The organism is Stenotrophomonas sp. SXG-1, assembly GCF_014083965.1.
In the GTDB taxonomy this organism is placed as follows: Bacteria; Pseudomonadota; Gammaproteobacteria; order Xanthomonadales; family Xanthomonadaceae; genus Stenotrophomonas; species Stenotrophomonas geniculata.
The window spans coordinates 2,842,026-2,899,696 of record NZ_CP046588.1; the positions used below are offsets into that span (position 1 = coordinate 2,842,026).

At 66.3% G+C, this 57,671-nt stretch carries 47 protein-coding genes (2 of these 47 cut by a window edge); 22 read left to right on the forward strand and 25 right to left on the reverse strand.

The features are described 5' to 3' along the window. Both GOC52_RS13100 and GOC52_RS13105 read right to left on the reverse strand, forming a co-directional pair. Nucleotides 1-1,929, reverse strand: partial view of a S9 family peptidase gene (locus tag GOC52_RS13100; RefSeq protein ID WP_125437288.1) — the 5' portion only. It extends 534 nt beyond the left edge of the window; 1,929 of the gene's 2,463 nt are visible here — the first part of the coding sequence; its start codon is at nucleotides 1,927-1,929; its stop codon lies beyond the left edge, outside the window. A 167-nt stretch (nucleotides 1,930-2,096) separates the two neighbouring features. Beyond that, nucleotides 2,097-2,426 (reverse strand): hypothetical protein, encoded by a 330-nt coding sequence (locus GOC52_RS13105; RefSeq protein ID WP_010480503.1) that lies wholly within the window; start codon nucleotides 2,424-2,426, stop codon nucleotides 2,097-2,099. A 238-nt stretch (nucleotides 2,427-2,664) separates the two neighbouring features. On the opposite strand from GOC52_RS13105, the gene GOC52_RS13110 reads away from it, so the two are divergent. Then, nucleotides 2,665-3,441, forward strand: coding sequence for a HipA family kinase (locus tag GOC52_RS13110; RefSeq protein WP_043398508.1), 777 nt, complete (start codon nucleotides 2,665-2,667; stop codon nucleotides 3,439-3,441). Beyond that, a complete protein-coding gene (locus tag GOC52_RS13115) occupies nucleotides 3,419-3,811 on the forward strand; it encodes a DUF3037 domain-containing protein (protein WP_019337307.1) in 393 nt (130 codons plus the stop codon). The genes GOC52_RS13110 and GOC52_RS13115 overlap by 23 nt, the downstream gene beginning before the upstream one ends. A gap of 299 nt (nucleotides 3,812-4,110) precedes the next feature. Here the strand turns inward: GOC52_RS13115 and GOC52_RS13120 are convergent, their stop codons facing one another. From GOC52_RS13120 to GOC52_RS13130, 3 genes are all read right to left on the reverse strand, one after another. Then, on the reverse strand, nucleotides 4,111-5,541 hold the full coding sequence (locus tag GOC52_RS13120) for a serine hydrolase domain-containing protein (protein ID WP_191849616.1): 1,431 nt from the start codon (nucleotides 5,539-5,541) through the stop codon (nucleotides 4,111-4,113). A gap of 64 nt (nucleotides 5,542-5,605) precedes the next feature. Beyond that, nucleotides 5,606-6,106 (reverse strand): DUF4952 domain-containing protein, encoded by a 501-nt coding sequence (locus GOC52_RS13125; protein ID WP_049455460.1) that lies wholly within the window; start codon nucleotides 6,104-6,106, stop codon nucleotides 5,606-5,608. Nucleotides 6,107-6,157: 51 nt separating this feature from the next. After that, nucleotides 6,158-7,063 (reverse strand): LysR family transcriptional regulator, encoded by a 906-nt coding sequence (locus tag GOC52_RS13130; RefSeq protein WP_057503330.1) that lies wholly within the window; start codon nucleotides 7,061-7,063, stop codon nucleotides 6,158-6,160. A 118-nt stretch (nucleotides 7,064-7,181) separates the two neighbouring features. Between GOC52_RS13130 and GOC52_RS13135 the strand changes: the two genes are divergently transcribed. Continuing rightward, on the forward strand, nucleotides 7,182-8,171 hold the full coding sequence (locus GOC52_RS13135; protein WP_143994118.1) for a zinc-dependent alcohol dehydrogenase family protein: 990 nt from the start codon (nucleotides 7,182-7,184) through the stop codon (nucleotides 8,169-8,171). A gap of 43 nt (nucleotides 8,172-8,214) precedes the next feature. On the opposite strand, the gene GOC52_RS13140 is transcribed toward GOC52_RS13135, so the two are convergent. The 7 genes from GOC52_RS13140 to ligA form a co-directional block, all read right to left on the reverse strand. Next, on the reverse strand, nucleotides 8,215-10,743 hold the full coding sequence (locus GOC52_RS13140) for a membrane-bound PQQ-dependent dehydrogenase, glucose/quinate/shikimate family (RefSeq protein ID WP_191849618.1): 2,529 nt from the start codon (nucleotides 10,741-10,743) through the stop codon (nucleotides 8,215-8,217). 131 nt (nucleotides 10,744-10,874) lie between these two features. Continuing rightward, nucleotides 10,875-13,589: a DNA gyrase subunit A gene (gyrA, locus tag GOC52_RS13145; RefSeq protein WP_191849620.1), complete on the reverse strand. Its 2,715-nt coding sequence runs from the start codon at nucleotides 13,587-13,589 to the stop codon at nucleotides 10,875-10,877. Nucleotides 13,590-13,850: 261 nt separating this feature from the next. Continuing rightward, nucleotides 13,851-14,915 (reverse strand): S-methyl-5-thioribose-1-phosphate isomerase, encoded by a 1,065-nt coding sequence (gene mtnA / locus GOC52_RS13150; RefSeq protein WP_043398496.1) that lies wholly within the window; start codon nucleotides 14,913-14,915, stop codon nucleotides 13,851-13,853. Nucleotides 14,916-14,962: 47 nt separating this feature from the next. After that, nucleotides 14,963-15,691, reverse strand: coding sequence for a DUF3011 domain-containing protein (locus GOC52_RS13155; RefSeq protein ID WP_010480486.1), 729 nt, complete (start codon nucleotides 15,689-15,691; stop codon nucleotides 14,963-14,965). Nucleotides 15,692-15,833: 142 nt separating this feature from the next. Continuing rightward, on the reverse strand, nucleotides 15,834-16,769 hold the full coding sequence (gene epmA / locus GOC52_RS13160) for an EF-P lysine aminoacylase EpmA (protein WP_049482649.1): 936 nt from the start codon (nucleotides 16,767-16,769) through the stop codon (nucleotides 15,834-15,836). Nucleotides 16,770-16,786: 17 nt separating this feature from the next. After that, nucleotides 16,787-17,272: a GNAT family N-acetyltransferase gene (locus GOC52_RS13165; RefSeq protein ID WP_010480482.1), complete on the reverse strand. Its 486-nt coding sequence runs from the start codon at nucleotides 17,270-17,272 to the stop codon at nucleotides 16,787-16,789. A 50-nt stretch (nucleotides 17,273-17,322) separates the two neighbouring features. Continuing rightward, on the reverse strand, nucleotides 17,323-19,794 hold the full coding sequence (gene ligA, locus GOC52_RS13170; protein WP_191851461.1) for an NAD-dependent DNA ligase LigA: 2,472 nt from the start codon (nucleotides 19,792-19,794) through the stop codon (nucleotides 17,323-17,325). A 285-nt stretch (nucleotides 19,795-20,079) separates the two neighbouring features. Between ligA and GOC52_RS13175 the strand changes: the two genes are divergently transcribed. After that, nucleotides 20,080-21,210, forward strand: a complete 1,131-nt coding sequence (locus GOC52_RS13175) for a pyridoxal phosphate-dependent aminotransferase (protein WP_191849622.1) — start codon at nucleotides 20,080-20,082, stop codon at nucleotides 21,208-21,210. A 118-nt stretch (nucleotides 21,211-21,328) separates the two neighbouring features. Here the strand turns inward: GOC52_RS13175 and zipA are convergent, their stop codons facing one another. From zipA to GOC52_RS13205, 6 genes are all read right to left on the reverse strand, one after another. Beyond that, nucleotides 21,329-22,066 (reverse strand): cell division protein ZipA, encoded by a 738-nt coding sequence (zipA, locus tag GOC52_RS13180; protein WP_010480476.1) that lies wholly within the window; start codon nucleotides 22,064-22,066, stop codon nucleotides 21,329-21,331. 46 nt (nucleotides 22,067-22,112) lie between these two features. After that, nucleotides 22,113-25,616, reverse strand: coding sequence for a chromosome segregation protein SMC (gene smc / locus GOC52_RS13185; protein WP_010480475.1), 3,504 nt, complete (start codon nucleotides 25,614-25,616; stop codon nucleotides 22,113-22,115). 259 nt (nucleotides 25,617-25,875) lie between these two features. Beyond that, nucleotides 25,876-26,325 carry a 50S ribosomal protein L9 gene (gene rplI, locus GOC52_RS13190; RefSeq protein WP_043398478.1) on the reverse strand — a complete coding sequence of 150 codons (450 nt, stop codon included), beginning with the start codon at nucleotides 26,323-26,325 and terminating at the stop codon, nucleotides 25,876-25,878. A gap of 104 nt (nucleotides 26,326-26,429) precedes the next feature. Then, on the reverse strand, nucleotides 26,430-26,660 hold the full coding sequence (gene rpsR / locus GOC52_RS13195; RefSeq protein WP_002804494.1) for a 30S ribosomal protein S18: 231 nt from the start codon (nucleotides 26,658-26,660) through the stop codon (nucleotides 26,430-26,432). An 11-nt stretch (nucleotides 26,661-26,671) separates the two neighbouring features. Further along, nucleotides 26,672-27,109: a 30S ribosomal protein S6 gene (gene rpsF / locus GOC52_RS13200; RefSeq protein ID WP_006452997.1), complete on the reverse strand. Its 438-nt coding sequence runs from the start codon at nucleotides 27,107-27,109 to the stop codon at nucleotides 26,672-26,674. Between the two features lie 233 nt (nucleotides 27,110-27,342). Next, a complete protein-coding gene (locus tag GOC52_RS13205; RefSeq protein ID WP_006376495.1) occupies nucleotides 27,343-27,681 on the reverse strand; it encodes a HesB/IscA family protein in 339 nt (112 codons plus the stop codon). A gap of 128 nt (nucleotides 27,682-27,809) precedes the next feature. Here GOC52_RS13205 and asnS point away from each other — a divergent pair, with 128 nt between their 5' ends. The 12 genes from asnS to GOC52_RS13265 all read left to right on the forward strand — a co-directional run bounded on the left by asnS (nucleotide 27,810) and on the right by GOC52_RS13265 (nucleotide 38,286). After that, entirely contained in the window at nucleotides 27,810-29,204 is a 1,395-nt protein-coding gene (gene asnS / locus GOC52_RS13210) for an asparagine--tRNA ligase (RefSeq protein WP_043398473.1), read from the forward strand. A 29-nt stretch (nucleotides 29,205-29,233) separates the two neighbouring features. Continuing rightward, nucleotides 29,234-29,533, forward strand: a complete 300-nt coding sequence (locus GOC52_RS13215) for a hypothetical protein (RefSeq protein ID WP_043398470.1) — start codon at nucleotides 29,234-29,236, stop codon at nucleotides 29,531-29,533. A gap of 7 nt (nucleotides 29,534-29,540) precedes the next feature. Further along, a complete protein-coding gene (locus GOC52_RS13220; RefSeq protein WP_006453002.1) occupies nucleotides 29,541-29,855 on the forward strand; it encodes a hypothetical protein in 315 nt (104 codons plus the stop codon). A 7-nt stretch (nucleotides 29,856-29,862) separates the two neighbouring features. Further along, nucleotides 29,863-30,501 (forward strand): FMN-binding negative transcriptional regulator, encoded by a 639-nt coding sequence (locus tag GOC52_RS13225; RefSeq protein ID WP_043398467.1) that lies wholly within the window; start codon nucleotides 29,863-29,865, stop codon nucleotides 30,499-30,501. Nucleotides 30,502-30,573: 72 nt separating this feature from the next. Then, nucleotides 30,574-31,236, forward strand: a complete 663-nt coding sequence (gene can / locus GOC52_RS13230) for a carbonate dehydratase (protein ID WP_043398464.1) — start codon at nucleotides 30,574-30,576, stop codon at nucleotides 31,234-31,236. 19 nt (nucleotides 31,237-31,255) lie between these two features. Beyond that, on the forward strand, nucleotides 31,256-31,777 hold the full coding sequence (locus GOC52_RS13235) for a 3-hydroxyanthranilate 3,4-dioxygenase (RefSeq protein WP_029379697.1): 522 nt from the start codon (nucleotides 31,256-31,258) through the stop codon (nucleotides 31,775-31,777). Nucleotides 31,778-31,915: 138 nt separating this feature from the next. Then, complete coding sequence (gene kynU / locus GOC52_RS13240) at nucleotides 31,916-33,190, forward strand: kynureninase (RefSeq protein WP_043398461.1); 1,275 nt, start codon at nucleotides 31,916-31,918, stop codon at nucleotides 33,188-33,190. A gap of 32 nt (nucleotides 33,191-33,222) precedes the next feature. Further along, on the forward strand, nucleotides 33,223-34,590 hold the full coding sequence (locus GOC52_RS13245; RefSeq protein WP_049436748.1) for an FAD-dependent oxidoreductase: 1,368 nt from the start codon (nucleotides 33,223-33,225) through the stop codon (nucleotides 34,588-34,590). Continuing rightward, the gene (gene sbcB, locus GOC52_RS13250) at nucleotides 34,590-36,029 is read left to right on the forward strand and encodes an exodeoxyribonuclease I (protein WP_054172124.1); all 1,440 of its coding nucleotides are present in this window, start codon (nucleotides 34,590-34,592) and stop codon (nucleotides 36,027-36,029) included. Before GOC52_RS13245 ends, sbcB begins: the two co-directional genes overlap by 1 nt. Further along, nucleotides 36,026-36,712: a DUF2461 domain-containing protein gene (locus GOC52_RS13255; RefSeq protein ID WP_191849624.1), complete on the forward strand. Its 687-nt coding sequence runs from the start codon at nucleotides 36,026-36,028 to the stop codon at nucleotides 36,710-36,712. Before sbcB ends, GOC52_RS13255 begins: the two co-directional genes overlap by 4 nt. Then, nucleotides 36,712-37,692, forward strand: coding sequence for an aldo/keto reductase (locus tag GOC52_RS13260; RefSeq protein ID WP_043398449.1), 981 nt, complete (start codon nucleotides 36,712-36,714; stop codon nucleotides 37,690-37,692). The genes GOC52_RS13255 and GOC52_RS13260 overlap by 1 nt, the downstream gene beginning before the upstream one ends. Before the next feature lie 42 nt (nucleotides 37,693-37,734). After that, nucleotides 37,735-38,286: a DUF2939 domain-containing protein gene (locus GOC52_RS13265; RefSeq protein ID WP_043398446.1), complete on the forward strand. Its 552-nt coding sequence runs from the start codon at nucleotides 37,735-37,737 to the stop codon at nucleotides 38,284-38,286. Nucleotides 38,287-38,420: 134 nt separating this feature from the next. On the opposite strand, the gene GOC52_RS13270 is transcribed toward GOC52_RS13265, so the two are convergent. The 5 genes from GOC52_RS13270 to GOC52_RS13285 all read right to left on the reverse strand — a co-directional run bounded on the left by GOC52_RS13270 (nucleotide 38,421) and on the right by GOC52_RS13285 (nucleotide 46,685). Further along, nucleotides 38,421-39,365, reverse strand: coding sequence for a 5'-nucleotidase (locus GOC52_RS13270; RefSeq protein ID WP_010480444.1), 945 nt, complete (start codon nucleotides 39,363-39,365; stop codon nucleotides 38,421-38,423). A 47-nt stretch (nucleotides 39,366-39,412) separates the two neighbouring features. Continuing rightward, entirely contained in the window at nucleotides 39,413-40,186 is a 774-nt protein-coding gene (locus tag GOC52_RS13275; protein ID WP_010480442.1) for an NAD kinase, read from the reverse strand. 143 nt (nucleotides 40,187-40,329) lie between these two features. Continuing rightward, the gene (locus GOC52_RS13280; protein WP_043397638.1) at nucleotides 40,330-41,163 is read right to left on the reverse strand and encodes an IS3 family transposase; all 834 of its coding nucleotides are present in this window, start codon (nucleotides 41,161-41,163) and stop codon (nucleotides 40,330-40,332) included. Further along, nucleotides 41,160-41,453, reverse strand: coding sequence for a transposase (locus GOC52_RS20925; RefSeq protein WP_019338990.1), 294 nt, complete (start codon nucleotides 41,451-41,453; stop codon nucleotides 41,160-41,162). The genes GOC52_RS13280 and GOC52_RS20925 overlap by 4 nt, the downstream gene beginning before the upstream one ends. Before the next feature lie 255 nt (nucleotides 41,454-41,708). Next, a complete protein-coding gene (locus tag GOC52_RS13285; RefSeq protein WP_191849626.1) occupies nucleotides 41,709-46,685 on the reverse strand; it encodes an NAD-glutamate dehydrogenase in 4,977 nt (1,658 codons plus the stop codon). A 250-nt stretch (nucleotides 46,686-46,935) separates the two neighbouring features. On the opposite strand from GOC52_RS13285, the gene GOC52_RS13290 reads away from it, so the two are divergent. From GOC52_RS13290 to GOC52_RS13300, 3 genes are read left to right on the forward strand one after another with little or no spacing between them, the layout of a single operon-like run. Beyond that, nucleotides 46,936-47,592 (forward strand): TetR/AcrR family transcriptional regulator, encoded by a 657-nt coding sequence (locus GOC52_RS13290; RefSeq protein WP_019337349.1) that lies wholly within the window; start codon nucleotides 46,936-46,938, stop codon nucleotides 47,590-47,592. After that, the gene (locus tag GOC52_RS13295; protein ID WP_010480436.1) at nucleotides 47,592-48,860 is read left to right on the forward strand and encodes an efflux RND transporter periplasmic adaptor subunit; all 1,269 of its coding nucleotides are present in this window, start codon (nucleotides 47,592-47,594) and stop codon (nucleotides 48,858-48,860) included. The genes GOC52_RS13290 and GOC52_RS13295 overlap by 1 nt, the downstream gene beginning before the upstream one ends. Before the next feature lie 15 nt (nucleotides 48,861-48,875). Further along, nucleotides 48,876-52,049 carry a multidrug efflux RND transporter permease subunit gene (locus GOC52_RS13300; RefSeq protein ID WP_010480435.1) on the forward strand — a complete coding sequence of 1,058 codons (3,174 nt, stop codon included), beginning with the start codon at nucleotides 48,876-48,878 and terminating at the stop codon, nucleotides 52,047-52,049. 183 nt (nucleotides 52,050-52,232) lie between these two features. On the opposite strand, the gene GOC52_RS13305 is transcribed toward GOC52_RS13300, so the two are convergent. Both GOC52_RS13305 and GOC52_RS13310 read right to left on the reverse strand, forming a co-directional pair. Then, the gene (locus GOC52_RS13305; protein ID WP_019337351.1) at nucleotides 52,233-52,496 is read right to left on the reverse strand and encodes a hypothetical protein; all 264 of its coding nucleotides are present in this window, start codon (nucleotides 52,494-52,496) and stop codon (nucleotides 52,233-52,235) included. Nucleotides 52,497-52,653: 157 nt separating this feature from the next. Then, a complete protein-coding gene (locus GOC52_RS13310; RefSeq protein WP_019337352.1) occupies nucleotides 52,654-53,802 on the reverse strand; it encodes an acyl-CoA dehydrogenase family protein in 1,149 nt (382 codons plus the stop codon). A gap of 153 nt (nucleotides 53,803-53,955) precedes the next feature. Here GOC52_RS13310 and GOC52_RS13315 point away from each other — a divergent pair, with 153 nt between their 5' ends. The 3 genes in view from GOC52_RS13315 to metH are tightly spaced (at most 12 nt apart) and all read left to right on the forward strand, a layout consistent with a single transcriptional unit that may run on beyond the window. Then, nucleotides 53,956-54,885, forward strand: a complete 930-nt coding sequence (locus GOC52_RS13315) for an ArsR/SmtB family transcription factor (protein ID WP_010480432.1) — start codon at nucleotides 53,956-53,958, stop codon at nucleotides 54,883-54,885. A 12-nt stretch (nucleotides 54,886-54,897) separates the two neighbouring features. Continuing rightward, nucleotides 54,898-55,992 carry a homocysteine S-methyltransferase family protein gene (locus tag GOC52_RS13320; protein ID WP_049412933.1) on the forward strand — a complete coding sequence of 365 codons (1,095 nt, stop codon included), beginning with the start codon at nucleotides 54,898-54,900 and terminating at the stop codon, nucleotides 55,990-55,992. After that, on the forward strand, nucleotides 55,989-57,671 hold the 5' portion of the coding sequence (gene metH / locus GOC52_RS13325; RefSeq protein ID WP_019337353.1) for a methionine synthase. It continues 1,002 nt past the right edge of the window; 1,683 of the gene's 2,685 nt are visible here — the first part of the coding sequence; it begins with the start codon at nucleotides 55,989-55,991; its stop codon lies off the right edge, out of view. Before GOC52_RS13320 ends, metH begins: the two co-directional genes overlap by 4 nt.

Sequence of the window (57,671 nt, forward strand, 5' to 3'; positions counted from 1 at the left end):
GATCGGGAACGAGGCGTTGTCGATGATCGCGTAGCCGGCCAGCAGCATCAGGCGGTACGGCTGCAGGCGGGTGAAGGTCTGCTGCGAACCGGATACCTGGCCGGCCTGCGCGGCGTTGGCGAAGTCGGCCGGGTACGCATACAGGATCGCCGGCACGCGCTGGCCCTCCTTGTAGCCCGGCGGCGTGTACAGGGTGAACGACAGGTCCACGCCGTCGGCGCGCTTGTAGGTCACCAGCTGCTTCTTGATCTGGCGCACTTCCGGGGTCGGGTCGACCAGCTTGGTCAGCGCGGTCGTGGTGGACGCGAACTGCGCCTCGCCGGCCTTCGCGTCGGCCACCGCCTCACCCTGCTGCCGAATGAAGGCATTCGGCGGATCGATCACCGACTGGTGCCAGGTCAGGTAGCGCCCCGGCGTGTTGCTGAAACCGAGGAACTGTTCGTAGGCATCGGCACTGCTGCGGAACAAGCGCTCGCTCTTCAGCGTGCCCAGGTCCAGGCGGTCCAGGAACGGACGGTCGCCCTGCGGCGACGCGCCACGGCCGCTGAGGAACACATGGTTGCCCTCACGGCGCACGACCTGCGCGCCATTCGGCAGGCGGGTGAAGACCAGGTTGCCGGGGTTGCCGTACAGCTCATCGCTGGACATGTCCCACAGCAGGCGGCCTTCCTTCTTCGGCTGGTCCACATCGACGATGCGGGTCTGCATCCAGTGGCGGTTCTCGTCGTTCTCGAACTGGAACGCCACGGACGGATCGGCGGACCACGCAAAACCTTCAAAGCGCTGCGTAGTGCGGGTGATTTCGGTCGGCTTGCCGTTGAACGGCGCCTTCAGCATCAGCACGCGATCGCGATGCGGCACGTTGACCTTCCAGTCGCCCTTGTCCAGCGCTTCGGCATAGACCAGGGTGGCCGGATCGGTGGCACGCCAGTCGAAACCGCGCGGACCTTCCGGTACGCCGTGCACCGGCACGCGGTCGGCCAACGGCAGGCTGGCGATCGGCGTGGACTTGCCGCTGGCGATGTCCAGCACGGCCACGTCGTTGGCGAAGCGCTGGTAGGTCACCGCATGCGAATACGGTGCCTTGATCGATTCGGTCAGCACGTGCACGCCATCGGGCGCGGCGCTGACTTCATTGAACAGCGCCGGTTGCCCGACCGGGCGCACGCGGTTGGCGACGGTATCGACCACGGCCAGCTGCGAAGTACCGTAGTAGGCGAACAGCTTCTCGTCATGGACGCTGGTCAGCGTGTCGCGGGCTTCGTAGGTGCTGCTTTCGCCGCTGCTGCCCAGTGACTCCTGCGCGTCCGGACCGGTCGGCACGCCGCCATTGGACGGCGCCGGGCCCTGATTGGCCGGGACCAGCTTCACCAGCAGATTCTGGCTGCCGCCCAGCCACTGCACGGTGTAGCCGAAGATCGGGTTCAGCTGCACGTTCGGCACCTGCTTCACCTGGCCGGTGGCCGCATCGCCCACCCACAGCTGCACGCTGGTATCGACCGCATTCTGGAAGGCGAAGTGGCTGCCATCGGCCGACCACAGCGCGCCGGTGGCGCAGCCCTGCGGCAGGTTGACCTTGGTCTCCTTGCCGCTGCCGATATCGACCAGGGTGAAGTCGGCCACGCAGGCCGGAATGCCGTAGCCACCGGGGGTGTCATGGCGGCTGCGATTCTTCGGCTCCAGGCGCACGCCGGCCAGCTTCAGGTAAGGCTGGGCGACGCGGCTGATTGACGGGTAGGTCTGCGCGGTGGTCAGCAGCAGGCGCTGGCCGCCCGGGGCCACGTTCGGCGCCGGCGGCGGCGGTGCCTTCAGCACCTTGAGCAGGTGTTCCGGCGGCTTGGCGTAGTCGGCAAGCGCCGGGCCAGCGGCCAGCAGGCCGACGGTGGCGACGGCAACGGCCGCCGCCAGAGAGGTTCGACGGATCAGCATCCTTATCCCCTGGAGTGTGAATGGGTACCCGGAATCGGGCATGGACCCGAATCTAGCACCGCAGGGGTTGTCGTGAATGGGCCGGAAGGGCTAGTGGCCGGATGGGGCAAAGTGCAGCTCCGGGAGGTGCCGGGGAGCTGCCGGCACCTGCCAGGCATGGCTTGGCACTACTGCTGCGCGTGCAGGTCCCAGGTGGCCAGGTAGTCAGGGTCGACCACGATCATGCCACTGGTGTGCATGCGGTACTCCCCGGGCTCGGCTGGCTGGTACTGGTCCAGCATCGGCGGCAGGTAGCGCTCGTGGCCATCATTCTCGTCGGCCAGCACCACGCCCTCGTCGGCGCTGATGCGCAGCACCGTGCCGGCATACTGCTCCAGCCCCTTTACCTGGCCGTCGCCGCCATAGCGGGTCACACCTACCAGTACGACCTTGCCGATCATTTCCTCGACCTTGGCGTCGTCCAAGGGCGGCAGCATGGGAGTGAATTCGTCGCTCATCGGTGCACCTCCGTAGCCTGCAGGACATCGTGGATGAGGTTTCCGCTTCGCAGTGCGCGTCGCTGGCAGCCGAGCAGGTGCCCGGCCTGAAGCCTCTGCATCAAGAGTGCCAGTACGCCCATGAACCCAAGGGTTCCTGGAGCACGATGCTGCCATCGCAGGCGGAAGGGACAGGTGAAGGCCGAACTCGGTCCTCGCCGATCAGGGGGTTGCACCCGCACCACGCTAGAATGCGCCCATGCGCACCGTACATGCCCTCCGCTACATCACTCCCTTGCGGGAAGGTGGCTCCCTGCCGGCCGTGGTCGAGACCGACGACGACGGCATGGCCGTGCTGAAGTTCCGTGGCGCAGGCCAGGGCCCGAAGGCGCTGATCGCCGAGCTGATCGCCGGCGAAATGGCGCGCACGCTGGGCCTGCCGATTCCGGAAATCCTGTTCGTGGAGCTGGACCGCGAGTTCGCCCGCACCGAACCGGACCCGGAAATCCAGGAGCTGATCCGTGCCAGCGAGGGCCTGAACCTGGGCCTGGACTACCTGCCCGGTGCGATCAACTACGACCCTGCGGCGATGCCGGTGGATGCCGATCTGGCCTCGCGCATCGTCTGGTTCGATGCGCTCACCAGCAATGTCGATCGCACCACGCGCAATCCGAACCTGATGGTGTGGCATCGAAAGCTGTACCTGATCGATCACGGTGCGGCCATGTACTTCCATCACGACTGGGCCAACGCCGGCGATGCCTGCGAAAAGCCGTTCGTGCTGATCCGCGACCACGTGCTGCTGTCGTTCGCCAGCCGCATCGCCGAGGTGGATGCCGAACTGGCCGCGCGCCTGACCGATGCCGAGATCGAGCGCATCGTCGGCCTGGTGCCGGACAGCTGGCTGGTCAACGAGCCGGCATTCGACAGTCCGCAGGCCTATCGCCAAGGCTACATCGACTATCTCAAGCATCGCCTGAAAGTGCGTGCGGTGTTCGTGCAGGAGGCCATCCGTGCCCACGCTGCACACGTATGACTACGCGGTCATCCGCGTGGTACCGCGGGTGGAACGCGAGGAATTCATCAACGTCGGGGTGATCGTCTCCTGTCCTGGCGCGCGTCATCTGGAGGCGGCCATCGAGATCGATCCTGCGCGCCTGCGCGCCTTCGCGCCGGCGCTGGACCAGGAGGCGCTGCAGCCGTGGCTGGATGCGATCGTGGCCATCTGCCGCGGCGACGCCAGCGCCGGCCCCATCGCGCAGCTGCCCGCGCGAGCGCGCTTCCATTTCCTTACCGCCAAGCGCAGTTCGGTTGTGCAGATGTCGAGCACGCATGTGGGCCGCACTGCGGACCCGGCGGGCGTGGTGGAACACTTGATGACGAAGATGGTGCGGGTGCCGCGCTGATGCGCCCGTCTCTCACTTCCTGGCGCGCGCCCGGTACCAGGCAATGAGTGCACAGGCTACCGCAGCGGAAATCAACACCCACCCGGCTGCTGCCTGTCCATGCAGGTAGCCTTGTGCATACGCAGCACTGGTACCTTCGCTGGCCATCGCCGGGACACCCCTGAGTATCACGTGCACCCCGCGCAGCAGGAGCACCATGCTGGCGACCAGACACACCACGGGAAGGAATCGGCTCATGGCCCGATTCTGGTCCGCCAACTGCCCCAGCGTCAACATCGCTGCAGCACAGTCGCTCGGGGCTACAACGGCACTCTTCGCGCGATGTAGTTGACCACGTTGCTGATCGCATCCGGATCGACATTGGCCAGGCCAACGATCACATAGCCCTGTGCGGGCATCACCACGATGGCACTGTTCGATCCGGGCGCACCGCCTTCGTGGCCGTACTGGTGCTCCCTGCCCTTGCCCTGCACCACGAAGCCGAATCCATACCAGCCCTTGTGGTTCTGCGCCGTGGTGGCCTGCTGCAGCAATGCAGGTGAGACCAGCTTTCCACTGCGCAATGCCTCGGCGAACTTCACCATGTCGCCCACCGCGCTGTAGCCACCACCGGCTGACATGCCGCGCCAGGGCAGCGACTTCGTTTCACGGACCCATTGCCCGTCCTTCTTCGTGTAGGCGACGGCACGCTGCGGGACGTTCACTGTTTCCGGTTCGAAGCCGGTGCCCATCATGCCCGCCGGGCGCAGGATGTGTTGCTCCACATAGGCGTAGTACGACTGCCCGGAGACGACCTCGATGATCCGCCCAAGCACGATGAAGCCATAGTTCGAGTAGCTGTCCTGGCTGCCTGGCGTGAATTGCGGCGCATCCTTGGCAAAGCGCCGCACGTAGTCATCCAGCGTCTTCAACGACGCGGAATACTGTTCGAAATCGTCGCCGAAGAAGTCGCCCAGGCCACTGGTGTGTGACAGCAGCTGGCGAACGGTTACGCTGTTGGCAACGGTCTTGTTCGGATAGTCCGGCAGGCAACTGCCGATCGTGTCATCGAGACTGAGCTTGCCGTCCTGCACCAGCTGCAGGACGGCCACTGCGGTGAACATCTTGTTGGAGGACGCAAGGCGGAACTGTGTATCCACGTCCACTGGAATGCCAGCGGTGCGATCGGCATCGCCACCGCGCCAGTCCAGCAGCACCTTGCCATTCTGCGCCACCTGCAATGCACCCGACAGCGCGTCCTGCGCCCGCAGCGCCTCCAGCCTTGCCGCGGCATCAGCCATCAGCGCAGGCAATGCAACCCGTGCCGGCTTGTATTTGTCCGGCGTTTCAGTGCCCTCGATCTGGAACTGCTTCACGTGCGACGGGTTGGCCGGGTCCATGACCGCCGTCACCCACATCGCACGTTCGCTCAGCTGGCCCATCACCAGCAGCTTCGCCTGGTCGGGCGCGCGCTCGAGTGTTTCCAGAACGCTCAGCGGGCCCGTGCTCTCGCGGAACTCGAGATAGTCCTTGGGCGTGCTGCCCTCCTGCTTGGCATATCTGTCGGCGAATGCCTGCAACCCCTCGAGGCTGCCCGCATTGAAGGCGGCAAGCCAGTCATCGATGGCATCCCGCGCGCGTGGATGTTCGCGCTCGGAAGATGCTGCGCCAACTGCCGGAAATGCCGAGGCGGTCACCAGGACCAAACAGGCCAGCGCATTGCAGAGAAACAGGCGTCCAACAGCCCTCATGGCAATTCCTTTGCGGGTATCCCTGGGCGCATCCTAGACGATGGATCGGCCCGCCGCATCCACGCTAGGGACGCTGCCGCACCACCTCGACGGTGACGTTGAATGCCTCGATGCTATGCCATTGGCCCCGTTCGTACGGCAGCGATTCCACCCCCATGCCGATCTGATACCTCACCGCATCCGGACCTTCGCGCCAGTAGTAGGGTGCGCCGTTGCTCCAGCCACAACAGACGTAGCGCAATGCAGGCAGGCCGAATGCCGTGTGCAGATAGGCTTCGACCTGCGCCGCTTGCGCGCCTGAAACACGATAGTGGGCCTCCATCGGCTTGATGTAGGACACGTCATCCTGGCTGCAGCTTACATACTGCAGTTCCGGAGGCTTCCGGCCCATTGCCTGCAGGAAATCCTGGCATTCAGTATCAGGTCGCGCCAGGCCATCCGCGCGCCCTTGCACCTCCCACTCGGCCAACGCCTGCGCAGGCGTCTGCTGCGCAAGCACGCTGGCGCTGGAAAATGACGCCAGCAGCAGGACGCGGGCGGCATGCTGCGGCAACGGGAGAGACATCACGGGGCGAGTCCTTCGCATGGGAGCACAGGAATGCTGATCGATGCCACGCTATCGCCTTGCCATCGTCTGCTCTGTGAAACGCGCCACGCAGAAGTCCAGGAAGCTGCGCAGCTTGGGCGTCAGCTGGCGGTCGCGCGGATACACCAGGTTGATCCACGTCGATACCGGCACGTGGTCCGGCAGCACTTCCACCAGTTCACCACGCGCCAGCGCAGCGGCAAGCATTTCGTAGGGCTGCAGGATCAATCCCAGCCCACCCACGGCCGCTGTCAGCAGCGGCTCGGCCTGGTTGACCATGAAGCGACTGGACACCGGCACGGTCAGCACGCTGCCATCGGCATCGCGGAAACTCCAGCGTGTGCGGATGATCGAATGCGCGAAGCCCAGGCACTCGTGGCGGCTCAGGTCATTGGGATGGGTGATGGCCGGGCGCGAAGCCAGGTAGTCCGGCGAGGCACATAGGACGAGCGGATACGGCCCCAGCCGTCGCGCCACCAGCCCGCTGTCGGCCAGGTCACCGGTACGGAACACCAGGTCGTAGCCGTCCTCGACGATGTCCACCAAGCTGTTGGACAGATTCAGATCGACCTGCACATCCGGGTACTGCTGCATGTAAGCCACCACCGCCGGGCCCAGTGCGTGCACGCCGAAGGTGACCGGCGCGCTGATGCGCAGGCGCCCCATCGGCCGTCCACGCGCCACTTCCGCCAATTGCTCGGCGCCCTCCACTTCCTCCAGGATCACCCGCGCCCGCGCAAGGTAGGCCTGGCCGAAGTCGGTCAGGCTCTGCTTGCGCGTGGTGCGGTTGAGCAGGCGCATGCCCAGGTGCTGCTCCAGCGCCTGGATATGCTTGCCGACCAGCTGCGGCGACAGGTCCAGTGCCTCGGCAGCGGCGGCGAAGGAGCCGACCTCGGCCACCTTGGCGAAGGTCCGCAGGGGAGCGATCAGGTCCATTGCAAACAATTGTTCTTCAATGAAAAACCAGATTACCCCTTATTCTGGATGCAGACTACGCGCACAGTAGCCGTGACCCTTTCGCCGGCGCCCTCGTCGGCCCTTCCTCGGAGCCCCCATGAGCCAGATTGTCCGCATCCACGAATATGGCAGTGCCGATGTGCTGCGCATCGACGATATCGACGTTCACGCCCCCGCCCCTGACGAAGTCCAGATCCGGGTGAAGGCAATCGGCCTGAACCGCGCCGAGGTGATGTTCCGCAACGGCGCCTATCTGCAGGAAGCGCAGTTCCCCAGCCGGCTGGGCTATGAGGCCGCTGGCGTGATCGAAGCGGTCGGCAGTGCGGTGAGCGGCTTCACTGCTGGCGATGCGGTCAGCGTGATACCGCCACTGGACATCGCGCGCTGGGGCACCTATGGCGAGCTGGCCAACGTGCCGGCACGACTGGTGGTCAAGCACCCACAGGCGTTGGACTTTGAAACGGCGGCCGCGGTGTGGATGCAGTACGTCACCGCCTGGGGCGCGCTGCTGGAACAGGCTCATCTGGCCGCCGGGGATTTCGTCATCATTACCGCCGCCAGCAGCAGCGTCGGCCTGGCCGCCATCCAGATCGCCAATGCAGTAGGCGCCACGCCGATCGCGGTCACCCGTGGCCCGGGCAAGCGCCAAGCCCTGCTCGATGCCGGTGCCGCCCACGTCATCGCCACCCAGGAGCAGGATCTGGTGACCGAAGTGGCGCGCATCACCGGCGGTGCCGGTGCCCGTGTGGTGTTCGATCCGATCGGTGGCCCGCAGTTCGTGCCGCTCACCGAAGCGATGGCCCGTGCCGGCATCCTGCTGGAGTACGGCGCGCTGAGCAGCGAACCCACGCCGTTCCCGCTGTTCAACGTGCTGGGCAAGTCGCTGACGCTGAAGGGCTATCTGTACTCGGAAATCGTTTCTGACGATGCCGCACTGGCCCGCGCCAAGGCGTTCATCGTCGATGGCCTGGACAAGGGCACGCTGGCGCCAAAGATTGCCAAGGTGTTCCCGTTTGCGCAGATCCAGGAGGCACACCGTTACCTGGAATCGAACGAGCAGATCGGCAAGGTGGTGGTGACGGTGTGATCCAGCGTCATGCAATGGGGGTGGATCATCGCCCCCATTGCGGTTACCTGGGCAACGCAAACGCCATCACATAATCGCCGTTTGGGGTTTCCATGAAATGGTGGCCACCGGCCATGATCACTACGTACTGGCGCCCGCCCTGCTCGTACACCATCGGGTTGGCCTGGCCGCCCGCGGGCAGCTTGGCATGCCACAGTTCCTTGCCGGTCTTCAGGTCGATGGCACGCAGCAGGTCATCGGTGGCAGCGGCGATGAAGATCAGGCCGCTGGCGGTGACTACCGAACCGCCATTGTTCGGCGTGCCGATCTCGATCGGCAGGCCGGAGCGGATGCCGAACGGTCCGTTGCCGCGCGCACTGCCGAATGGACGGTCCCACAGCAGCTTGCCGGTACGCAGGTCGATGGCACGGATACCGCCATAGGGCGGCTGCTTGCACAGCAGGCCGGTGAACGGCAGCCGCCAGCCAGCGTTGACCTGGATGCCGTACGGCGTGCCCACCTGCGGGTCGCCCGCGCCTTCTGCACCGCCCTTGTCGAACCGGATCTTCTCGCGCGGCAGCCAGCCCAGCCGGTCGGCCTCGGCGCGTGGCACCAGCCGGTTGTAGTTGGGCATGTCGTTGTAGTTGGCCACGATCACGCCGCGGCGTGTATCGATGGACACGCTGCCCCAGTCCGAGCCGCCGTTGTAGCCGGGGTACTCGATGGAATGGCGCTCGCTGCTCGGCGGCGTATAGAAACCCTCGTAGTACGCCTTGCGGAACTGGATGCGGCAGACCAGCTGGTCGATCGGGGTGATGCCCCACATGTCGCGCTCGGTCAGGTCATGTTCGCGGCGCAGCGTGTGGTACAGCGAAAACAGCTGCGTGGGCGAACGCTGTTCGGGTTCGACGCCGCCCACCGGCACCTTGCGCTCTTCGGCGGCGGTCAGCAGCTGGCCGTTGCGGCGATCGAGGATATAGAGGTCGCCCTGCTTGGTCGGCAGCAGGATCGCCGGCACCTTGCCCGCCGCCGTCGGGTAGTCGATCAGGCTGGCCTGCGAACCCAGGTCGTAGTCCCACACATCCTTGCGCACCGCCTGGAAATGCCAGACCGGCTTGCCGGTGGCCACGTCGATCGCCACCAGCGAGGTCGCATAGCGGTTCTGGTTCTCCGTGCGCGAGCCACTCCAGTAGTCGCCCGCGGAATTGCCCAGCGGCAGGTAGACCAGGCCCAGTGCTTCATCACCGGTGGCGGTGGTCCACATGTTGGGCGTGCCGCGCGTATAGGTCTGCTCGCGCGGCGGCAGGCCGCTGCGCTCGGGCTGGTCCATGTCCCATGCCCAGCGCAGCTTGCCGGTGATGGCATCGTAGGCCTGGATCACGCCCGAGGGCGCATCTCGGCGCTGTCCGTCCAGGACCTGATGACCGGTCACGATCACGCCGCGCACGATGGCCGGCGGCGAGTTGATCGACACGTAACCCGGTGGCACCTCGCCCATGCCCAGGGTGATGTCGACCTGGCCGTTGTTGCCGAAATTCGCGCAGGGACGGCCGCTGTCCGCGTCCACCGCGATGATGCGACCGTCCAGCGTGCCTTCAATGATGCGCGCCCAGCACGCCGGACGACTGCCCGGTGCGGCGCTGCGGGTGACGCTGGGAGGCGGTTCCGGCAGCGCCAGATCAGCGGCGACATCGGCCAATGCCGCGTCAGCAATGGTCGGCGTGCTGGGCTGCTCGTAATAGCTCACACCACGGCAGGCAGCGGTATAGGGAATCGAAGCATCCTTCACCTTTGGATCGAACCGCCACAGCTCCTTGCCGCTGGCGGCGTCGAGTGCGATCAGGCGGTTGCGCGCGGTGCACAGGTACAGGCGATCGCCAATCTTCAGCGGCGTGGTTTCCGCGCCCCAGCGCCTCTTCGGCATATCGCCGGTACGGAACTGCCAGGCCGGCTGCAGCGTGGCCACATTGGCCGGGGTGATCTGCTGCAACGGCGAATAGCGGGTGGCCGCATTGCTGCGGCCCCACGCCGGCCAGTCGCCCTCGGCGGGCTGGTCAGCAGGCTGCAGGCCCGTGGTATCGCGCGTAGGTTCCAGTCCGGCGCTGACCGCGCCTTCCGGGAACGGCAGGTGCCCGTCCACTTCACCATGCGGCGCAAAGGCCAGGCCGAAGGCGGCCACGAACACCAGCATCAGCACGCCCGCCACGCTGCGCGACAGGCGTTTTGAAACCGGCTCGCGCAGCGTCGGCGCCAGCAGCGCCAGCACGATGCCGAGCACCGTCACCAGCCCGAGCCGCGGTACCCAGCGCCAGTAATCGCTGCCCGATTCCCACCAGGTCCACAGCAGCGTTCCGATGAACACCAGCGCATACAGCAGCGCGCCGCTGCGGCGGTTGCCGAACAACAGGAGGCCACTGGCCAGCAGGCCGAGGCCGGCGATGGCGTAGTACGCCGAGCCTCCCAAGCTGAGCAGCCACGCACCGAGCCCGCCGATGACCAGGCCGAGCACGACCAGCAGCAGCGACAGCACGGTGACAAGGGGATGCCGGGAGGCGCGGACGGAGGCAGGAGCGGACTGCGGCGTGGCGGACATCGTCGATCTCCGGGGGCAGCATGCGCCGTTATCCCACCGCCGACGTGAAGCGCGCGCGTATGTGCGGCATCCGGATACGACGACGCCGGCCCAGGGCCGGCGTCGTCGGGTACCTCAGGCTCGCGGCAGGATCACTCCTGCGCGGCGTCCTCGCTGCTGGCTGCAGCCGGGGCGCCGTCGGTTGTGGCCGGGGCGGCAGCCGCCACCTCATCCTCGTCCTCGTCGATCGAGGCATCCATGCGCTCCACCGCCTGCAGCTTCTCGTCCTTGGACAGGCGGATCAGGGTGACGCCCTGGGTGTTGCGGCCAACGCGGCTGATTTCCGAGCCACGCGTACGCACCAGGGTGCCGCCATCGGAGATCAGCAGGACTTCGTCGCTGGAGCCCATCAGCACCGCGGCGACCAGCTTGCCGTTGCGCTCGGTGGTCTGGATGCCGATCACGCCCTGCGTACCACGGCCCTTGCGCGGGTAGTCCGGCAGCGGGGTGCGCTTGCCATAGCCGTTCTCGGTGGCGGTGAGGATGTACTGCACGCTGGTGTCGTCAGCGCCGTCGATCACCGCATCGCCATTGGCGGCGGCTTCTTCGACACCGTTGTCGTCCTCGTTCTCGTCCTCGATGCCACCGGCACTTTCGGCCACGATCAGGCTGACCACTTCCTCGCCGGCCGGCATCTTGATGCCACGCACGCCGGTCGCGGTACGGCCCATCGAGCGGACCTTGTCCTCGCCGAAGCGCACGGTCTTGCCGTTGGAGGCGAACAGCAGGATGTCGCGCTCGCCGTCGGTCAGGCCGACGCCAACCAGCGCGTCGCCCTCGTCGAGGTTGATCGCGATCTTGCCGCGGGCCAGACGGAAGGCGAACTCGCCCAGCGGGGTCTTCTTGACCGTACCGTTCTTCGTGGCGAAAAACACGAACTGGCCATCGGCGTACTCGCGCACCGGCAGCACGGCCTGCACGCGTTCGCCCGGTTCCAGCGGAATCCAGTTGATGATCGGACGGCCACGAGCGTTGGAACCGGCTTCGGGCAGCTGGTAGACCGGCAGCCAGAACACCTTGCCCGAACTGGTGAAGGTCAGCAGCGTGTCATGCGTGTTGACCAGCCACAGCTGTTCGATGAAATCCTCTTCCTTGGTCGCCGCCGCACTGCGGCCACGGCCGCCACGGCGCTGCGCGCGGTACACGCTCACCGGCTGGCGCTTCACGTAACCGGCGTGCGACACGGTGACCACCACGTCTTCCGGCGCGATCAGGTCGAGGATGTCCAGGTCTTCTTCGCTGTGGCGGATCTCGGTACGACGCTCGTCGCCGAACTCGGCCTTGACGCTGACCAGCTCTTCGCGGATCACCTGCAGCAGGCGGTCGGGGTCTTCCAGGATGTGGATCAGCCCGGCGATCACTTCCAGCAGCTGCTTGTACTCGTCGGTCAGGCGGTCCTGCTCCAGCCCGGTCAGGCGGTGCAGGCGCATTTCCAGGATCTGGGTGGCCTGGATCTCGGTCAGCTGGTAGCCGCCCTCGATCAGGCCCACGCCCTTGGGCAGGTCTTCCGGACGCGAGGCTTCGGCACCGGCGGCGCCCAGCATCGCACCGACCAGGCCCGGCTCCCACACGCGCGCCAGCATGCGCTCGCGTGCTTCGTTCGGGTTCGGCGAGGTCTTGATCAGTTCGATCATCTCGTCGATGTTGGCCAGCGCGACGGTCAGGCCTTCCAGCACGTGGGCACGGGCACGCGCCTTGCGCAGCTCGAACACGGTGCGGCGGGTGACCACTTCGCGACGGTGGCGGACGAACGCCTCCAGCATCTGCTTGAGGTTCATCAACTGCGGGCGGCCATCGACCAGCGCCACCATGTTGATGCCGAACACCGATTCCATCTGCGTCTGCTGGTACAGGTTGTTCAGCACAACCTCGGCAGATTCACCGCGCTTGATCTCGATGTAGATGCGCATGCCGTCCTTGTCGGACTCATCGCGCAGCTCGCTGATGCCTTCGATCTTCTTTTCCTTGACCAGCTCGGCGATCTTCTCGATCAGACGCGCCTTGTTCACCTGGTAAGGAATCTCGGTGACGATGATCGATTCGCGGCCGTTGTCGGCCACTTCGATATCGGCCTTGGCACGGATGCGCACGCGGCCACGGCCGGTGCGGTAGCCGGCGACGATGCCGGCGGTGCCATTGATGATGCCGGCGGTCGGGAAATCCGGGCCCGGGATGTATTCCATCAGGCCGTCGACGTCGATTTCCGGGTTGTCGATCAGCGCGATGCAGGCGTTGATCGATTCGCTCAGATTGTGCGGCGGGATGTTGGTCGCCATGCCCACCGCGATACCGGCCGAACCATTGACCAGCAGGTTCGGGAACCGGGTCGGCATGACCGTCGGCTCCAGTTCCTTTTCGTCGTAGTTGGGCTGGAAATCGACGGTTTCCTTGTCGATGTCGGCCATCAGCTCATGCGCGAGGCGCGACATGCGCGCTTCGGTGTATCGCATCGCTGCGGCGGAGTCGCCGTCGATGGAGCCGAAGTTACCCTGGCCATCGACCAGCATGTAGCGCAGCGAGAACGGCTGTGCCAGGCGCACCAGCGTGTCGTACACCGACTGATCGCCATGCGGGTGGTACTTACCGATGACGTCACCGACGATACGCGCCGACTTGAAGTAGGGCTTGTTGCTGTGCGCGTTCAGTTCATTCATCGCGAACAGCACGCGGCGATGCACCGGCTTGAGGCCGTCGCGCGCATCCGGGAGCGCGCGGCCCACGATCACGCTCATGGCGTAATCGAGGTAGCTCTTGCGCATCTCGTCTTCCAGGTTGACCTGGATGATTTCCTTGGCGGTTTCTGCCATTCGGGTTCCGTTGTCTGGTAGCGGTCCAGTCCGGCGCAGCCCTCTGCGGGAGGGGGTCGTGCCGGAACCTCGATTCAACCTGTGGATACTACCACAACAGGCCGTTTTCCGCCTCCCTTTACGGGGATTTTACCGGCACAAATCAGGAACTTAGGGCCCCATACCGCCCCTGTAGCGCCGAGCCCATGCTCGGCTGCGGCGGATTCGCTGGCTGAGCCGAGCGTGGGCTCGGCTCTACAGACATCCGCGACCCTGCCCGCCTCAGCCGCCGAAGGCGGCGCGCATGTTGTCGGCGGTCGGGTTCAGGATCACCCCGCGCTCGGTCACGATGGCGTCGATAAGTTCACCCGGGGTCACGTCGAACACCGGGTTCCAGGCGGCAATGCCTTCGGCCACGGTGCGGGTCCCGCCCACGCCATACAGCTCGCCCGGGTCGCGCTGCTCGATCTCGATCTGGCTGCCGTCCACGGTTTCCATGTCCACGGTCGAGGACGGCGCCACCACCATGAACTTGACCCCGTGATGGCGGGCAGCGATGGCCAGCTGATAGGTGCCGATCTTGTTGGCGGTATCACCATTGGCGCAGATGCGGTCCGCACCCACGATCACCCACTGCACCGCACCGGTCTTCATCAGGTGCGAGGCGGCCGAATCGGCAATCAGGGTGGCGTCGATGCCATCCTGCTGCAGCTCCCACACCGTCAGGCGCGCGCCCTGCAGCCACGGCCGGGTCTCGCCGGCGAACACGCGGGCAATGCGGTGCTGGGCCATGCCGGCACGGATCACGCCCAACGCGGTACCGAAGCCGGCGGTGGCCAGCGAGCCGGTGTTGCAATGGGTCAGCACGCCGCTACCGGCCTCGATCAGGCCCGCGCCCAGCGCGCCCATGTGGCGGTTGGCCGCCAGGTCTTCCTCGGCGATGGCCTGCGCCTCCGCTTCCAGCAGAGCCTTCCAGTCGGCACCGGCGGCATTCAGGCAACGGCGCATGCGCGCCAGCGCCCAGGCCAGGTTGACGGCGGTCGGGCGCGACGCGTTCAGGCGCTGCAGCGCCGGCTCCAGCTGCTGCAGCGCATGCGCGCCATCAGCGGCCTGCACGTCACGTGCGGCCAGCACCACGCCCCAGGCCGCGGCAATGCCGATGGCCGGCGCGCCACGCACGGTCAGCGCGTGGATGGCGGCGGCAACCTCGTCACTGTCATGGCAGACCACGTGCTCGACCACGAACGGCAGCTTGCGCTGGTCCAGCAGTTGCAGGGCATCGCCGGTCCAGAGGATCGGGCGGATATGGTCGTAACGGGCGTAGTCGATGTCGGAGGCAGTGTTCATGGCCCCATTGTAGGGCCACGCCCCGCGCGGTTGGAGCCTGCCCCGGCTCAATTCACCGAGAATTCGGCGCGGCAGCCGCCGTCCACCCAGATCCCGTTGCGGTTCCAGCCCCAGGTGTTGCCTTCCTCGCACGGGGTGCTGGACAACTGTTCGGTGACGACGGCGCCAACCGAAATACTCGCGCCACAGAAGCGCCGCTTCTTCGACTTCGACTCGCAGGTCAGGCGGCGCGGCACGTCGACAAAACGGCCGTCCTCGTCCGCCACTTCGAAATCTCCCTGGCAACCACGGCTGGTCCAGACTTCATTGCGCTTGTAGCCCCAGCCCTGCCCTTCGCGGCACGGCAGCACCGAGAGCTGGCGCAGCAGGCGCACCGGCGCCCCGTCCAGGCGCACCGGGCAACTCTGCGGGCGGCCATTGGATTCGCAGCGCACCACACGGCGGACCAGGCGCTTGCCTTCCGTTGCCGCAGGCGCTGCACCTTGCGCTCGACGCGCACGGAACTCGGCCCGGCAGCCCAGGGTGACCCACACGCCACTGCGGTCGGTGCCCCACTCGCTGCCACGGATGCAGCTGTTGCTGGACAGCTGGCGCACAAGGTCGATGCCATTGCTGACGTCGATATCGCAATGCACCCAGCCCATGTCGCGCGATTCGCAGGTCACCACTTCGCCGTCATAGCCCGCCTGCTGGGCCGACGCCGATGACGGCAGCCAGGCACCCCAGAGCGCGATGGAGTACACCGGTGCAGCGACAACCGCAAACCACTTGACCAAAGCCTTCCCCAGCAGGAATGGATGAACTGCGTGCCAGTGTCCGGCATCTGCCGTGATAAGAGCATCATCCCGCTTACCGAAGCAAGCGCAGAAACGCGGAATTCCGTTCAGTCTTCGATGTTCAGGAACGTGCGCACCGCGCTCACGCGTGGGCGAAGTCGTAGGCCAGCACATCGGCGATACGCGGCGTGCGGTTCATCGCCATCAGCAACCGATCAACACCCACCGCCACGCCGGCGCAGGCAGGCATCGAGGGCAATGCGGCCAGCAATGCTTCGTCCAGTGCCGGCTGCACCTGGCCGCGCTCATGGCGGCGCTGCAGGTCGCGCTGGAAACGCGCACGCTGCTCGTGGGCGTCGTTCAGTTCGTGATAGCCGTTGGCCAGTTCCACTGCCCCCAGGTACAGCTCGAAACGCTCCGCCAGCGGCGGCGTGCCTGCACGGATGCGTGCCAGTGCGGCCTGGCTGGCGGGCCAGTCATGGACCACGGTCATCACTGTGTCATCGAAGTGCGGCTGGATGCGATGGGTCATCAACAGGTCCAGCCAGTCATCGCGGGTCAGCCCGACCGGGTCGATGTGCACCTCGCCCAGCGCGGCACGCAGCGCGGCCTCATCAGCATCGAACGGATCCACGCCCACATGCTGCTGGAACAGCTCGCGGTAGCTGAGCACACGCAGCGTCGCACTGCGCCCGACCAGAGCCAGCGCCTGGCCAACCAGCTCGGCGGTTTCCTGCACCAGGCGATGGTGGTCCCAACCGACCCGGTACCACTCCAGCATGGTGAACTCCGGATTGTGGCGGCCGCCCGCCTCGCCATTGCGGAACACCCGGCCCAGTTCGTAACAGTCACCCACGCCCGCCGCCAGCAGGCGCTTGAGCGGATACTCCGGCGAGGTGCGCAGCCAGCGGCGGCGTCCGCCGGCATCGACATGGCCGGTGAAATCGGTATGGAAGCTGTCGATATTCGGCTCGGTGTTGCCGGCCACCGACAGGATCGGCGTCTCCACCTCCAGCACGTCGCGCTCGGCGAAGAAGCGGCGCACCAGCGCATTGAGCGCGGCGCGCTGCTGCAGCATGCGCAGCAGGGCCTCGCTCACAGGATGCCTTCCGGGCGCGGGTGGTCCAGCGGCAGAGTCAGCAGATCGCGGGTGTCATCGATGTAGCCGCTGGCCAGGTACAGGCGCCGGGCCAGTTCGTTGTGGTGGTTCACTTCCAGGCGCAGGCGACTGACGCCACGACCCCGTGCGCGCTGTTCGCAGATGGCCAGCGCCTGCTTGCCGCGGCCACGACCGCGCGCGCGATGGCTCAGGTACAGCTCGTCCAGCAGCATGAAGTGGCCGCCCTGCTCCAGGCTGAAGCCCATCGCGATCACTGCGTAGCCGACCACCTCGCCCGCCTCGTCCAGCCACAGCAGTACTTCGCCATTGCGCGGGTCAGCCAGCAGCGCATCCACACCGCGACGCACGCGCGCGTCATCGAAGTCGATCCTGTCTTCGGCGTAGAACTCGCGCATCAACGCGATCAGCAGCTCTTCGTCAGCTCGGGTAGCCAGGCGGAAATCCAGCGGGGCGGTCTGCATCGGTGTTCCTTTGTGTTTCATGCCGGGCGCAGGGGCACCCGGCGGGGTCATCATTCGTGTTCGGCAAGATAGGCCAGCAGGCGGTCTTCGTCCCACACCGGCACGCCCAGCGACTGTGCCTTGTCCAGCTTGGAGCCTGCCTCGGTACCGGCCACCACAAAGCTGGTCTTCTTCGAGACGCTGCCGGAGACCTTGGCGCCCAGCGCCTCCAGGCGCTCCTTGGCGGCATCGCGGGTGAGCTGCGCCAGGGTGCCGGTGAGCACCACGGTCTGCCCGTCCAGCGGGCCCGCAACGATCTCGGCCAGCGCCGGCGCCTTGGCCAGGATCTGCTGCATCGCCTTCTCGGCGGCCAACAGCATCGCGCCATGGCCTTCGGCGTCCAGCCACTCCGCTAGACCGCGCGCAGTGTCGTCCGGTAGGCCGGCGTTGACGAACTGGCCATGCTCGGCGTCGAGCACCGCCTGCGCGCCAGGCAGCGCAGCCACCAGCTTTTCCGCGCGCAGGCGGGTAATGCCGGGGATCTCCGACTCGACCAACAGCTGCGCCAGATCCAGGCCCTCGCGCAGCTTGGCACTGGGCGCGTGCACATCGCTGATGCGCACCTGGCCAACCTGCAACAGGTCATCGATGGCCTGCTGGTTGCCCTGCTGCTCGAAGAAATGGCCGAGCGAGCGCGCCACTTCGCCACCGATGTCCGGCACACGCTTGAACAACGGCCACGGCAGATGGCGGATCAGCTCCAGGTCACCGAACCACTGCGCCAGCGCCTTGGCCGTGCTTTCGCCCACATGCTCGATACCGAGCGCGAACAGCAGGCGCTCCAGCGTGGCAGCACGGCTGGCGTCGATCGCCGCGATCAGGTTGTCGGCCCACTTGGTGGCGATCTTCTTCGTGTTCCATTCGAAGCTGGCCGGCTGCACCAGCGCCCGCGCGCGCCAGCCCGGATCGTTGCCGTCCAGCTTCAGCACTGCGTTGAGCACCACACCACTGCCCTCGGCGGGCAGGTGCAGCTTCAGCGCAGCGGCCAGTGCTGACGGATCCTCGGCGTCCAGTACCAGTTTCAGGTGCAGCAGCTGGTCACGGTTGAGCCGGTACAGGTCGGCCACGCTCTTGACGATGCCGGCGTCGACCAGGGTTTCGATGTACTTGTCACCCAGGCCATCGATGTCCATCGCGCGGCGCGAAGCGAAATGGGCGATGGCTTCCTTGCGCTGCGCCGGGCAGGACAGTTCGCCCGAACAACGCCACGCCGCCGCCCCCTCCTCACGCACGATCTCCGAACCACAGACCGGGCAGCGCGTCGGCATCTGCCACGGCGTGGTGCCCTGCGGGCGGCGGTCGAGGATGACGCTGACCACTTCGGGAATGACATCGCCAGCACGCCGCACGATCACGCTGTCGCCGACGCGCACATCGAGGCGTGCGATCTGGTCGGCGTTGTGCAGCGTGGCGTTGGACACGATCACGCCGGCCACAGCCACCGGCGCCAGGCGCGCGACCGGTGTGGCCGCACCGGTACGGCCGATCTGGATCTCGATCGCCTCCACCGTGGTGCTCTGCTCCTGCGCCGGGAACTTGTGCGCGATGGCCCAGCGCGGCGCGCGCGAAACGAAGCCCATCGCCTGCTGACCCGCACGATCATCGAGCTTGTAGACCACGCCATCGATATCGAACGGCAGGCCATCACGGCGCTCACCGATGTCGCGGTAGTAGCCGAGCAGGCCGTCGGTGCCGTCCACCACCTTGCACAGCTCACTGACCGGAAAGCCCCAGGTACCGAGCTGGGCCAGGGTGCCAGAATGGGTGTCCGGCAGTTCGCCGCCCTGCACTTCGCCGGTGCCGTAGGCGAAGAAACTCAGCCTGCGCTGCGCACTGATCTTAGGATCGAGCTGGCGCAGCGAGCCGGCCGCGGCATTGCGCGGATTGGCCAGCACCTTGCCACCGTGCTGACGGGCACGTTCGTTGTAGGCCTCGAAATCGGCACGCGCCATGTAGACCTCGCCGCGCACCTCCAGCACATCCGGCCAATCCTTGCCGTGCAGGCGCTTGGGAATGTCGCCGATCTCGCGCAGGTTGGCGGTCACGTCCTCGCCGGTACTGCCATCGCCACGGGTCGCGCCGAGCACGAAATGACCCTCCTCGTAGCGCAGGCTGATCGCCAGGCCGTCCATCTTCGGCTCGGCCGAGAACCGCAGGCTGCGACGGCCCAGGCGCTCATCGATGCGGCGCACGAAATCGGCCACTTCTTCATCGCTGAAGGCATTGGACAGCGACAACATCGGTACCGCGTGGCGCACTTCCGGGAAACGGCCGGAGGGCCGCGCACCGACCTGCTGGGTCGGGCTGTCGGCACGGGCCAGTTCCGGGTGCTCGCGCTCCAGCGCTTCCAGCTCGCGCACCATCCGGTCGTAGTCGACGTCAGGGATCTCCGGCGCGTCCAGCTCGTGGTAGGCGCGGTTGGCCTGGGCGATCTGCCGGCGGAGGTCTTCGGCGCGTTCGGCTGGGCTGGGGCTCATCGGGATCCGGTGGTTCTGGGATGGGCGGGAATTCTACCGCGCCCGGCCGTCAGGCCCGGTAACGGCCCCGCTTTTGTAGCGTCGAGCCATGCTCGACTGCTCCCCCCTCCGCTCTGGCAGGTGCCAACCGTCTCCCTCGTTCCGGTAGGTGCCAACCTTCTCCCCGCTCCGGTAGGTGCCAACCTTGGTTGGCACGTCTGTAGTCGAGCACGGCTCGACGCTGCAAATGCAGCTTGCCGCCCACCCTCACCGGCGCTAGCGTGCGACGGTCTGCCCTTCGGAATCCTGCCCGTGCCCCTGCCCGCTTCCCGTCGACGCTTCCTGCAACTGGCCGGTGCTGGCCTCGCCGTCGCCGGCAGCGGGCTGCCGCAGCTCGGCCATGCCCAACCCGCGACAGCCGCCGCCGCCGCCCTCGCCCCCGCCGAAGGTGCGGTGCTGCTGAATTTCAACGAATGCCCCTACGGTCCCTCGCCCGCAGCCCAGCAGGCGGCACGCGACAGCATCGCCGGTTGCGGCCGCTACCGTTTCGCACTGGCCGGACAGGTGCGCGACGCCTTCATCGAACAGGCACGCATTCCGGCTGATCACGTGCGGTTGTATCCGGGTTCCAGCGAACCGCTGAACCGCGCCGCCGTGCTATGGACCGGCCCGCTGGCGGGACTGGTAGTCGCCGACCCGACCTTCGAGACGCTGGGCGAGGTCGCCGCCGCACACGGTGCGCACGTGCAGAAAGTGCCGCTGCGCGACGACGGCGCACATGACCTGCGTGCAATGGTTGCCGCCGCGCATGCACGCCCGACCGGACTGCTGTATGTGTGCAACCCGAACAACCCGACCGGCTCGATCAGCCCACCGGATGAGCTTGCCTGGCTGCTGGCCCACAAGCCCGCCTCGACCCGCGTGCTGCTGGACGAGGCCTACCTGCAGTACAGCGAGCAGCCGAGCCTGATTGCGCAGGTGGCGCAGCGCGACGACCTGATCGTGTTGCGCACGTTCTCCAAGCTTTATGGCATGGCCGGCCTGCGACTGGGCGTGGCGGCCGCGCATCCCGACCGCCTGCGCGAACTGGCCAGCCTGGGCGACAACCCGCTGCCCGTGCCGGCACTGGCCGCTGCACTGGCCAGCCTGCGCGATCCGCAGTTGATTCCTCAGCGCCGCCTGCAGAATGCCAAGGTGCGGCAGGCCACCATCGCGTGGCTGGGCAAGCGTGGTTTCAGCTGCGTGCGGTCGGAAGCGAACTGCTTCGTGGTCGACGTCCGGCGCGATGGCAGCGCGTTCGCCAAGGCAATGGCCGACAACGGCGTGGTGATCGGGCGAAGCTGGCCGATCTGGCCACAGCGAGTGCGCGTGACCGTCGGCACCGAAGAGGAGATGGCCGCGTTCCGCAATGCGTTCGCGAAGGTGGCCGGCGTACCGGCCTGACCCTGTTGGTGGGGGCGAACCTTGGTTCGCCCCATCCACGCATGGCGCGGATCTACTGTTGTGGGTGCCAACCGTTGGTCGGGGTGGGTGCCGACCGTTGGTCGGCACGCCATGGCGCTTACCAGCGCGGGGTCTTGGTCAACGGCGGAGCCTGGTGCTGACGGTCATAGGCGCGCAGCTCGTCACGGATGTGCGCGATGCGCTGGCGCCCCAGGGCGTTGCGGCTGTCATCCAGCACAACGCCATCCAGCAGCTCGGCCATGCGCTGCACGGTCGGCAGCATTTTCTCCCAGGCATCCAGCGCGGTCAGCGGCGCCGGCAGGGTCAGGAAGAAGGCGATGGCCGGGGTCTCCATGGCACGGATATTGGCCATGTCGAAGCTGCCCGGCTTCATGATGCTGGCCATCGAGAAGATCGGGCCGCGCTCGGGGTGGCCTTCCACCAGGCGGTGGAACACGTTCATGTGGCCGAACACCAGGCCGGTCTTTTCGGCCGCCACCACGATGTCTTCGCCACGCAGCTGTTCGCCGGCCCGAGCGGCCACGAACAGCGAGACGATCTTGTCGAAGTCCTGGGTGGCGCGCTTGCCGAGGTCGCTGGCGCCCGGATCGGTTTCGCCCAGGCCGAGTTCGGCCTGCTCACCTTCCGTGCCCATGCCCGGTTCGACGCGGCCATCGGCCACGGTGACGCCGTCTTCGCCCAGCACCGGCTCGCGGCGCTCGCCGCTGTTCGGTTCCGCGCTTTCCACGCGGCGGCCCTGGGGCTTCTTCTTCGGACGGCCAAACAGGAAGATCGCGGCGATCAACAGCAGGCCGGCGGCCAGGATGCCGATGCGCAACAGTGCCGTGTCGGACATTCGATAGGTTCTCCGGCTAGTTCATTCAGGTAACTAGGATGGCACGTCAGGCCGCGCCCGCCAATCGCGCGGCTTCTTCCAGGTCCACGCTGACCAGGCGGCTGACGCCCGGCTCGCGCATGGTCACGCCCGACAACTGGTGCGCGGCCTCCATCGTCGCCTTGTTGTGGCTGACGAACAGGAACTGCACCTTTTCGCTCATTTCCTTGACCATGTTGGCCAGGCGGCCGACGTTGGCTTCGTCCAGCGGCGCATCCACCTCGTCCAGCAGGCAGAACGGTGCTGGATTCAGCTGGAAGATGGCGAACACCAGCGCCACCGCAGTCATCGCCTTTTCGCCGCCGGACAGCAGCGAGATGCTGGACACGCGCTTGCCCGGCGGACGCGCCATGATGGTCACACCTGTGTCGAGCAGGTCTTCACCGGTCAGCTCCAGGTAGGCGTGGCCACCGCCGAACAGGCGCGGGTACAGCGCCTGCACGCCGGCGTTGACGCGGTCGAAGGTGTCCTTGAAGCGGCCACGGGTCTCGCGGTCGATCTTGCGGATCGCATCTTCCAGGGTTTCCAGCGCCGTGGTCAGGTCGGTGTGCTGCGAATCCAGGTAGTCCGAGCGCTGCGACGCCTCACCGTACTCGTGGATGGCGGCCAGATTGACCGGCTCCAGCCGGCGCATGCGGCCATCGATCTGGTGCACGGCCTGCTCCCAGTCGCCCAGGCGGGCATCCTCGGGCAGCGCATTGAGCACGTCCTGCAGTACGAAACCGGCCTTCTCCACCGCCCCCTGCAGGGTCTCCGCGCTGAGCACCAGCGCCTGCTGGTCCAGCTTGCGCTGCGAAATGCGTTCGCGCTGGGCCAGCGCCTGTTCGTCGCGCTGGTGGCGGGTCTGTTCGTAGTTGCGCAGTTCGGCATCGATGCCGTCCAGCAACGTGCGCGCCTCGGTCAGCACGCGGTCGGCGCGCACGCGCTCTTCCAGTGCATTCTGATGTTCGGCCTGCAGCGCTTCGACCGGCGAATCGCCCTCATCCAGCTGCGAATGCAGTTCGCCCAGGCGCGAATCCAACTGCCCGCGCTGGGTACCCATGCGCTCCAACGCCTGGCTCAACGAGGCCAGCTGTGCCCGCTGCGATTCCAGGGTCAGGGCCAGCGAGTGCGACCGCTCGCGCACCGCACGTGCAGCGTCGCGGGCCAGGTCGCGGGCCTCGGTCAGCTGGCGGCGCTCGCCCTCCAGCCGCTGCCGGGTCGATTCCAGGTCGCCCATGCTGCTGACCGCGTTCTCCAACCGCGAGCGCGCCTCACGCGCCTGCTCGTTGTTGGCTTCCAGCGTGTCCTGCAGCTGCTTCAGCTCACCTTCGATGCGGTCGATGCGCGTGCGCGCGGCCTCCACCTTGCCCTGCTGGCCCTGCAGCTGGCCGGCCAGTTCAGAGACCGCGCGATGGGCCTGGTACAGCGCACGCTGCGCGTCTTCGCGCTGCTGTTCGGCGGCCTGCAACTGCTCACGGAAGCCTGCCAGCTGTTCCTCCAGCTCGGCCTCGCGGTCCTGCAGCTGCTCGATCTGCTCACGCAGTTCGTTGATCTCACGTTCGCGCAGCAGCGCGCCCTGCTGGGCCGCACCGGAACGCGATACGCGCAGCCAGCCCTGACCCAGGCGCTCGCCACTTTGGGTGATGATCGAATCGCCTTCCGGAAGGCTGGCCTGCAGCGCCTTGGCTTCGGCCAGATCCCTGGCACCGTGCAGGTGCGCCAGCAGGCGCCGGATCGCTGCCGGGCCACGCACGCGTGCAGCCAGCGAGGTCGGCGCGACCTTCAGGTCCGCGCCATCGTTGGCGACCAGTGCAATGTGGCCCTCGCCCAGTTCGCCCAGCGCGTCGACCAGGCTGGCCGGGTCATCGACCAGCACGCCTTCGATCAACTGGCCCAGCGCGCTTTCCACCGCGTTTTCCCAACCGGCATCGACATCCAGGCGTTCGCCGACACGTGCCGCCGAGTCCAGCCCACGCGCCTTCAGCCAGGCCACGGCAGCGCCCTGCTCCTGGCCCAGCGCGGCCTGCTGCAGGGTTTCCAGCGAAGCCAGGCGACCGCGCAGGCCGTTGGCCTGCTTGCGCAGTTCAGCCAGTTCGTTCTGGCCATTGCGCTGCTGCTCCTGCACGGCCGTCACGCCCTGCTTGCGCAGCTCGACGTCTTCACTCATTTCATCCAGTGCGGCCTTCTGCGTGTCGTGCTGCAGGTGCAGCTGCTCGAAGGCTTCTTCCAGCGCGTCCACGTCCAGGCCTGCGCGTTCGGCGGCCAGGGCCTCGCGACGCCGGTCGGCGTCGAGGATCTGCTTGTCCAGGTAGTCCACGCGCGTGCGCTCGACATCGCCGGCGCGCGAGGCTTCCGAACTCTGCGAGGTGTGCTGTTCCCAGCGCTGCTGCCAGCTGGCCAGCCGCTCTTCAGCCTCACGCAGGCTTTCCTGCTTGATCTCGTTTTCTTCCTGCAGTGCTTCCAGCTGCGGAGTGGCGGCCTCCACCGCCTCGCGCAGCACCCTCAGTTTGGCCTCGTCGCCGCTGATGTGCTGGCCCAGTTCAGCCAGCGCCTGCTGGGTTTCATCGCGCGCCTTGTGCAGGCGCTGCGACAGCTCGCGCTGGTGCTGGATCTGCTGTTCCAGGCGCGCCAGCGTGCTGCCGACCTGGTAGACCGCCGCCTGCGCGGTGTTGAGCGCATCGGCGGCCTCTTCGCGCCGCGCGCGCGAGGTCTCGATGCGGGCCTCGGCATCACGCTGGTCGGCGATCAGCTGCTGCAGCCTCGTCTCTTCCTGCGACAGGCCTTCGCGCAGCTTCGACAGGCGCCCGTCGAGGCCGCGGAATTCCAGCGCCTTCCACTCGGCATCCTTGACCCGGCGCTCTTCCTGCAGGGCCTGGTACTGCTCGGCCTGCTTGGCCTGGCGCTTGAGGTGCTCCAGCTGCTTGCTGATCTCGTCGCGCAGGTCGCCCAGCCGGTCCAGGTTCTCGCGGGTGTGGCGGATGCGGGTCTCGGTTTCCTTGCGGCGCTCCTTGTATTTGGAGATGCCGGCCGCCTCTTCCAGGTAGACGCGCAGGTCTTCCGGGCGTGCCTCGATGATCTGGCTGATCATGCCCTGCTCGATGATCGAGTAGCTGCGCGGGCCCAGGCCGGTGCCGAGGAACAGATCGGTGATGTCGCGGCGGCGGCACTTGGTGCCGTTGAGGTAGTAATTGCTGGTGCCGTCGCGGCTGACCGTGCGCTTGACCGAGATTTCGTTGAACGAGGCGTACTCGCCCGAGATCGTGTGGTCGGAGTTGTCGAAGATCAGCTCGACCGTGGCCTGCGAGACCGGCTTGCGCGCGTTGGACCCGGAGAAGATCACGTCGGTCAGCGAGTCGCCACGCAGGCGGCTGGCCGAGCTCTCGCCCATGACCCAGCGCACGGCGTCGATGATGTTCGACTTGCCGCAACCATTGGGCCCCACCACGCCGGTCATGTTGGTCGGCAGGTGCAGGGTGGTCGGATCGACGAACGACTTGAAGCCGGACAGCTTGATCGTGGAAAGACGCATAGGGGTTCCGGACTGGGGCCGGCAAGCGGCCTGCGTTTACCCTCCAAGCCATTGATCCTGTTGGGATCGATGCCCGTGGAACGGGTGTGACGCCCTGAGTATACCGATGTGGCCGTGTTCTACGAATGGGCGTGGAACATTGTCCAGCCCCACCCCGTCGGCCAGAGGTGGCCCGACACCACGAAACGGAGCCATAAAACAAAACGGGCACCCTTGCGGGCGCCCGTTCTGCGGTGATGCCAGGCCTTGCGGCGTGGGATCAGGCTTCGGCGACGACGACAACCTTGACGGTGGTCTCGACGTCGGCGTGCAGGTGGATCAGCACGTCGTACTCGCCGATGTTGCGGAAGGCGCCTTCGCCCAGGATGACTTCGCTCTTGCTGACCGGCAGGCCGGCAGCGGTGAAGGCATCGGCGATTTCGCGGGCGCCGACCGAGCCGTACAGCTTGCCTTCGGTCGAAGCGTTGGCCGGGATGGTCACGCTCGCGCCGTCCAGCTTGGCCTTGCGGGCGTCAGCTTCGGCGTGGATGGCCTGGGCCTTGGCTTCGTACTCGGCGCGTTTGGCTTCGAACTCGGCCTTGTTGCTCTCGGTGGCCGGCACGGCCTTGCCCTGCGGCACGAGGAAGTTACGGCCGTAGCCCGGCTTCACGTCGACCAGGTCGCCCAGGTTGCCGAGGTTGGTGACTTTCTGCAGGAGGATCAGCTGCATGGTATTGCTCCAGATGAGTTATTCGTTAGCGAGGCGATGCCCCGCAACAAAGGCTGTCCGAATAGCTGGCACAGCGGGGCGGCACCGGGCCGCCCCGCCGGGCATCAGACGTCGTGGTTGTCGGTGTACGGGATCAGGGCCAGGAAGCGAGCGCGCTTGACGGCGGTCGCCAGCTGGCGCTGGTACTTCGACTTGGTACCGGTGACGCGGCTCGGCACGATCTTGCCGTTCTCGGTCAGGTACTGGCGCAGGGTGTTGAGATCCTTGTAGTCGATCTCCTTCACACCTTCAGCCGTGAACTTGCAGAACTTGCGGCGACGGAAGAACTTGGACATGGGAAGGCTCCTTAGGCGGCAGAAGCGGCGTCGTCGCCGGCTTCGTTGTCAGCGGTGGTGGTGGACTCGCCTTCTTCGTCGTCACGACGACGGCGCTCACCGCGCTCCGGCTTGTCACCCTTCTCGTCCTTGCTCTTCATGATCAGCGACTGCTCGGTGTCAGCCTCGTCACGCTTGATGACCAGGTTGCGCAGCACGGCGTCGTTGAAGCGGAAGCTCTCGGTCAGTTCGTTCAGAACGGCCTGGTCGGCTTCGATGTTCATCAGCACGTAGTGGGCCTTCACCAGGTTCTGGATCGGGTACGCCAGCTGGCGGCGGCCCCAGTCTTCCAGACGGTGGATGGTGCCGTTGCCGTTCTCGACCAGCGACTTGTAGCGCTCGATCATGGCCGGGACCTGCTCGCTCTGGTCCGGGTGGACCATGAACACGATTTCGTAATGACGACTCATGTTTTTTCTACCTTTCGGATGTGGCCTTGCGGCCGGACAGCCCCCCGCCGTTGAGACCGCGGTGGGGCAAGGGTTCCCGCCGGGTAGGCAGGGAGCCGCGCATTATGGCGCAGATGGGGAGGATGGGCAACCGTGGGTACCCGACATGCTGAACCGGGGTGCCCTGCCCCGGTGCCGATCAAGGTCGGCACCCACCAGGCGAGTAGCGCCGGGCCATGCCCGGCGGCCGGCCGTCAGGCCTTGTCGGCGTCGGTGGTGAAGCTTTCACCGCAGCCACACTCGGCGGTGGCATTGGGGTTGCTGAACGTGAACGTCTCGCTCAGGCCGTGCTTGCCGAAGTCGATCACGGTGCCGTCCACCAGCGCCAGGCTCTTGGCGTCGACGTAGATCTTCACGCCGTCCTGGTCGAACACGGTATCGCCCTCGCGCTCGTCGCGGGCCAGGTCGGTGATGTGACCCCAGCCGGAGCAACCGGTCTTGGTCACGCCGAAACGCAGGCCCAGCGCGCCGGGGGTCTGGGCGACGAAGCGCTGCACGCGCTCGAAGGCAATGGGGGTCAGGCTGACGGCCATGGGGCTACTCCAGAGGTACGGGGACATTATAAGGAGCCGTTGCCGCGAAAAATGCCTCGCAAGCAGAACGCTGCAACCGGTAAACTCCCGTGTTCACAGATCGAGTCGATCAGCAGAGGATTCAAGTCATGACGGTGGTCAGCGTTGAACATGCGCTTGCCGGGAAGATCCCGGAAGGCGGCGAAGTCACGGTACGCGGATGGGTGCGCACGGTGCGCGGTTCAGCGAATCTGGCTTTCGTGAATGTGAGCGACGGCTCCTGCTTCGCCCCGATCCAGGTCGTGGCCGGCGACGGCCTGGCCAACTTCGACGAGATCAAGCGCCTGACCAGCGGCTGCTCGGTCATTGCCACCGGCACCCTGGTGAAGTCGCAGGGCAAGGGCCAGTCGTTCGAGATCCAGGCCAGCGCACTGGAAGTGGTCGGCTGGGTCGAAGACCCGCTCACCTACCCGATCCAGCCCAAGCCGATGTCGCCGGAGTTCCTGCGCGAAGTGGCACACCTGCGCCCGCGCACCAACCTGTTCGGCGCGGTCACCCGCATCCGCAACTGCCTGGCCCAGGCCGTGCACCGTTTCTTCCACGAGAACGGCTTCAACTGGATCAGCACCCCGATCATCACCACCTCCGACGCCGAAGGCGCCGGCCAGATGTTCCGCGTGTCCACCCTGGACATGGTGAACCTGCCACGCGATGAGAGGGGCGCGATCGATTTCAGCCGCGACTTCTTCGGCAAGGAAACCTTCCTGACCGTGTCCGGCCAGCTGAACGTCGAGGCTTACTGCCTGGCGCTGAGCAAGGTCTACACCTTCGGCCCGACCTTCCGCGCCGAGAACAGCCACACCACCCGCCACCTGGCGGAATTCTGGATGATCGAGCCGGAAATCGCCTTCGCCGACCTGGCTGAAGACGCACGCCTGGCCGAAGAGTTCCTGAAGTACCTGTTCCGCGCGGTGCTGAACGAGCGCAGCGACGACCTGGCCTTCATCGCCGAGCGCGTGGACAAGAACGCAATCACCAAGCTGGAAGACTTCATCAACGCACCGTTCGAGCGCATCGACTACACCGATGCGGTCACCCTGCTGCAGAAGTCCGGCAGGAAGTTCGACTTCCCGGTCGAATGGGGCCTGGACCTGCAGACCGAGCACGAGCGCTGGCTGACCGAGGAACACGTCGGCCGCCCGGTGGTGGTGACCAACTATCCGGAGCACATCAAGGCCTTCTACATGCGCCTGAACGACGACGGCAAGACCGTCGCCGCGATGGACGTGCTGGCCCCGGGCATCGGCGAGATCATCGGCGGCAGCCAGCGCGAAGAGCGCCTGGACGTGCTGGATGCGCGCATGGCCCAGTTCGGCCTGGATCGCGAGCACTACAGCTGGTACCGCGATTTCCGCCGCTATGGTTCGGTGCCGCACGCCGGCTTCGGCCTGGGCTTCGAGCGCCTGGTGGTCTACGTCTGCGGGCTGTCCAACATCCGCGATGCGATCCCCTACCCGCGCGCCCCCGGCAGCGCGGACTTCTAAGCCCCACACGACCACGGAGGTACTGCCCCATGACCCTGTTCTTCGCCCTCTGTTTCGTCGGCGTTGCAGTGGCCGGGTTCAGTGCCTTCGTGATCTTCTGGCCGCTGACCCTGGTGCATGTGCGCGACCGCCATCCGGCGCTCGCCGAGCGCTTCGGCAGCGGCGCCTTCCTCAAACCCGATGCCCTGGCCTGGCTGCTGCGCCGCGACTATCGCAAGCAGCCGGACCGCTCGCTGTCCGGGCTGGCGACGCCGGCCTGGGTATCGCTGCTGACCCTGCTGGCCGGACTGGGCATGGCCGCCCTGCTCTGGCTGGCCTCGCTCTGGTAACACACCCATGAATGACATCACCGCCTCGCGCGACAGCTGGTGGCTGGCCAGCCTCGGCAACACCCTGATCTGGGCGCGCCTGCGCGTGCGCCCGGCCGGCACCGCCGAAGTGCTCGACAGCGATGGCAACACGCTGAGCTATGACAGCGAAGACACCGCCCGTTCGCAGCTGTTCGACGCCGAGTTCGTCGAGTACGACGGCCTGGACGAAGAAGACGCGCTGGTGCGCGGCTTCAGCCTGCACGAAGTGCAGCCGCCGCAGGCCGACAGCGACGAGGGCCTGCGTGGCCGCATGATCCAGTCGCTGGGCGGGCGCGCCTGAACCCAGCATGTTCACCCCGCGCGCCTTCGCCGAGACCGACCTGCTCTGGCTGGACCGCCTGCTGGCGCGCGATCCATTCGTCACCGTGCTCACCCCCGGCAGCGATGGCCTGCCGGAGCTGACCCGGATGCCGGTACTGTACCGGCGTGACGGCGAACAGATCGAACTGCGCGGCCACTGGGCCCGCGCCAACCCGCAGTCGCGCCACAGCGGCGCGGCCAAGGTGCTGGTCGACGGCCCGCACGGCTATGTCTCGGCCAGCTGGTACCCGGACAAGGAACCTGCGGCGCGGGTGCCGACCTGGAACTACGCCGCCGCCGAACTGCGTGGCCAGCTGCAGACCTTCGACGACACTGATGCGCTGGCCGAACTGGTCGGTACGATCAGCGACCGTTTCGAAGCCAGTGTCGGCCAGGCCTGGCAGTTCGATGCCACGCGTGCCGAACACGGCCCGGAGCTGCGCGCCATCGTCGGCTTCCGTTTCCAGGTCGAGCAGGTGCAGCTCAAGCTCAAGCTGAGCCAGAACCATCCCGACGCCAACCAGCGCGCCGTGATCGCCGAACTGGAACAGCTCGGCACCCCCTCTTCCACCGAGTTGGCGCAGTGGATGCGCTGGCACCGCGAACAGGCCGCCCGCAGCGACTGAACGCTCCAGATTCCCGCGACGACGCAGCCGGATGGCTGCGGCGCGCCCCCACCCGACGCCAGGGACCCGTACATGAAAGACATCCACAAGCTGCTGCAGAACAACCGCGACTGGGCCGACCGCATCGAGAAGGAAGACCCCGAGTTCTTCCACCAGCTGGCCAAGCAGCAGCACCCGGAATACCTGTGGATCGGCTGCTCCGATTCGCGCGTGCCGGCCAACCAGATCATCGGCATGGCCCCGGGTGAAGTGTTCGTGCACCGCAACGTCGCCAACGTGGTCGCCCACACCGACCTGAACTGCCTGAGCGTGGTGCAGTACGCGGTGGACCAGCTGAAGGTGAAGCACATCCTGATCGTCGGCCACTACGGCTGCGGCGGTGTGCATGCCTGCCTGCACAACACCCGCGTCGGCCTGGCCGACAACTGGCTGCGCCACGTCGGCGACGTCGTTCAAAAGCACCAGGGCATCCTCGATGCGATCGAAGACGATGAACTCAAGCACGCCCGCCTGTGCGAACTGAACGTGATCGAGCAGGTGGCCAACCTGTGCCGCTCGACCATCGTGCAGGACGCCTGGGCCCGCGGCCAGAAGCTGATGGTGCATGGCTGGGTCTACAGCCTGAAGGACGGACGCGTGCGCGAGATGGGCATCGACGTCGGTTCGCAGGAAGAGCTGCAGCCGGCGTATGAAAAGGCCCTGTCCTACATTCCGCGCAAGGGCAAGCGCGACTGATCCCTTACGGATGACCACCATGCTCGCTTCGCCGATCAACCTGCACGCCTGGATCGAAGAAAACCGCCACCTGCTGAAGCCACCGGTGGGCAACAAGATGATCGACAACGGCGACTTCATCGTGATGGTGGTGGGCGGGCCGAACTCGCGTACCGACTTCCACTACGACGAAGGCCCGGAGTGGTTCTACCAGCTCGAAGGCGAGATGGTGCTGAAGGTGCAGGAAGACGGCGCGGTGCGCGACATTCCGATCCGCGCCGGCGAGATCTTCCTGCTGCCGGCGAAGGTGCCGCACTCGCCGCGGCGTCCGCCCGGTGGCATCGGCCTGGTGGTCGAGCGCAAGCGCCTGCCGCATGAGATGGACGGTGTGATCTGGCATTGCGAACACTGCAACCACAAGCTGCACGAAGAGTACTTCCCGCTGCAGAACATCGAAACCGATCTGCCCAAGGTGTTCGCGCGTTACCACGCCAGCCTGGAACTGCGTACCTGCAGCCAGTGCGGGCACGTGGATCCGCTGCCGGTGCCTGCGGCGGGCTGAGCACCTGCCCCTGTAGAGCCGAGCCCATGCTCGGCTTCGTGGCCCGGCAGCCGAGCATGGGCTCGGCTCTACAGGTTCGGCGGCAGGCACGCCGCCAAGCGCTACACTGGCGGTCCCGTTGCAGCCTGTTGCCCGACCATGTCCGACCTGCTCAGCCGCACCCACGCCATCGCCCTGGACGCCGCCGATCCGCTGCGCCCGCTGCGCAATGAATTCCTGATTCCGCGCCATGGTGGCGGCGAGCAGACCTACTTCGTCGGCAACTCGCTGGGGCTGCAGCCGCGTGGCGCACAGGCGGCCGTGCAGGAAGTGATGAAGCAGTGGGGCGAGCTGGCCGTGGAAGGCCACTTCACCGGCCCGACGCAGTGGCTGTCCTACCACCGTCTGGTGAGCGCGCAGCTGGCCCGCGTGGTTGGTGCGCTGCCCAGCGAGGTGGTGGCGATGAACACGCTGAGCGTGAACCTGCACCTGATGATGGTCAGCTTCTACCGGCCAACGGCCGAGCGCCCGGTGATCCTGATGGAGGCCGGTGCATTCCCGACCGACCGTCATGCGGTGGAAGCACAGATCCGCTTCCATGGTTTCGACCCGGCCGAGTGCCTGGTGGAAGTGCAGCCGGACGAGGCCAACGGCACGATCTCGCTGGCCGCGATCGAGCACGCCATCGCCGAACACGGCCCGCGCCTGGCGCTGGTGCTGTGGCCGGGCGTGCAGTACCGCACCGGCCAGGCTTTCGACCTCGATGCGATCACCCGTGCCGCCCGCCTGCAGGGCGCACGCATCGGCTTCGACCTGGCGCACTCGGTCGGCAACCTGCCGCTGCGCCTGCATGACATCGCACCCGACTTCGCCGTGTGGTGCCACTACAAGTACCTCAACAGCGGCCCTGGCGCGGTTGCCGGCGCCTTCGTGCACGAGCGCCACCATCGCGACACCAGCCTTCCGCGTTTCGCCGGCTGGTGGGGCCATGAAGAGTCCACCCGCTTCCAGATGGCACCACAGTTCACCCCGGCCATCGGCGCCGAAGGCTGGCAGCTGAGCAACCCGCCGATCCTCGGCCTGGCACCGCTGCGTGCCTCGCTGGAGCTGTTCGAGCGTGCCGGCATGGAGGCGCTGCGCAGCAAATCGCTGGCACTCACCGGCATGCTCGAAGCACTCGTACGCGCGCGCCTGCCGCAGGTGCTGGACATCATCACCCCGGCCGACCCGCAGCGTCGCGGCTGCCAGTTGTCGCTGCGCGTGATCGGGGGCCGCGAACGTGGCCGCGCACTGTTCGAACACCTGCGCGGCATCGGCGTGCTCGGCGATTGGCGCGAACCCGACGTGATCCGTATTTCGCCCACCCCGCTCTACAACCGCTACCTGGACGTGCACCACTTCGTCGAGGAAGTGGAAGCCTGGGCCGGCCTCTAAGCCGGCCCCTTCCCCTACTGCTGGACAGTTCGTTGATCGCACACGCTTCCCGCTCGTTGAGCATTATCGGTGCCGGCCTTGCCGGGTCCCTGCTGGCCATCCTGCTGTCACGCCAGGGCTGGCGCATCACCCTGTACGAGCGCCGCGGCGATCCGCGCGTGGCCGACTACGAGAGCGGCCGCTCGATCAACCTGGCGCTGGCCGAGCGTGGGCGCAATGCGCTGCGCCAGGCCGGCGTGGAAGACGAGGTGATGGCGCGCGCGGTGATGATGCGCGGGCGCATGGTGCACCCGCGCGAAGGCGAACCGCAGCTGCAGCGCTATGGCCGTGATGACAGCGAAGTGATCTGGTCGATCCACCGCAGCGACCTGAACACCACACTGCTGGAACTGGCCGAACAGGCCGGCGCCACCGTGCACTTCCATCGCCGCCTGCACACCGTCGATTTCGATGCCGGCTACGCGCGCTTCATCGATGATCGCGACGACAGCCCGCACGACATCCGCTTCGACACCCTGATCGGTGCCGACGGCGCCGGCTCGGCGCTGCGCGCGGCGATGAACCGGCGTGCGCCGCTGGGCGAGGACATCGCCTTCCTCGACCACTCCTACAAGGAGCTGGAGATCCCGCCGGCCGCAGATGGCAGCTTCCGCATCGAGCGCAACGCACTGCACATCTGGCCGCGCGGCCACTACATGTGCATCGCCCTGCCCAACCACGAAGGCACCTTCACCGTCACCCTGTTCCTGCCCAACCAGGGCGACCCCAGCTTCGCCACGGTCAACACCGGTGTACAGGCCGAGGCGCTGTTCGCGCGCGAGTTCGCCGACACCCTGCCGTTGATCCCGAACCTGCGCGCGGACTGGGAGCAGCACCCACCGGGCCTGCTTGGCACGCTGACGCTCGATCGCTGGCACCAGCAGGGCCGCGCCGTGCTGATCGGCGATGCCGCGCATGCGATGGTGCCGTTCCACGGCCAGGGCATGAACTGCGCGTTCGAGGACTGTGTGGCGCTGGCCCGTCATCTGATGGAAGCGGACGACCTGGAAGGCGCGTTCGAAGCCTTCGAAGCCGAGCGCAAGCCGAATGCACGCGCGATCCAGCAGATGGCACTGGAGAACTACCTGGAAATGCGCGACCGCGTGGCCGATCCCGCCTTCCTGCTGCAGCGTGAACTGGAACAGGAACTGCAGCGGCGCTGGCCGACCCGGTTCGTACCGCATTACACGATGGTCACCTTCCTGCACACGCCGTACGCGGAAGCCCTGCGCCGCACCGAGCTTCAGCGCGACATGCTGGTGGCGGCCACGGCCGGCCACGATTCGCTGGACAACATCGACTGGGCCGCACTGGAAGCGCAGATCCATGCGCAGCTGCCGGTCCTGGAGGGCGCGCACTGATGGCTGACAGCTTCCTGTTCTACGACCTGGAAACCTTCGGCCAGGACCCGCGGCGCACGCGCATCTCGCAGTACGCCGCGATCCGTACCGACGCCGATCTGAACGAGATCGACACCCCGGTCAGCTTCTTCGTGCGCCCGGCCGACGATCTGCTGCCCTCGCCGATGGCCACCCTGGTCACCGGCATCACCCCGCAGCAGGCACTGGCTGAAGGCATCAGCGAAGCCGAAGCCTTCGACCGCATCAACGAACAGCTGTCGCGCCCCGGCACCTGCGCGCTGGGTTACAACACGCTGCGCTTCGACGATGAATTCGTCCGCTACGGGCTGTTCCGCAACTTCCACGACCCGTACGAACGCGAGTGGCGCAACGGCAATTCGCGCTGGGACCTGCTGGACATGCTGCGGCTGATGCGCGCGATGCGTCCGGACGGCATCCAATGGCCGCTGCGCGAAGATGGCGCCACCTCGTTCAAGCTCGAGCACCTGGCCGAAGCCAACAACGTCCGCGAGGGTGATGCGCACGAAGCGCTGTCCGACGTGCGCGCCACGATCGGCATGGCACGGTTGTTCAAGCAGTCGCAGCCGCGGCTGTGGGAGTACGCGCTGAAGCTGCGCGACAAGCGCTTCGTCGGCAGCCTGCTGGACGTCACCGCGATGAAGCCGGTGCTGCATATTTCCATGCGCTACCCGGCCAGCCGCCTGTGCGCGGCGCCGGTGCTGCCCTTGGCCGTGCATCCCACCATCAACAACCGCGTGATCGTGTTCGACCTGGAAGGCGAGATTGACGATCTGCTGGAACTGCCGGCCGAGGTGATCGCACAGCGCCTGTACATGCGCGCCAGCGAACTGCCCGAAGGCGCGGCGCGGGTACCACTTAAGGAAGTGCATCTGAACAAGGTGCCGGCGCTGATTGCCTGGAACCACCTGCGCGCCGATGACCACGAGCGCCTCGGCCTGGACGTAGCCGCGATCGAGGCCAAGGTGGAACGGCTGCGCGCGTTCGCCCCGCAGCTGGCCGAGAAGGCGCGCCAGGTCTACAACCAGCCCCGCGCCGCCACCGTGGCCGACGTCGATGCCTCGCTGTACGACGGCTTCCTCGGCAACGGCGACAAGCCGCTGCTGGCGCTGGCGCGCACCACCGCGCCGGAGCAGTTGGCCGCGCTGGAAGGCCGCTTCCGCGACCCGCGCCTGCCAGAGCTGCTGTTCCGCTACCGCGCGCGCAATCATCCCGACAGCCTCGCGCCGGCTGAACGCCAGCGCTGGCAGGATTACCGCCGCCAGCGCCTGCTCGGAGACGGCGGCCTGGGCGAACTCAACCTGCCCCAGTACCAGCAGCAGCTCGATGCACTGGCCGCCGAAGCGCCCGACGATGCGCGGCGCCAGGCCCTGCTGCAATCGCTGCGCGACTGGGGCCAGCAGCTGCAGGAGACCTTGTGAGTACCTATTTTTCGGACGCCAGCTTCAAGTTCCTGCGCAGTCTGGCGCGGCATAACGAAAAGGCGTGGTTCAACGACCATCGCCAGCAGTATGAAGACCACGTCCGGCAACCATTCCTGCGCCTGCTGGGTGACCTGCAGCCGGCGCTGGCCGAGGTCAGCGACCACTTCCGCGCCGATACCCGTGGCGTCGGTGGCTCGCTGTTCCGCATCCACCGCGACGCGCGCTTCTCCAACGACAAATCGCCGTACAAGACCTGGCAGGGTGCGCGCCTGTTCCATGAGCGCCGCCGCGAAGTGGCCGCGCCTTCGTTCTACGTGCACCTGCAACCGGGCGAGAGCTTCGTTGGCGCCGGCCTGTGGCATCCGGAACCGGAAACCCAGCGCCGCGTGCGCCACTTCATCCTCGACAACCCGGGCAGCTGGAAGGCGGCCGCGCATGCTCCCGCGCTGCGCAAGCGCTTCGACTTCGAGGAGAGCGAAAAACTGGTGCGGCCGCCGCGCGGCTTCCCGGCCGATTTCGAGTTCATCGACGACCTCAAGCATCGCAACTGGGTGATGTGGCGCTCACTGGACGACGCCACCATGACCGGCCCGCGCCTGCTGTCCACGCTCGGCAGGGATCTGGCCGGGCTGGGCCCGTTCGTCGACTATCTGTGCGCGGCACTGGACCTGGAATTCTGATGCCGTTGGCGCACCAACGCCGCACGCTGGGCCGCACCGGCCTGGCGGTTTCGCCGGTGGGCCTGGGCTGTTCCGGCTTCTGGGGGCATCGCCGGTTCCGGGAGCAGTCGGCCGCGCACGTGGTCGAGCATGCACTGGCACAGGGCGTGAACCTGTTGGACACCGGTCACAACTACTCCGGTTTCCACGCCGAGCCGCGGCTGGGCCGCATCCTGCGCCCGTTGCTGAAGCGATACCCGCGCGAGTCGCTGGTGATCTCCAGCAAGGGCGGCACGCTGACCGGCCAGGCCGGCATCAGCGGCGCCGAGCAGCGCAATTTCTCACCCGCCGCCATCACCGCCAGCTGCGAAGCCTCGCTGCGCAACCTCGGCCTGGATTACCTCGATATCTACCAGCTGCACGGTGCCAGCCAGCACGACATCAACGATGACCTGCTGGCCGCACTGCAGCGACTGCGCGAACGCGGGCTGATCCGGCACACCGGCATCAATACGCACACGGCGTCGACCCTGTGCTGGATGATCGACCATCCCATGCTGTTCGATGTGGTGCTTCTGGACTACAACGCCCTGCAGCAGGACCGTGAACCGCTGATCGACCAGTTGCACGCGGCGGGCATCGGCGTGCTCGCCGGCACCGTGCTGGCGCAGGGCCATCTGCTGCCGTCACGCGCCCGCCTGCCGCGCCCGGCCGACGCCTGGTACCTGGCCAGAGCCTGGCTCAAGCCAAGCAGCCGCGCACTGATGCACAGTGCACGCCGGATGCGCCACGCCATCACTACCATCCGCAGCCAGCGCCCCGCCCAGACCGCGTTTGCCTACGCCCTGGGCCATCCCGGCGTGGCCAGCGGCATCCTCGGCACCACCCGCACCGTCAGCCTGGACGAAGTGCTGGCGACGCGGCTTGAGGCACTGACCGCAGCCGAACGCCAGCAGCTGGTGAACGCCTTCGGTGATGGGCGCGGATCACCCAGTCATTGAGTCTTCACCCCATGCCGCTGCGGTTGCGGCAGTCTGTGCGGCATGAAGAAACTCACTGTACTCGTTGTGCTGCTGGTCCTGGCCTTGGCCGCCTGGTGGTTCGGTGGCCCCTACATGACCGTGCGCGGGCTGTCCCAGGCCATTGAACAGCGCGATACCGCGCGCCTGGAGCGCTACGTGGATTTCCCGCGCGTGCGCAGCAGCCTGCGGGCGCAGCTCAACGACTACCTGGTGCGCCAGGCCGGCCCGGATGTGGCAGCCAGTCCCTTCGGTGCCCTGCTGTATGGGTTGGGCGACCAGCTAGGCGGTGCCGCGGTGGACACCATGGTGACCCCGACCGGTATCGGCGCGATGCTGCAGGGCCACGTGCTGTGGAAGCGCGGCCGCAATGAACTGCAGGGCGGCGATGCCTTCGGCCCGACCGAGCCGGCGCGACCGCTGAAGCATGCCGAGCATCATTTCGAAGCGCTGGACCGCTTCGTGATCGACGTCGATCGCGGCCCCGGCCAGTCCCCCCTGAAGGTGGTGCTGGAGCCGCAGGGGCTGCGCTGGAAGGTGGTCGACCTGCAGCTGGGGATGTCGGGCAGCCCTTGATCGCACCCGGGGCCGGAGGGCGATGCCCACCAAGGTTGGCAACTACCGGGGCATGCGGCTCTGGTAGATGCCCACCTTGGTGGGCGCCGATGCATGGCAGTGCCAACCGAGGTCGGCACCTACCCGGCATGGCTTCAGCCTTCGTTGGCGACGCCGTGCGGTACGTGGCCGGCGGCCACATGCTCGCGGGCGCTGTCGATGTTGTGCTGCGAATCATCGAAGAAGATGTCGGCGCCGAACGCCTGCAGGAACGGGCCCTTGTGGCGGCCGCCGAGGAACAGCGCCTCGTCCAGGCGCACGCCCCACTCGCGCAGGGTGCGGATCACCCGCTCGTGCGCCGGTGCCGAGCGTGCGGTCACCAATGCGGTGCGGATCGGTGCGCTTTCGCCGGCCGGGAAGACTTCCTGCAGCGTATGCAGGGCCGACAGGAAGCCGCGGAACGGGCCGCCACTGAGCGGTTCCCGGGCACGTTCGCGCTCGTGGCGGCCAAACGCTTCCACGCCCTGCTCGCGCGAAATGCGCTCGCTCTCATCACCGAAGATCACCGCATCACCGTCGAAGGCGATGCGCAGCTGCCCGGCCGGGCGGGTGATGTCGATCTGATCGGCTGCCGCCGCGGCGGTTTCGCCGGGCGGCTTGGGCAGGATGGTGGCCGCAGCGATGCCATGGCGCAGCGCGCTGCGCACTGATTCCGGGTTGGCCGACAGGAACAGGTCGGTGCCGAACGGCTTCACGTAGGGCCAGGTCGGCTCGCCGGCGGTGAACGTCGCGCGGATGATGCCAAGGCCGTAGTGCTGGATCGAGTTGAAAATGCGCAGGCCGGTATCGGCCGAGTTCCGCGACAGCAGGATCACCTCGACCCGCGGGTTCTCTGGACTGGCGCCCTGGTTCAGTGCCAGCAGCTTGCGCACCACCGGGAACGCCACACCCGGGCCGAGGATGTCGTCTTCGTGCTGACGCTGGAACTCGGCATAGGCCGCCACGCCATCGCTCTCGAACAACGCGTGGCTTTCCTCGAGGTCGAACAGCGCGCGCGAGGTCACCGCGACGGTCAGCAAACGGGGGGAGTTGTCGCCCATCGGTGGGGGTCCTTCAAGCGGTCGGCATGGCCGGCCGCCTATTGTCCTCAAAAAACGAACTGTTCGCTCAGGATCCGGTCTTCCAGATTGTGCTCCGGGTCGAACAGCAGGGTCACGCGGCGGTCCTTCGACTCGCGGATGGTCACCTCGACCACGTCGCGGGTCTCGTGCGAATCGGCGGTCACGCTGACCGGACGCTTGTACGGATCAAGCACGCGGAAGCGCACTTCGGTATCCGCCTTCAGGATCGCGCCGCGCCAGCGCCGTGGGCGATAGGGCGCCAACGGCGTCAGCGCGATGGTGTGCGAGCCCAGCGGCAGCACCGGGCCATGCGCGGAATAGTTATAGGCGGTGCTGCCGGCCGGGGTGGCCACCAGCACGCCGTCGCCGATCAGTTCAGCCACGCGCTCCTGGCCGTTCAGGTCGATGCCGATATGCGCGGCTTGCCGGGTCTGCCGCAGCAGCGAGACATCGTTGTAGGCCAGCGAACCGGTACTGGTGCCCGATTCGGTCAGCGCGACCATTTCCAGCGGGCGCAGGTTGGCCGGTTCGGCGCGCGCAATGCGGGCCTGCACGTCATCGTCGCCACGGTACTGGTTCATCAGGAAACCGACCGTGCCCAGCTTCATGCCGAACACCGGCTTGCCCAGGTGCCCGTGCCGGTGCAGGGTCTGCAGCATGAAGCCGTCGCCACCCAGCGGGCACAGTACGTCGGCCTGCTCCGGCGTGTGATCGCCATAACGCGAAATCATCGCCGCGCGAGCCATCTGCGCAGGTTCGGTGGTGCTGGCCAGGAAAGCGATGCGGGGGGTGTCGCTCATCGGTGGATCCGGGGGGAAGGCATGAGGGAGAGCATAACCGAGCGCCGGAGGTTGGACTCCGCTGGGCGGATGACCGGCCCGTCCGCCGGGACACGCCGTAAACCTGTGGTGGTCAAGTATTTTTGGACACTCCCAAAGGGAGTTCAGGCCACCTGCTCTTCACAAAGCGCAGGTGGCACAAGGCCGTTGGCACTGTGCGGCCGACGGTGGTTGTACCAGTCCACGAATTGCTCGATGTCTGCTGCAGCCTCCTGTCGAGTGGGGTATTTGGAGTAAAGCCACTCCCCTTTGAGGGTGGCGAAAACCCGTTCCACCACCGCGTTGTCCCAGCAGTTGCCCTTCCTGCTCATGCTTTGGGTGATGCCGTTGTCACGCAGAATTTCGGCCATGGCATGGCTGGTGTACTGCCGACCTTGATCCGAGTGGAAAAGTAGTCGCCCGTTGGGACGACGCTGTTTCAGAGCCCCACGCAGGGCTCTGACGGCCAGCCAGGCATCCCCTTCGTGAGAGTGGGCCCAGCCCACGATCCGTCGGGCAAACAGATCCACCACGATGGCCAGATAGAGCCAGCCTTGCTGGGTCGGGATGTAGGTGATATCCCCTGCCCAGACTTGGTCGGGTGCCTCCGGGTTGAATTGGCGTTCCAACACGTTGGGCGCGGTCAGTGCCTGCGGCCCCAGACTGTGGTACTTGTGCCGCCGGTGCTGCCGCGCCCTGACGCCGGCCCGGCGCATCAGCGTCCGGGCGCGGTAGCGACCCACTGGCAGGCCGCGATTGGTCAGCTCCCTGGCCATCTTGCGAGAGCCACAGCTCCCCCGGTGGGACTGATGAATGCGACGAACCAGATCAACCTGGGCCAGCAGTTCCCGGTCAATCCGGGGCTCCCGGTGCAGCCAGGCGTAGTAGCTGCTACGGGGATAGTCCATCAACTGACACACCAACCGGATCGGAGCGACCTTCCCCAATTCCTGGATCACCTGTTCCGGTGATCGCTGTCCCGAATGAAGAAGGCGATGGATTTTTTTAGTAGGTCGCGCTCCTCCTTGAGCCTGCGATTCTGGGCCTCCAGCTCGGCGATTCTGACCTGGGCATCTACGGGCGGTGCCTCGGCCTGCGGGTCATGTTTTCGACGCCATTGCTCGATCCAGCGCCTCAGCGCCGTCGGGCCGACATCCATCAGCTGGCAGACGTCCCTGACTGTCTGCCCCTCCACAACCACAAGGCGAACCGCCTCGTCCCTCATGCCCTGAGTGATCTGCTTTGCCATGGGTCTACCTCGATGCTTGAAATTGATCCTATCGAGTGTCCAAGTTGATTAGACCACCACAACCCATCCCTGGGGGCTCGGTCGCGCCATCCATGGCGCTCACGGTCCCGGCGGACGGGCCGGTCATCCACCTGACAGGTCGACGGCCGGCGTCGGGTCAGTGATCGCAGAATAGACAGGCAAAAACAGAACGGCCCCGCTTTCGCGGGGCCGCTGTGTTTCACGCATGCCGGGCAGCGCCCGGCGTTACATCACTTACGCACCATGCGCGGCCAGCTGGCCCAGGCGCTGGACTGCGACCGAAACGGTCGGGTAGTCCAGGGTCTTCTGCTCGGCCAGTTCGGCCAGCATCGCCAGGGTGAAGCGCAGGCTGTTGTCGTCACGGCCCATCCAGGCTGCGACCTTGGCCTCCGCGCTGCTGCCCTTGGTGCCCAGCACCTGGCCGGCCAGGTTGCGGTGGTTGGCCGCCAGTTCGTCACGCAGCACGCCACGTGCCACGGCGTGCCAACGACCGTTGACCTCCAGCGCGTCGACCTGCTCGAACAGCCACGGCAGCTGCAGGGCATCGCCCAGGCGGAAGTGGACCTTGGACACGTCCACCGGCTTCAGCTTGCGGGTGCGGGCCAGTTCGATGATGTCGAACGCCGGCTCCAGGAAGTGCAGTTCGGCCAGCTGCTGCGCCAGCGCGGACGGCAGGCCCTTTTCCTTCCACTCGGCCACCAGGGCTTCGTAGGTCGGACGCTGCGAATCCGGCAGCACACCCGAAGCAACGCGGATGTCGTTGAACGGACCCTGGTAGCGGTTGACCGCTTCGGTGATGCCCGGCATCGCACCCGGGCGCGACAGCAGCCAGCGCACGAACGAGCGCTGCAGCTTCCAGATCACTTCCAGCGCATCGATCTGCACCGACTCCGGCACTTTGCCGTCGAGGGCATCGATCTGCGCCCACAGCGCGCGTGCATCCAGCGTTTCGCGGCTGATGGTGTAGGCCTTGGCGACCTCGGCGATGGAACGGCCGGTGTCTTCCTGCATGCGCATCAGGAAGGTAGCGCCCATGCGGTTGATGGTCTGGTTGGTCACGGCCGTGGCGATGATTTCGCGCTTCAGGCGGTGACGCTCCATCGCGTCGGCGTACTTCTTCTGCAGCGGGGTCGGGAAGTAGCGCTGCAGTTCCTTGGACAGGTACGGATCTTCCGGGATGTCCGAATCCAGCAGCTGGGCGAACGCCACCAGCTTGGAGTAGGACAGCAGCACCGACAGTTCCGGACGGGTCAGGCCCTGGCCACGTGCCTTGCGCTGGGACAGCTCGGCGTCGGACGGCAGGAACTCGATCTGGCGGTCGAGCAGCCCCTGCTGTTCCAGGGTACGGATGAAGTGCTGCTTGGAACCCAGGCGCTTGACCGCCATCCGCTCCATCAGGCTCAGCGCCTGGTTCTGGCGGTAGTTGTCGTTGAGCACCAGCTCTGCGACTTCATCGGTCATCGAGGCCAGCAGCTTGTTGCGCTGCTCGACGGTCAGCTTCTTGGCCCGCACCACATCATTGAGCAGGATCTTGATGTTGACTTCATGGTCGGAGGTGTCGACACCGGCCGAGTTGTCGATGAAGTCGGTGTTGAGCAGCACGCCGGCCTGCGCGGCTTCGATGCGGCCCAGCTGGGTCATGCCCAGGTTGCCGCCCTCGCCCACTACCTTGCAGCGCAGCTCGCCACCATTCACGCGCAGCGCGTTGTTGGCGCGGTCGCCGACATCGCTGTGCTGCTCGCTGGCAGCCTTCACGTAGGTACCGATGCCGCCGTTCCACAGCAGGTCGACCGGCGCCTTCAGGATCGCGCTCATCAGATCGTTCGGCGACAGCGCCTTGACGTTGTCGTCCAGGCCCAGCGCTTCCCGCACCTGCGGGGTGATCTCGATCGACTTCAGGCTGCGCGGATAGATGCCGCCGCCCTTGCTGATCAGCTTGACATCGTAGTCCGCCCAGCTCGAACGCGGCACGGTGAACAGGCGCTCACGTTCGACGAACGTGGTGGCCGCATCCGGGTTCGGGTCCAGGAAGATGTGGCGGTGGTCGAATGCAGCGACCAGGCGGATGTGGCGCGACAGCAGCATGCCGTTGCCGAACACGTCGCCGGACATGTCGCCGACGCCGACCGCGGTGAAGTCCTGGCTCTGGCTGTCACGACCCAGCGCACGGAAGTGGCGCTTGACCGACTCCCACGCACCGCGTGCGGTGATGCCCATGCCCTTGTGGTCGTAACCGACCGAACCACCGGAGGCGAATGCATCGCCCATCCAGAAGCCGTGCGCAATGGCCAGGCCGTTGGCGATGTCGGAGAAGGTCGCGGTGCCCTTGTCGGCCGCCACCACCAGGTACGGATCGTCCATGTCGTGGCGCACGACATCCACCGGCGGCACGATCTTGTTGTTGACGATGTTGTCGGTGATGTCCAGCAGGCCCTGGATGAACAGCTTGTAGCAGGCCACGCCGTTGGCGAAGATCGCATCGCGATCGCCATTCACCGGCGGCATCTTGGCGAAGAAGCCACCCTTCGCGCCGACCGGCACGATGACGGTGTTCTTGACCATCTGCGCCTTGACCAGGCCCAGCACTTCGGTACGGAAGTCTTCGCGACGATCCGACCAGCGCAGGCCACCACGGGCCACGGCGCCGAAGCGCAGGTGGGTACCTTCCACGCGCGGGCCGTAGACGAAGATTTCGCGGTACGGGCGCGGCTTCGGCAGGTCCGGCACCAGCGCCGAATCGAACTTGAAGCTGATGACATGGCCGTGCTGGCCGTTGGCATCGGTCTGGTAGTAGCTGGTACGCAGGGTCGCGTCGATCACACCCATGAACGAGCGCAGGATGCGGTCCTCGTCCAGGCTGGACACGCGGTCCATCAGCTTCAGCAGCGCATCGCGCGCAGCCTGCATCTGCGCGTCGCGGTCACCCTTGCGGGCGTCGACCACGGTCTTGAGCACCTTCAGGGTGGCGTCGTCGCCAGCAGCCAGCACATCGAAGTGGGCCTTCAGCTGGGCCTGGCCGGCAGCGATGTCGTCCTTGCTCTCGTGGCCGGTGGCCGGATCGAAGCGCGCTTCGAACAGCTCGACCAGCAGGCGGGCCAGCAGCGGGTAGCGCGCGAAGGTGCCTTCCACGTAGGCCTGCGAGAACGGCACGCCGGTCTGCAGCAGGTACTTGCAGTAGCCACGCAGCATGGCGACCTGGCGCCAATGCAGGCCGGCAGCCAGCACCAGGCGGTTGAAGCCATCGTTCTCGGCATCGCCGTGCCAGACGCGGGCGAAGGTCTCGCCGAAGGCTTCATCGACGCTGGCGGCATCGATCGCGCCGGCGGTCGATTCGACCTCGAAGTCCTGCACGTACACCGGCGCGTTGTCGACCGACAGGCGGTACGGACGCTCGGCGATCACGCGCAGGCCCATGTTTTCCATCATCGGCAGCGCATCCGACAGCGGAATGTCGTCCAGCTGGCGATACAGCTTCAGGCGCAGGCCATCGCCGCTTTCGCGCGGCACGGCCTGCAGGCTCAGGCGCAGGTCGTCCGGGCCGGTCAGGGCGTCGAGCTGGCTGACATCGTTGGCGGCAACCGCGGTGCTGTTGTCTTCGATGTAGCCGGCCGGCAACGCCTTGCCGATGCGGGCGGCGATGCGCAGGCCTTCGGTCTCGCCATGGCGGGACACCAGCGCTTCGCGCAGGTCGTCCTGCCAGTTGCGCAGCACCTGGGCCAGCTTCTGCTCCAGTTCGGCGGTATCGACGTCGAGCATTTCACCCGGCTTCGGGCGCACGATCAGGTGCACCTGGGCCAGCGGCGATTCGCCCAGCACCACCGAGCTGTCCACGTACTCGCCGTGCAGCGCTTCCTTCAGCATTGCTTCGATGCGCAGGCGCACGTCGGTGTTGAAGCGCTCACGCGGCAGGTAGACCAGCGCGGAGATGAAACGGCTGTACTTGTCGCGGCGCAGGAACAGGCGGCTGCGCACGCGCTCCTGCAGGCCCAGCACGCCCATCGCGGTGCGGAACAGTTCGTCCTCGCTGGACTGGAACAGTTCTTCGCGCGGCAGGGTTTCCAGGATGTGGCGCAGGGCCTTGCCGCTGTGGCTGGCCGGGGCCAGGCCCGACTGCTTCATCACGTGCTCGTGGCGCTGGCGCACCAGCGGGATTTCCCACGGGCGACGGTTATAGGCGCTGGAGGTGAACAGGCCGAGGAAGCGCTGCTCGCCGATGATCTTGCCCTTGGCGTCGAACTCCAGCACGCCGATGTAGTCCATGTAACCGGCGCGGTGCACGCGCGAACGGGCATTGGTCTTGGTCAGGATCAGCGCGTCCTTCAAACCGGACGTGGTGTTCAGGCCCTGCGCGGCCAGGGTCTTGACCGGACGGGCGGCGGACTTGTCCTTGCCGCGCATCAGGCCCAGGCCGGTGTCGTTCAGCGGCGCCAGCACGTCTTCCTTGCCCTGCTTCTCGACGCGGTACTCGCGGTAGCCGAAGAAGGTGAAGTGGTTGTCGGCGGCCCAGCGCAGGAACTCCTGTGCTTCCTTGCGCGACGCGTCGTCGACCGGCAGCTGGCGGCTGCCCAGGTCGTCGGCCAGTGCCAGCGCCTTGTCCTTCATCGGCTGCCAGTCGCGCACGATCGCACGCACTTCGTCCAGCGCCTTGTTGATGGCCTGTTCGATGGCGGCCATGGCGTCGGCCGGCTGGCGGTCGATCTCCAGCAGCATCACCGACTCGGCATCGCCTTCGCCGACCTTGACCAGCTTGCCGGCCTTGTCGCGGGTGAAACGCAGCACCGGGTGGCCCAGCACGTGGACACCCACGCCCTGTTCGGCCAGCGACATGGTGACGGTGTCGACCAGGAACGGCATGTCGTCGTTGACGATCTGCAGCACGGTGTGCGGCGACTCCCAACCGTTGGCCTTCGCGGTCGGATTGAACACGCGGACGTTGGCCTTGCCGGCCTTGCGGGCACGGGCGAATTCCAGCGTCTCAGCCGCGAGAGCGGCCCACTCTTCAGCGCTGTGGTGCGGGAACTCGTCCGACTCCATGCGCTTGTAGAAGTCAGTGGCAAATGCCACTGCTTCGGCCTGTGCGGCCGCGGGGTAGCGCTTGCGCAAGGCCGTGTACACCGGCTCCAGGGAGAAACCAGCGGTCACTGCGACCTCCGCTTCTGCTGGTTTGGTCTTGTTTTTCACGGTCTTGGCTGCGGTTTTTTGCGGTTTCATGGCAGAGCGATGCGCTTGCTCAGTTGGGAAAATGAAATTGTAGCCCTACCGCACGAAAAGGCCTTGCTGCAGGACGGAATAACCAGATTCGGGTTTGCTGCGGTTTAGACGCCTATTCAGTTCGCACCGGTATGGTGCTGGCGCCCGCTTCAGCACTGCCGACAGGATCGGCAAAGCGTGTTACCGGAAGACACACGCGGCGACACCGATTCGATTCCACAATCCTGAACTGGACGGTATAGTCCACCGCGTGAATCCGGCCTACCTCCCCGTTGCCCTCGACGCACGCGATGAGCGCGTGTTCGATGCCGTGCGCGAGCTGCTGGCCCAGCAGGGCATGCAGATGAGCATGGATGCGGTGGCCCAGCACGCCGGCTGCTCCAAGCAGACCCTGTACTCGCGTTACGGCAGCAAGCAGGAACTGCTGCGCCGGGTGATGCAGCGCCACGTCGGCCACGCCACCGGCGCCATGGTTCGTGCACTCCGCACTGACGACCTGCGTGCCAGCCTGCTCCAGTTCGCCACCGACTTTCTGGAGCACTTCAACCAACCGCACGTGGGCCAGGCCTGTCGGCTGATCGCCGCCGATGCATCCCAGTTTCCCGAAGAGGCGCGTACGCTGTACCGGCATGGTGCCGGCGCGCTGACGCTTCATCTTGCTGAATGGATTGAAACCGTTTGCATGCGAGGCCAGCTCCGGCATGACGACCCGCACTTCATGGCCGAACTGCTGCTGAGCATGATCGCCGGTCAGGATTTCGACAAACAGCGCTTCCATACCCCCCATCGTGATGACGCGCAGCTGCGTCGGCGCTGGGCAGAGTTCTCCGTCGACAGCTTCCTGCGCGCCTTCGCGCCTCGGCCGTCGCCGGCCCCGTCTTCAAACCAACCCCGGAGTTCCTCCTGATGACCGCCCCACTCCGCACCCTTGCCTTGACGTGCGCCGTTGCTGTCGCGCTGGCTGCCTGCAAGAAGCCGGAACAGCAGACGCCCCCGCCGCCGGAGGTGGGCGTGATCGACGCCAAGCCGCAGACCCTGCCGCTGCAGCGTGAGCTGGTCGGCCGCCTGTCGCCGTTCCGCAGCGCCGACGTGCGCGCGCGCGTGCCGGGCGTACTGCTCAAGCGCGTCTACCAGGAAGGCTCCCAGGTCAAGCAGGGGCAACCCCTGTTCCTGATCGACCCGGCGCCGCTGCGTGCCTCGCTCAACGCCTCCGAGGCCCAGCTGGCTTCGGCCCGCGCCACCTACGCCAATGCCAAGGTGGCCGCCGACCGCGCCCGTTCGCTGGCGCCGCAGCAGTTCGTCTCCAAGTCCGACCTGGACAACGCCGAATCGGCCGAACGCACCGCGCTGGCCGCGGTCAAGCAGGCCGAAGCGGCGGTGACCTCCTCGCGCATCAGCCTGGGCTATACCGAAGTGACCGCACCGATCAGTGGCGTGGCCAACAAGCAGCAGGTCACCGAGGGCGCACTGGTCGGCCAGGGCGATGTGACCCTGCTGACCACCGTCGACCAGCTCGACCCGCTGTACGTGAACTTCTCGCTGAGCGTGGATGAGCTGACCCAGCTGCGTGCGCAGCAGGCCAAGGGCGCGCTGGCGCTGTCGGGTGACGGCAAGGCCACGGTCAACGTCAAGCTGGCCGACGGCACCACTTACAGCGAGCCGGGCACGCTGGACTTCTCTTCGACCACGGTCGACCCGGCCACCGGCGCGGTGTCGCTGCGTGCGCTGCTGCCGAACCCGCAGCAGATCCTGCTGCCGGGTGCCTTCGTCAGCTTCCAGGCCAACCTGGGCGAGCGCAACAACGCCTACCTGGTGCCGCAGCAGGCACTGCTGCGTGACACCACCGGCGGCTACGTGATGGTGGTCGGTGCCGACGGCAAGGTCATCCGCAAGAACGTGAAGACCGACGGTGCGCAGAACGGCAACTGGCTGGTCAGCGACGGCCTGGCCGCCGGTGACAAGGTGATCGTGGCCGGCGTGCAGAAGGTCAAGGAAGGCGCACCGGCAGTCGCCAAGCCGTGGACCCCGGGGCAGGACGCCAACGGCAAGCCTGCCGCAGGCGGCGCCGCTCCGGCGGGCGCGGCACCGGCCGCAGGCAAGGCACCGGCCGACGCGGCCAAGCCCGAGCAGGCCGATGCGGCCAAGCCGGCAGCCACCGATTCGAACAAGCAGTAACGGGAACCTTCCGTCATGCCTAAATTTTTCATCGAACATCCAGTCTTCGCCTGGGTGGTTGCGATCCTGATCTCGCTCAGCGGCGTGATCGCGATCCTCAACCTGGGCGTGGAGTCCTATCCCAACATCGCCCCGCCGCAGGTCACCGTCTCGGCCACCTACCCGGGTGCCAGTGCCGACACCACGGAGAAGTCGGTCACCCAGGTGATCGAGCAGCAGCTGACCGGTATCGATCACCTGCTGTACTTCAGCTCCTCGTCCGCCTCCAACGGCCGTGCACAGATCACCCTGACCTTCGAGACCGGTACCGATCCGGACATCGCCCAGGTGCAGGTGCAGAACAAGGTCTCGCTGGCCACGCCACGCCTGCCCTCGGAAGTGACCCAGCAGGGCGTGGTGGTGGCCAAGGCCAACGCCGGCTTCCTGATGGTGGTGGCGCTGCAGTCCGATACCGCCGCCATCAACCGTGACGCCCTGAACGACATCGTCGGTTCGCGCGTGCTCGACCAGGTCTCGCGTATCCCCGGCGTCGGCAGCACGCAGCAGTTCGGTTCCGAGTACGCCATGAACATCTGGCTGAACCCGGAAAAGATGCAGGGTTATGGCCTGTCGGCCAGCCAGGTGCTGGCGGCAGTGCGCGCGCAGAACGTGCAGTTCGCCGCCGGTGCGCTGGGTTCGGACCCGTCGCCGGAAGGCCAGCACTTCACCGCCACGGTCTCGGCCGAAGGCCGCTTCAGTTCGCCGCAGGAGTTCGAGAACATCATCCTGCGCGCCAATGCTGACGGTTCGCGCGTGCTGCTGAAGGACATCGCCCGCGTTGCCTTCGGTGCCAACAACTACGGCTTCGACACCCAGTACAACGGCAAGCCGACCGGCGCCTTCGCCATCCAGCTGCTGCCGGGCGCCAATGCCCTGAACGTGGCCGATGCGGTGCGCGCCAAGATGGACGAACTGCAGCCCAGCTTCCCGGCCGGCGTCACCTGGTTCTCGCCGTACGACAGCACCACCTTCGTCAAGATCTCGATCCAGGAAGTGGTCAAGACGCTGTTCGAGGCGGTGTTCCTGGTGTTCCTGGTGATGCTGATCTTCCTGCAGAACTTCCGCGCCACCCTGATCCCGACCCTGGTCATCCCGGTGGCCCTGCTCGGTACCTTCCTGGGCATGTGGATGATCGGCTTCACGATCAACCAGCTGACCCTGTTCGCGATGGTGCTGGCGATCGGCATCGTGGTCGATGACGCGATCGTGGTGATCGAGAACGTCGAACGCATCATGACCGAGGAAGGCCTGGCGCCGAAGCCGGCCACGCAGAAGGCGATGACCCAGATCACCGGCGCGGTGGTGGCGATCACCGTCGTGCTGGCTGCGGTGTTCATCCCGTCCGCCCTGCAGGGCGGCGCCGCCGGTGAGATCTACAAGCAGTTCGCCCTGACCATCGCCATCTCGATGGCGTTCTCGGCGTTCCTGGCCCTGGGCTTCACCCCGGCGCTGTGCGCGACTTTCCTCAAGCCGACGCACAACGACAACCCGAACATCATCTACCGCACCTTCAACAAGTACTACGACAAGATCAGCCACACCTACGTGGGCCACATCACCTCGGCGGTGCGGCATGCGCCGCGCTGGATGATCCTGTTCGTGGTGCTGACCGCTCTGTGCGGTTTCCTGTTCACCCGCATGCCGGGCAGCTTCCTGCCGGAAGAAGACCAGGGCTATGCGCTGGCGATCGTGCAGCTGCCGCCGGGCTCGACCAAGGGCCAGACCAACGAAGTGTTCGCGCAGATGCGTGGCATCCTGGAAAAGCAGGATGGCTATGAAGGCATGCTGCAGGTGGCCGGTTTCAGCTTCGTCGGTTCCGGCGAGAACGTGGGCATGGGCTTCATCCGCCTGAAGCCGTGGGAGGAACGCAAGTTCACCGCGCCGGAGTTCATCCAGAACATGAACGGCGCGTTCTATGGCATCAAGGAAGCGCAGATCTTCGTGGTCAACCTGCCCACCGTGCAGGGCCTTGGCCAGTTCGGTGGCTTCGACATGTGGCTGCAGGACCGTAGCGGTGCCGGTTACGAGCAGCTGACCCAGGCCCGCAACATCCTGCTCGGCCAGGCCGCGCAGAAACCGGACCACCTGGTCGGTGTGCGCCCGAACGGCCTGGAAAACGCGCCGCAGCTGCAGCTGCACGTGGATCGCGTGCAGGCGCAGTCGATGGGCATGTCGGTGTCGGACGTGTACAGCACCATCCAGCTGATGCTGGCCCCGGTGTACGTCAACGACTTCTTCTACGAAGGCCGCATCAAGCGCGTGACCATGCAGGCTGATGGCCCGTACCGCACCGGCCAGGAGTCGTTGAAGAGTTTCTACAGCCCGTCCAGCCTGACCACCAATGCCGATGGCACCAACGCGATGATCCCGCTCAACACGGTGGTCAAGTCCGAATGGGTGTCGGCACCGCCGTCGCTGAGCCGCTACAACGGCTACTCGGCGATCAACATCGTCGGCTCGCAGGCACCGGGCACCAGCTCGGGTGAGGCAATGCAGACCATGGAAGGCATCGTCAACGACGATCTGCCGGCCGGCTTCGGCTACGACTGGTCCGGCATGTCCTACCAGGAAATCCTGGCCGGCAACGCGGCGACGCTGCTGCTGGTGCTGTCGATCGTAGTGGTGTTCCTGTGCCTGGCCGCGTTGTATGAAAGCTGGTCGATCCCGGTGGCGGTGCTGCTGGTAGTGCCGCTGGGCGTGCTCGGCGCCCTCGGCCTGTCCATGCTGCGTGGCCTGCCGAACGACCTGTTCTTCAAGATCGGCCTGATCACCGTGATCGGCCTGGCGGCGAAGAACGCGATCCTGATCGTCGAGTTCGCGGTGGAGCAGCGCGCAGCTGGCAAGACCCTGCGTGATGCCACCATCGAGGCGGCACGCCTGCGTTTCCGACCGATCCTGATGACCTCGTTCGCGTTCATCATGGGCGTGATCCCGATGGCGATCTCCACCGGCGCCGGCGCCAACTCCCGCCACGCCATCGGTACCGGCGTGATCGGCGGCATGCTGTTCGCCACCCTGCTCGGCCTGTTGATGATCCCGGTGTTCTTCGTGGTCGTGCGCCGCATGCTGGGCGACAAGCTGGATGAACCGTCCAAGGAGTTCATGGAACGCCAGCGTGATGCGGATGCTGCACACCGCCCGGATCGTTGATCCGGTGGTGAGCTGAAACGAGAAAGGCCCCGGAGCGATCCGGGGCCTTTTTTCTGCTTTTGAATGCATCCCAACCAAGGTGGGCATCTACCAGGGCAACGACATGCCCGACGGCTGGCAATCACCAGAGCTGCGGCATGCCCGGTAGCCGCCAACCTTGGTTGGCGCCGTTCGGGCCACGTCTCAGCGCAGCAGCGCAATCACCACGCACACCACCACGAGAGCCAGCGCAGGCCATTGCATCGGCAGGAAGAAGAAGTGATGGGGTGCGGCCTCGCCCTTCTGCCGGGGCACACGATTGAGCCACAGGCCCAGCAGTACGTTCACCGCTGCGCCGATGCCTGCACCCAGCAGCACCTGGGGCAGTGGAGTGTTGCCCTTGGAGCCTTCATGCGGGAAGAAGTACGCCAGCAGCAGGATGGCTGCGATCGGCGTCACCAGCGTCATGAATCCCCAACCTCGATAGATCATCTTTGCAGACCGCGTAATAAACGACCTGTATTGGAACAGATCGGGTATCGCCCGGCCAAGAAGACCGTGTAGATCCACGCATGGCGTGGATCTACCGGCCGCGCCGCCGTTGCAGCGGCGCGGCCCTTTCCACTCAGCGCAGTCCGGTCTCGTTGCGGGCGATCACCAGGCGCTGGATTTCCGAGGTGCCTTCGTAGATCTCGGTGATCTTGGCATCACGGAAGTAGCGCTCCAGCGGCATTTCCTTCGAATAACCCATGCCGCCATGGATCTGCACCGCCTGGTGGGTGATCCACATCGCGGCTTCCGAAGCGGTCAGCTTGGCCACCGCCGCTTCCGTGCTGAAGCGCTTGCCCTGGCCCTTCACCCACGCCGCGCGCAGGGTCAGCAGCAGTGCTGCGTCCAGCTTGCACTTCATGTCGGCAATCTTGGCCTGGGTCATCTGGAAGGTGCCGATGGCCGCGCCGAACGCCTTGCGCTCCTTCACGTATTCCAGGGTCGCTTCATAGGCGGCGCGGGCGATGCCGATGGCCTGCGAGGCGATACCGATGCGGCCGGCATCGAGGACACTCATGGCGATCTTGAAGCCCTCGCCTTCCTGGCCCAGCACATCCTCAGCCTGCGCCACGTAATCGTTGAACTCGATCTCGCAGGTGGCCGAGGCACGGATGCCCAGCTTCGGTTCGGTCTTGCCGCGACCGAAGCCCGCCTTGTCGGTATCGATGAGGAAGGCAGTGATGCCGCGCGCGCCCTTGTCCGGCTCGCTCATCGCGAACAGCACGATGTACTTGGCCACCGGGCCGGAGGTGATCCAGCTCTTCTTGCCGTTGATCACGAAGGTGCCGTCGGCCTGCTTCACGGCGCGGCAGCGCATGGCCGTGGCGTCCGAACCGGACTGCGGCTCGGTCAGCGCAAACGCGCCGATGGCCTCGCCCTCGGCGATGGCACGCACGTACTTCTGCTTCTGTTCCTCGGTACCGTGGGTGAGGATGCCGTTGCAGAACAGCGAGTTGTTGACCGACATGATGGTCGAGTGGGCAGCGTCGGCGGCAGCGACCTCCACCATTGCCAGCACGTACGCGACCGGGTCCATGCCCGCGCCACCGTATTCGGTCGGCACTTCGATGCCCATCAGGCCGTTCTCGCCCAGCAGGCGGATGTTGTCCAGCGGGAACTCGCCGGTGCGGTCATGGTGCTCCGCGCTCGGGGCGATCTTTTCCTGCGCGATCCGCCGCGCCACGTCCTGCAACATCAACTGCTCTTCAGTAAAGCTGAAATCCACAACACCCTCCCGGGTACATGATGTTATGGGCCGCGCACGGCGTGCCCAGGTGCCCCGATTGTACCGGGGCCCGGCTGCTTCCGTACGCCAGCGACTTGACCGCAGCAGGCCTTCTCAGCGAATATATCTCTATATCGCGATAGGTAGATATTTATGGATCTTGAAGACTGGTCGACCCGCCTGAAGGTGTTCGCCGATGCGACCCGCGTGCGCCTGCTGGCGCTGCTGGAGCAGGAGGAACTGACCGTGGCCGAACTGTCGGCGATCACCCGGCTGGCACAGCCGCGGGTGTCCACCCATCTGGCGCGCCTGAAGGAAGCCGGCCTGGTTCGCGACCGCCGTGCCGGCGTGTCGGCCTATTACCGCTTCGACGAGGCCCAGCTGGACCCGGCGCAGCGTGCATTGTGGCATGCCTTGAGCAATGGAAGCGACGACCCGCTGCTTCGCCAGGACGCCGAACGCGTCGCCGCCGTGCTGGCCCACCGCGCGTCCGACCAGAACTGGGCCGACAGCGTGGCCGGCGACATGGAGCGCCACTATTCTCCAGGCCGGACCTGGGAGGCCCTTGCGCGCACCGCGCTGCCACTGCTGGAAACCGGCGACGTGCTGGACATTGCCTCCGGTGATGGCGTGCTGGCCGAACTCGTCGCCCCGCATGCCAAGCGCTACATCTGTATCGACACCAGCGCACGCGTGGTCGCCGCCGCCAGCGAGCGCCTGCGCCGCCTGCCCAATGTGGAAGTGCGCGAGGGCGACATGCATGCCCTGCCGTTCAAGGACGGCAGCTTCGACCTGGTGGTGCTGATGCATGCGCTGACCTACGCCAGCAAACCGGCGCAGGCGGTGACCGAAGCCGCACGCGTGCTGCGCCCCGGTGGCCGCCTGCTGCTGTGCAGCCTCGCCCGCCACGAGCACAAGGCAGCAGTGGAGGCTTACGGCCACGTCAACCTCGGTTTCAGTGACAAGGAACTGCGCAGGTTCGTCGACAAGGCCGGCCTGCAGGTGTCCAGCCTGGAGACGGTCACCCGCGAAAAGCGTCCGCCGCACTTCGAAGTGATTTCACTGATCGCCAACAAGCCCTGAGCCGAGACCGCCATGCCTGCCCTGCCCTGGTTGCATCCTGATCGTGCCAACGCCCTGCTCGACGCCCTGCGCGAGCGGATCCTGATCATCGACGGCGCGATGGGTACGATGATCCAGCGCCATGGCCTGCAGGAAGACGATTACCGTGGCGAGCGCTTCGCCGATGGCTACGACCATCTGCATGGCCCCGGCTGCGATCACGCAACACCGGAAGGCCATGACCTGAAGGGCAACAACGATCTGCTGCTGCTGACCCGGCCGCAGATCGTCGCCGACATCCACACCGCCTACCTGGAAGCGGGCGCGGATCTGGTCGAGACCAACACCTTCAACGCCACGTCGGTCAGCCAGGCCGACTACCACCTCGAACACCTGGTGTACGAATTGAACAAGGCCGGTGCCGCAGTTGCGCGAACCTGCTGTGATGCAGTGGCTGCGACCACGCCGGGCAAGCCCCGCTTCGTGATCGGGGTGATCGGCCCCACCAGCCGCACCGCCTCGATCAGTCCCGACGTCAATGATCCGGGCTTCCGCAACACCAGCTTCGACGAGCTGCGCGACACCTACCGCGAAGCGATCGAGGGCCTGATCGACGGCGGTGCCGACACCCTCATGGTCGAGACCATCTTCGACACGCTCAACGCCAAGGCGGCGCTGTATGCGCTGGAAGAGGCTTTTGATGCGCGTGGCGCTCGCTTGCCGGTGATGATCTCCGGCACCATCACCGACGCGTCCGGACGCACCCTGTCCGGGCAGACAGCGGAAGCCTTCCATGCCTCGCTGGCGCATGCACGACCGCTGTCGATCGGACTGAACTGCGCGCTGGGTGCCGATGCCATGCGCCCGCACGTGGAAACCCTTGCACAGGTCGCCGGCTGTTATGTCAGCGCACACCCCAATGCCGGCCTGCCCAATGCCTTCGGCGAGTACGACGAAACGCCGGAGGACATGGCCAGTACCCTGCGAGGCTTCGCCGAAGATGGCCTGCTGAACCTGGTCGGCGGCTGCTGCGGTTCCACCCCGGACCATATCCGTGCAATTGCCGAGGCCGTGGCAGGGCTGCCGCCGCGCGCCCTGCCCGGTTACCAGGAGCAGCAGGCCGCATGAGCACCTCGCCCTACACCCGCCTGTCCGGCCTGGAACCGCTGGTCATTACCCCGGATCTGCTGTTCATCAACGTCGGCGAACGCACCAACGTCACCGGCAGCGCGCAGTTCCGCAAGCTGGTCAAGGAAGGCCGCTACGAAGAAGCGGTGGACGTGGCCCGCCAGCAAGTGGCCAGCGGCGCGCAGATCCTCGACGTCAACATGGACGAGGGCCTGATCGATTCGGAAGCGGCGATGACCCGCTACCTCAACCTGATCATGTCCGAGCCGGACATCGCGCGTATCCCGGTGATGGTCGACTCCTCCAAGTGGAGCGTGATCGAGGCCGGCCTGAAATGCCTGCAGGGCAAGAGCGTGGTCAACTCGATCTCGCTGAAGGAAGGCGAGGCACTGTTCCGCGAACACGCACGCAAGGTCCTGCGCTATGGCGCCGCCGCGGTGGTGATGGCCTTCGATGAAAGCGGGCAGGCCGATACCTGCGCGCGCAAGGTCGAGATATGCACCCGCGCCTACCGCATCCTCGTCGACGAGATCGGTTTCCCGCCGCAGGACATCATCTTCGACCCGAACATCTTCGCCGTCGCCACCGGCATCGAAGAGCACGACAACTATGCAGTGGACTTCATCGAAGCCACCCGCATCATCAAGCAGACGCTGCCGCACTGCCATGTGTCCGGCGGTGTCTCCAACGTGTCGTTCTCGTTCCGTGGCAACGAAACGGTACGCCAGGCCATCCACTCGGTGTTCCTGTACCACGCCATCGCCGCCGGCATGGACATGGGCATTGTCAACGCCGGCGCCATGCCGATCTACGACGAGCTGGAGCCGGAACTGCGCGAGCGCGTGGAGGACGTGATCCTCAACCGCCGCAGCGACGCCACTGAGCGCCTGCTGGAAATCGCCGAGCGCTACAAGGGCAAGAAGGGCGCGGCAAAGACCGAGGACCTGGCCTGGCGCGAGAAGCCGGTGGCGCAGCGCCTGGCGCACGCGCTGGTGCATGGCCTGGACGCCTATGTGGAAGAGGACACCGAACTGGCCCGCCAGGCCTCCAGCCGCCCGCTGGATGTGATCGAAGGCCCGCTGATGGACGGCATGAACGTGGTCGGCGACCTGTTCGGCGCCGGCAAGATGTTCCTGCCGCAGGTGGTGAAGTCCGCGCGCGTGATGAAGAAGGCGGTGGCCTACCTGCTGCCGTACATCGAAGCGGAAAAGGCGCGCAGCGGCGACACCGCCAAGAGCAACGGCAAGATCATCATGGCCACGGTGAAGGGCGATGTGCATGACATCGGCAAGAACATCGTCGGCGTGGTCCTGGCCTGCAACAACTTTGAAGTAGTCGACCTTGGCGTGATGGTGCCGGCACAGAAGATCCTCGATGCCGCCCGTGAACACAACGCCGACCTGATCGGTCTGTCCGGGCTGATCACTCCGTCGCTGGAGGAGATGAGCCACGTCGCCCGCGAGATGCAGCGCCAGGGCTTCGAGCTGCCGCTGCTGATCGGTGGCGCCACTACCTCGCGTGCGCATACCGCGCTGAAGATCGACCCGCATTACAAGGCGCCCACGGTGTGGGTGAAAGATGCCTCGCGCGCGGTCGGCGTGGCCCAGTCGCTGATCTCGCGTGACCTGCGTGAAGCCTTCGTTGCCGCCAACGAGGCCGACTATGCCGAGATCCGCGCG

Excerpts from the sequence above, each read along its gene's own strand:
- GOC52_RS13105 (WP_010480503.1), bottom strand. The coding sequence starts at position 2,426 with ATGAGCGACGAATTCACTCCCATGCTGCCGCCCTTGGACGACGCCAAG.
- GOC52_RS13110 (WP_043398508.1), top strand. The coding sequence starts at position 2,665 with ATGCGCACCGTACATGCCCTCCGCTACATCACTCCCTTGCGGGAAGGT.
- GOC52_RS13120 (WP_191849616.1), bottom strand. The coding sequence starts at position 5,541 with ATGAGGGCTGTTGGACGCCTGTTTCTCTGCAATGCGCTGGCCTGTTTG.
- GOC52_RS13125 (WP_049455460.1), bottom strand. The coding sequence starts at position 6,106 with ATGTCTCTCCCGTTGCCGCAGCATGCCGCCCGCGTCCTGCTGCTGGCG.
- GOC52_RS13130 (WP_057503330.1), bottom strand. The coding sequence starts at position 7,063 with ATGGACCTGATCGCTCCCCTGCGGACCTTCGCCAAGGTGGCCGAGGTC.
- GOC52_RS13135 (WP_143994118.1), top strand. The coding sequence starts at position 7,182 with ATGAGCCAGATTGTCCGCATCCACGAATATGGCAGTGCCGATGTGCTG.
- GOC52_RS13140 (WP_191849618.1), bottom strand. The coding sequence starts at position 10,743 with ATGTCCGCCACGCCGCAGTCCGCTCCTGCCTCCGTCCGCGCCTCCCGG.
- gyrA (WP_191849620.1), bottom strand. The coding sequence starts at position 13,589 with ATGGCAGAAACCGCCAAGGAAATCATCCAGGTCAACCTGGAAGACGAG.
- mtnA (WP_043398496.1), bottom strand. The coding sequence starts at position 14,915 with ATGAACACTGCCTCCGACATCGACTACGCCCGTTACGACCATATCCGC.
- epmA (WP_049482649.1), bottom strand. The coding sequence starts at position 16,769 with ATGCTGCAGCAGCGCGCCGCGCTCAATGCGCTGGTGCGCCGCTTCTTC.
- GOC52_RS13165 (WP_010480482.1), bottom strand. The coding sequence starts at position 17,272 with ATGCAGACCGCCCCGCTGGATTTCCGCCTGGCTACCCGAGCTGACGAA.
- zipA (WP_010480476.1), bottom strand. The coding sequence starts at position 22,066 with ATGTCCGACACGGCACTGTTGCGCATCGGCATCCTGGCCGCCGGCCTG.
- smc (WP_010480475.1), bottom strand. The coding sequence starts at position 25,616 with ATGCGTCTTTCCACGATCAAGCTGTCCGGCTTCAAGTCGTTCGTCGAT.
- rplI (WP_043398478.1), bottom strand. The coding sequence starts at position 26,325 with ATGCAGCTGATCCTCCTGCAGAAAGTCACCAACCTCGGCAACCTGGGC.
- rpsR (WP_002804494.1), bottom strand. The coding sequence starts at position 26,660 with ATGTCCAAGTTCTTCCGTCGCCGCAAGTTCTGCAAGTTCACGGCTGAA.
- rpsF (WP_006452997.1), bottom strand. The coding sequence starts at position 27,109 with ATGAGTCGTCATTACGAAATCGTGTTCATGGTCCACCCGGACCAGAGC.
- GOC52_RS13205 (WP_006376495.1), bottom strand. The coding sequence starts at position 27,681 with ATGGCCGTCAGCCTGACCCCCATTGCCTTCGAGCGCGTGCAGCGCTTC.
- asnS (WP_043398473.1), top strand. The coding sequence starts at position 27,810 with ATGACGGTGGTCAGCGTTGAACATGCGCTTGCCGGGAAGATCCCGGAA.
- GOC52_RS13215 (WP_043398470.1), top strand. The coding sequence starts at position 29,234 with ATGACCCTGTTCTTCGCCCTCTGTTTCGTCGGCGTTGCAGTGGCCGGG.
- GOC52_RS13220 (WP_006453002.1), top strand. The coding sequence starts at position 29,541 with ATGAATGACATCACCGCCTCGCGCGACAGCTGGTGGCTGGCCAGCCTC.
- GOC52_RS13225 (WP_043398467.1), top strand. The coding sequence starts at position 29,863 with ATGTTCACCCCGCGCGCCTTCGCCGAGACCGACCTGCTCTGGCTGGAC.
- can (WP_043398464.1), top strand. The coding sequence starts at position 30,574 with ATGAAAGACATCCACAAGCTGCTGCAGAACAACCGCGACTGGGCCGAC.
- GOC52_RS13235 (WP_029379697.1), top strand. The coding sequence starts at position 31,256 with ATGCTCGCTTCGCCGATCAACCTGCACGCCTGGATCGAAGAAAACCGC.
- kynU (WP_043398461.1), top strand. The coding sequence starts at position 31,916 with ATGTCCGACCTGCTCAGCCGCACCCACGCCATCGCCCTGGACGCCGCC.
- sbcB (WP_054172124.1), top strand. The coding sequence starts at position 34,590 with ATGGCTGACAGCTTCCTGTTCTACGACCTGGAAACCTTCGGCCAGGAC.
- GOC52_RS13260 (WP_043398449.1), top strand. The coding sequence starts at position 36,712 with ATGCCGTTGGCGCACCAACGCCGCACGCTGGGCCGCACCGGCCTGGCG.
- GOC52_RS13265 (WP_043398446.1), top strand. The coding sequence starts at position 37,735 with ATGAAGAAACTCACTGTACTCGTTGTGCTGCTGGTCCTGGCCTTGGCC.
- GOC52_RS13270 (WP_010480444.1), bottom strand. The coding sequence starts at position 39,365 with ATGGGCGACAACTCCCCCCGTTTGCTGACCGTCGCGGTGACCTCGCGC.
- GOC52_RS13275 (WP_010480442.1), bottom strand. The coding sequence starts at position 40,186 with ATGAGCGACACCCCCCGCATCGCTTTCCTGGCCAGCACCACCGAACCT.
- GOC52_RS20925 (WP_019338990.1), bottom strand. The coding sequence starts at position 41,453 with ATGGCAAAGCAGATCACTCAGGGCATGAGGGACGAGGCGGTTCGCCTT.
- GOC52_RS13285 (WP_191849626.1), bottom strand. The coding sequence starts at position 46,685 with ATGAAACCGCAAAAAACCGCAGCCAAGACCGTGAAAAACAAGACCAAA.
- GOC52_RS13295 (WP_010480436.1), top strand. The coding sequence starts at position 47,592 with ATGACCGCCCCACTCCGCACCCTTGCCTTGACGTGCGCCGTTGCTGTC.
- GOC52_RS13300 (WP_010480435.1), top strand. The coding sequence starts at position 48,876 with ATGCCTAAATTTTTCATCGAACATCCAGTCTTCGCCTGGGTGGTTGCG.
- GOC52_RS13305 (WP_019337351.1), bottom strand. The coding sequence starts at position 52,496 with ATGACGCTGGTGACGCCGATCGCAGCCATCCTGCTGCTGGCGTACTTC.
- GOC52_RS13315 (WP_010480432.1), top strand. The coding sequence starts at position 53,956 with ATGGATCTTGAAGACTGGTCGACCCGCCTGAAGGTGTTCGCCGATGCG.
- GOC52_RS13320 (WP_049412933.1), top strand. The coding sequence starts at position 54,898 with ATGCCTGCCCTGCCCTGGTTGCATCCTGATCGTGCCAACGCCCTGCTC.